At 63.2% G+C, this 57,671-nt stretch carries 41 protein-coding genes (1 of these 41 only partly in view); 4 read left to right on the top strand and 37 right to left on the bottom strand.

The genetic code is table 11. From position 1 onward, the window contains the following. From ASE71_RS04180 to ASE71_RS04280, 20 genes are all read right to left on the bottom strand, one after another. On the bottom strand, positions 1-3,345 hold the 5' portion of the coding sequence (locus ASE71_RS04180) for a DUF6519 domain-containing protein (protein ID WP_060519103.1). 387 nt of this gene lie to the left of the window's left edge; 3,345 of the gene's 3,732 nt are visible here — the first part of the coding sequence; it begins with the start codon at positions 3,343-3,345; its stop codon lies off the left edge, out of view. 10 nt (positions 3,346-3,355) lie between these two features. Beyond that, on the bottom strand, positions 3,356-5,569 hold the full coding sequence (locus ASE71_RS04185; RefSeq protein ID WP_060519101.1) for a hypothetical protein: 2,214 nt from the start codon (positions 5,567-5,569) through the stop codon (positions 3,356-3,358). Beyond that, complete coding sequence (locus ASE71_RS04190) at positions 5,562-8,648, bottom strand: putative baseplate assembly protein (protein ID WP_060519098.1); 3,087 nt, start codon at positions 8,646-8,648, stop codon at positions 5,562-5,564. The genes ASE71_RS04185 and ASE71_RS04190 overlap by 8 nt, the downstream gene beginning before the upstream one ends. Positions 8,649-8,650: 2 nt before the next feature. Beyond that, entirely contained in the window at positions 8,651-11,155 is a 2,505-nt protein-coding gene (locus tag ASE71_RS36175) for a hypothetical protein (protein ID WP_063891165.1), read from the bottom strand. Then, positions 11,152-11,511, bottom strand: a complete 360-nt coding sequence (locus tag ASE71_RS04200) for a GPW/gp25 family protein (RefSeq protein WP_060519094.1) — start codon at positions 11,509-11,511, stop codon at positions 11,152-11,154. The genes ASE71_RS36175 and ASE71_RS04200 overlap by 4 nt, the downstream gene beginning before the upstream one ends. Then, on the bottom strand, positions 11,508-11,840 hold the full coding sequence (locus ASE71_RS04205) for a hypothetical protein (RefSeq protein WP_060519092.1): 333 nt from the start codon (positions 11,838-11,840) through the stop codon (positions 11,508-11,510). Before ASE71_RS04205 ends, ASE71_RS04200 begins: the two co-directional genes overlap by 4 nt. Further along, the gene (locus tag ASE71_RS04210; RefSeq protein WP_060519090.1) at positions 11,837-12,349 is read right to left on the bottom strand and encodes a phage baseplate assembly protein V; all 513 of its coding nucleotides are present in this window, start codon (positions 12,347-12,349) and stop codon (positions 11,837-11,839) included. The genes ASE71_RS04205 and ASE71_RS04210 overlap by 4 nt, the downstream gene beginning before the upstream one ends. Next, positions 12,346-13,518 (bottom strand): hypothetical protein, encoded by a 1,173-nt coding sequence (locus ASE71_RS04215; protein WP_060519088.1) that lies wholly within the window; start codon positions 13,516-13,518, stop codon positions 12,346-12,348. The genes ASE71_RS04210 and ASE71_RS04215 overlap by 4 nt, the downstream gene beginning before the upstream one ends. Then, on the bottom strand, positions 13,515-13,823 hold the full coding sequence (locus ASE71_RS04220; RefSeq protein ID WP_060519086.1) for a hypothetical protein: 309 nt from the start codon (positions 13,821-13,823) through the stop codon (positions 13,515-13,517). Before ASE71_RS04220 ends, ASE71_RS04215 begins: the two co-directional genes overlap by 4 nt. Positions 13,824-13,832: 9 nt before the next feature. Next, entirely contained in the window at positions 13,833-14,480 is a 648-nt protein-coding gene (locus ASE71_RS04225) for a hypothetical protein (protein WP_060519084.1), read from the bottom strand. Between the two features lie 61 nt (positions 14,481-14,541). Further along, positions 14,542-18,417 (bottom strand): DUF4157 domain-containing protein, encoded by a 3,876-nt coding sequence (locus ASE71_RS04230; protein ID WP_060519082.1) that lies wholly within the window; start codon positions 18,415-18,417, stop codon positions 14,542-14,544. 70 nt (positions 18,418-18,487) lie between these two features. Further along, entirely contained in the window at positions 18,488-20,167 is a 1,680-nt protein-coding gene (locus tag ASE71_RS04235; protein WP_060519080.1) for a DUF4157 domain-containing protein, read from the bottom strand. Beyond that, on the bottom strand, positions 20,167-20,436 hold the full coding sequence (locus tag ASE71_RS04240) for a hypothetical protein (RefSeq protein ID WP_060519078.1): 270 nt from the start codon (positions 20,434-20,436) through the stop codon (positions 20,167-20,169). Before ASE71_RS04240 ends, ASE71_RS04235 begins: the two co-directional genes overlap by 1 nt. Beyond that, positions 20,433-22,313 (bottom strand): ATP-binding protein, encoded by a 1,881-nt coding sequence (locus tag ASE71_RS04245; RefSeq protein WP_060519076.1) that lies wholly within the window; start codon positions 22,311-22,313, stop codon positions 20,433-20,435. The genes ASE71_RS04240 and ASE71_RS04245 overlap by 4 nt, the downstream gene beginning before the upstream one ends. Continuing rightward, entirely contained in the window at positions 22,310-23,575 is a 1,266-nt protein-coding gene (locus tag ASE71_RS04250) for a DUF4255 domain-containing protein (protein ID WP_060519074.1), read from the bottom strand. The genes ASE71_RS04245 and ASE71_RS04250 overlap by 4 nt, the downstream gene beginning before the upstream one ends. A gap of 847 nt (positions 23,576-24,422) precedes the next feature. Next, positions 24,423-25,103, bottom strand: coding sequence for a hypothetical protein (locus tag ASE71_RS04260; protein WP_143034295.1), 681 nt, complete (start codon positions 25,101-25,103; stop codon positions 24,423-24,425). 41 nt (positions 25,104-25,144) lie between these two features. After that, positions 25,145-25,672 (bottom strand): phage tail protein, encoded by a 528-nt coding sequence (locus tag ASE71_RS04265; RefSeq protein WP_060519070.1) that lies wholly within the window; start codon positions 25,670-25,672, stop codon positions 25,145-25,147. Between the two features lie 17 nt (positions 25,673-25,689). Continuing rightward, positions 25,690-27,207, bottom strand: a complete 1,518-nt coding sequence (locus ASE71_RS04270) for a phage tail sheath family protein (protein WP_234824543.1) — start codon at positions 27,205-27,207, stop codon at positions 25,690-25,692. 148 nt (positions 27,208-27,355) lie between these two features. Further along, on the bottom strand, positions 27,356-27,730 hold the full coding sequence (locus ASE71_RS04275; protein WP_060519066.1) for a hypothetical protein: 375 nt from the start codon (positions 27,728-27,730) through the stop codon (positions 27,356-27,358). A gap of 1,043 nt (positions 27,731-28,773) precedes the next feature. Continuing rightward, a complete protein-coding gene (locus tag ASE71_RS04280; RefSeq protein WP_320410579.1) occupies positions 28,774-35,505 on the bottom strand; it encodes an autotransporter outer membrane beta-barrel domain-containing protein in 6,732 nt (2,243 codons plus the stop codon). Positions 35,506-36,077: 572 nt separating this feature from the next. Here ASE71_RS04280 and ASE71_RS04285 point away from each other — a divergent pair. Together ASE71_RS04285 and ASE71_RS04290 are read left to right on the top strand one after the other, a co-directional pair. Next, the gene (locus ASE71_RS04285) at positions 36,078-37,526 is read left to right on the top strand and encodes a sensor histidine kinase (RefSeq protein WP_060519064.1); all 1,449 of its coding nucleotides are present in this window, start codon (positions 36,078-36,080) and stop codon (positions 37,524-37,526) included. After that, positions 37,523-38,218, top strand: a complete 696-nt coding sequence (locus tag ASE71_RS04290) for a response regulator transcription factor (RefSeq protein ID WP_060519061.1) — start codon at positions 37,523-37,525, stop codon at positions 38,216-38,218. The genes ASE71_RS04285 and ASE71_RS04290 overlap by 4 nt, the downstream gene beginning before the upstream one ends. A gap of 192 nt (positions 38,219-38,410) precedes the next feature. Here the strand turns inward: ASE71_RS04290 and ASE71_RS04295 are convergent, their stop codons facing one another. The 7 genes from ASE71_RS04295 to ASE71_RS04325 are packed head-to-tail and all read right to left on the bottom strand — an operon-like array spanning position 38,411 to position 45,069. Then, positions 38,411-39,466 carry an ABC transporter substrate-binding protein gene (locus ASE71_RS04295; protein ID WP_060519060.1) on the bottom strand — a complete coding sequence of 352 codons (1,056 nt, stop codon included), beginning with the start codon at positions 39,464-39,466 and terminating at the stop codon, positions 38,411-38,413. A gap of 17 nt (positions 39,467-39,483) precedes the next feature. Further along, the gene (locus tag ASE71_RS04300) at positions 39,484-40,626 is read right to left on the bottom strand and encodes an NAD(P)/FAD-dependent oxidoreductase (RefSeq protein WP_060519058.1); all 1,143 of its coding nucleotides are present in this window, start codon (positions 40,624-40,626) and stop codon (positions 39,484-39,486) included. Next, positions 40,623-42,026 (bottom strand): NAD(P)/FAD-dependent oxidoreductase, encoded by a 1,404-nt coding sequence (locus ASE71_RS04305; protein ID WP_060519056.1) that lies wholly within the window; start codon positions 42,024-42,026, stop codon positions 40,623-40,625. The genes ASE71_RS04300 and ASE71_RS04305 overlap by 4 nt, the downstream gene beginning before the upstream one ends. Then, a complete protein-coding gene (locus tag ASE71_RS04310; RefSeq protein ID WP_060519053.1) occupies positions 42,019-42,333 on the bottom strand; it encodes a (2Fe-2S)-binding protein in 315 nt (104 codons plus the stop codon). Before ASE71_RS04310 ends, ASE71_RS04305 begins: the two co-directional genes overlap by 8 nt. A 6-nt stretch (positions 42,334-42,339) precedes the next feature. Beyond that, positions 42,340-43,134, bottom strand: a complete 795-nt coding sequence (locus ASE71_RS04315) for an ABC transporter permease (protein ID WP_060519051.1) — start codon at positions 43,132-43,134, stop codon at positions 42,340-42,342. Between the two features lie 4 nt (positions 43,135-43,138). Beyond that, complete coding sequence (locus ASE71_RS04320; RefSeq protein WP_060519049.1) at positions 43,139-44,011, bottom strand: ABC transporter permease; 873 nt, start codon at positions 44,009-44,011, stop codon at positions 43,139-43,141. After that, entirely contained in the window at positions 44,011-45,069 is a 1,059-nt protein-coding gene (locus ASE71_RS04325; protein ID WP_060519047.1) for an ABC transporter ATP-binding protein, read from the bottom strand. Before ASE71_RS04325 ends, ASE71_RS04320 begins: the two co-directional genes overlap by 1 nt. Before the next feature lie 335 nt (positions 45,070-45,404). On the opposite strand from ASE71_RS04325, the gene ASE71_RS04330 reads away from it, so the two are divergent. Next, entirely contained in the window at positions 45,405-46,229 is an 825-nt protein-coding gene (locus ASE71_RS04330) for an IclR family transcriptional regulator (protein ID WP_060519046.1), read from the top strand. A gap of 12 nt (positions 46,230-46,241) precedes the next feature. Next, positions 46,242-46,517, top strand: a complete 276-nt coding sequence (locus tag ASE71_RS37565; protein WP_082566333.1) for a helix-turn-helix domain-containing protein — start codon at positions 46,242-46,244, stop codon at positions 46,515-46,517. Here ASE71_RS37565 and ASE71_RS04335 read toward each other — a convergent pair. From ASE71_RS04335 to ASE71_RS04380, 10 genes are all read right to left on the bottom strand, one after another. Further along, positions 46,441-47,184, bottom strand: coding sequence for an amino acid ABC transporter ATP-binding protein (locus ASE71_RS04335; protein ID WP_034799947.1), 744 nt, complete (start codon positions 47,182-47,184; stop codon positions 46,441-46,443). The two genes, ASE71_RS37565 and ASE71_RS04335, sit on opposite strands and share 77 nt — an antisense overlap. Continuing rightward, positions 47,181-48,155, bottom strand: coding sequence for an amino acid ABC transporter permease (locus tag ASE71_RS04340; protein ID WP_034799945.1), 975 nt, complete (start codon positions 48,153-48,155; stop codon positions 47,181-47,183). The genes ASE71_RS04335 and ASE71_RS04340 overlap by 4 nt, the downstream gene beginning before the upstream one ends. Positions 48,156-48,213: 58 nt before the next feature. Next, the gene (locus tag ASE71_RS04345; protein WP_060519044.1) at positions 48,214-49,044 is read right to left on the bottom strand and encodes a transporter substrate-binding domain-containing protein; all 831 of its coding nucleotides are present in this window, start codon (positions 49,042-49,044) and stop codon (positions 48,214-48,216) included. Positions 49,045-49,183: 139 nt separating this feature from the next. After that, positions 49,184-49,573, bottom strand: coding sequence for a carboxymuconolactone decarboxylase family protein (locus tag ASE71_RS04350; RefSeq protein WP_060519042.1), 390 nt, complete (start codon positions 49,571-49,573; stop codon positions 49,184-49,186). Continuing rightward, entirely contained in the window at positions 49,566-50,375 is an 810-nt protein-coding gene (locus ASE71_RS04355) for an alpha/beta fold hydrolase (protein ID WP_034799940.1), read from the bottom strand. Before ASE71_RS04355 ends, ASE71_RS04350 begins: the two co-directional genes overlap by 8 nt. Before the next feature lie 2 nt (positions 50,376-50,377). Beyond that, positions 50,378-51,454 carry an LLM class flavin-dependent oxidoreductase gene (locus ASE71_RS04360; protein WP_060519041.1) on the bottom strand — a complete coding sequence of 359 codons (1,077 nt, stop codon included), beginning with the start codon at positions 51,452-51,454 and terminating at the stop codon, positions 50,378-50,380. A 34-nt stretch (positions 51,455-51,488) separates the two neighbouring features. Further along, positions 51,489-53,003 (bottom strand): aldehyde dehydrogenase, encoded by a 1,515-nt coding sequence (locus ASE71_RS04365; protein WP_060519039.1) that lies wholly within the window; start codon positions 53,001-53,003, stop codon positions 51,489-51,491. A gap of 1 nt (position 53,004) precedes the next feature. Further along, positions 53,005-54,000: a flavin reductase gene (locus tag ASE71_RS04370; protein ID WP_060519037.1), complete on the bottom strand. Its 996-nt coding sequence runs from the start codon at positions 53,998-54,000 to the stop codon at positions 53,005-53,007. A gap of 180 nt (positions 54,001-54,180) precedes the next feature. Next, a complete protein-coding gene (locus tag ASE71_RS04375; RefSeq protein ID WP_060519035.1) occupies positions 54,181-55,983 on the bottom strand; it encodes a helix-turn-helix domain-containing protein in 1,803 nt (600 codons plus the stop codon). A 171-nt stretch (positions 55,984-56,154) separates the two neighbouring features. Then, the gene (locus ASE71_RS04380; RefSeq protein WP_200950016.1) at positions 56,155-57,636 is read right to left on the bottom strand and encodes an amidohydrolase; all 1,482 of its coding nucleotides are present in this window, start codon (positions 57,634-57,636) and stop codon (positions 56,155-56,157) included. Positions 57,637-57,671 lie beyond the last annotated feature (35 nt).

Below are 57,671 nucleotides of genomic sequence, written 5' to 3' on the forward strand. Positions count from 1 at the left end.
TCTGGCCCGCACATTCGCGTTGCGCATGTGGCTGACCGCCACCCGCACCCCCACCTGGAAGGCGCGGATTGCATTGCCCCGGATCGCGACATTGTCCATCCGCCGTCCACCGCAGACGATGCCCTGCGCCCCCAGGCTGACCGAGTTTTCCTCAAGCCCCTTCAGCCAGTTCTGGACCGATCCCAGCCCGGCGCGGAGCTCGGCATCCTCCAATACCTTCTTCGCCAGGCCGTAGCTCAGCCCCAGAAGTTCGTCTGCATTTGCGATCTTGGCAGCCGAGCCGCTGCGGGAAATGAGCGTCGTCCAATCCTTCTGGCTGAAGGCACTGTCGAAGGCGACGACCTGCCCGTTCGCCTCGACCACGACCTGTCGCTCAGCACCCGATCTCGCATCGAAGCGCTGCACGACCGGGTCGCTCGAAACGAGGAGCGTGGTGCGCACCTTCGTATTGTCCAGCCCCTCACCATGGGTGCCGAACGAGTCCCCAAGCCGCTTCAATTGCTTGCGAAACACCGGCATCCGGTCGGGGTTCTCTGCCACGGAGGCGACGAGCCCCTGCGCCCAGCGACCGAACGTTTCCTGGTTCTTGAGGTCCGCCGCGGCGGGCGGGTTTGTAGCGACCAGCGCGTCCCAGTCCTTCTGCGGCACTGGACTGTCGAAGGTCATGCGCCATTCCTTGACGCCAATCTCCTTGAAGCCGGTGCCCCGGCCGACATAGCCCTTCACGGGGCGGGTGATGAAGCTGTTTGCGGTCGTGGCTAGCCAGACCTTGTCGGAAAGGAACGCCTTGATGTTGAGCGAGCCCTTGCCCGGCTTGGCGGTCAGGATGTTGCCGGACACATCGACGTCGACGGCATCGGTCACGACGATCCCCTCCTGAAGGTTGCCGACCGTCAGACTGTTGTTGGCGATCCGAACCGATTGCGTGACCCTCAAGCTCTTCAGCGTCTCGCTGTAGCCCCGGACCGTCAGGCAGGTGCGCTCGGTCGAGGTGCCGCCGCCGCAACTCAGCGTGCAGCCATGCACTTCAACCGCGTCGCAGTGACCGAAGTCCAGCGTGCCCTGACGGTGGATCTTCCGACCGGGATCGACCGCGCTGTTGCTGTCGGGCGTTGCAAATTCAAGCCCGCTGACCACAACGCTGGCGCAGGCTGCAAAGGCGATGGCCGCCTCCGTGCGATAGGCCAGAATCTGGACGGTCCCGGGCCCGGCGCCGCTGATGCGGATATGACCAAGACCGGTCATCTCAACGGTGCGCCCGGTGGTGTAGGTGCCCCTGGCAAAACAGATCGAGGCATTCTCGCCCGGCTGGAGCCCCTCCAGCCGGGCCACCCAGTCCTCACCCGGCTGGATGACGATCGTGGTGCAGCCGACATGCTGGAGCCCCGCCAAAGCCTCGATAGCCTTCTGCACCGTATTGGCGAGCGCAAGCGCGGGCGTATTGGCCGGGTTGAAACTGACGTGGGTCGCACGCGCGAGTGTCGCGTTGAAGCTGATGGGCGCATGGGTCGGTGTTCCGGCGGCATCCAGCCGCTGGGCAAAGACGCGCTGCACCCTGTTCGTGCCATCAAGGCTAAAGGTAACCGACGCCACGCCGGTGCCATCGGTGGTGGCCTCTTGGGTTGGCATGCCGTTACCAAACTGCCCGGCCCCCTCCGCAACGGTAAAACGGATCGTCTCTCCCTGGACCGGTTTATGGCCGCGCACCACCGCGACGGAAAGCTCCTTTGGTAGAGGTACCAGGGCGGCCGCATTCAGGGGATCGTCCAGGGCCTCTTGCCCGTCGCCGCCGGCGTAGAGCACCTGCTTGGCGCGGGTAATCGGCGGGAAAAGCGGGCGGCAATCTTCGGCTACGGTCCAGGCGCCGGCACCGTCGAGCACGAGCCAGGCGAGCGCCGCATAGTTGCGCCGCGGTCCTTCTGCAGGTTTCGGCAACGGTTCGCCGGTGACCGGATTGCGTGGCCATTCCACATCGCCGGACACGGCGCGCGCCGGAATGATCCAGTGATCGCCGGGTTGATACTGACCGGCTTCGAAGCGGATCTGGACACCATTCTCCAGATCTGCCCAATCGGCCGCGGCATCGTCCACCTGCGCCGGAAGCCCGCCTTCCCAACGGGTGACGAATGCCTCCGCCGGAAGCTTGTCTGTGTCCGGGAGACCGTTGTTGAGGAGTGGCGCAAGCGTGAGCGGATCGCGCAGTTCGGCAAGCGAGACGCGTTGGCCGACCACCTCGTCGATCCGGGCGAAGAAGCCAGGCGCCTCCCCATAGATCGCCGCCTGATCGCGGATCTCGATCCAGTCGCCCGCCTTCAACGCGGTCATCTCATCACGGCCGATGCTGTCCACCACCAAGACGCCTGCGTCGATCTCGCGGTATCGCGTGCGGTGAATGGCATTCTCGCGCGACCATTTGTAGAACGCCGCCGCCTCGTCGCCAGCCAGATGGATCTCGACGCGGAAGAGAAAATTGTCGAGACTGCGGTAGCCCGCGGCGGGCGGAAGGTTGCAGGGGCCGGCGCTAAGGTCGGAAAGCTCCGCCCGCGCGCGCATCTCGCCCTGCGCACGGTCGGCAAGGACGGGATCGAACCCCTTTGACAGCGCCGGGCAGGTCAGGTCGGAAGCCTGGTATCCAAGCGCCAGGAGCGCCGCGCGCGCGACCAGCTGGACTTGCCAGATGGTCCGCTCACGATAGGCCGTATCCGGCCCGTCGAAAGCCACCTCGCGCAGCAGCGGTTCATCGAGTGCGGTCACGATCAGATCTGTGGACTTGAGCACGGCCAGGTAGTCGCCGGCCACCGCCGGAAGCGGCGTGCCTGCCCCATATGGTTGCCGCTGGACTGTTGCCGGCCGGAAGGCGCGGGTCACGGCATCACCAAGGGCTGGCGTGGTACGGAAGGTCCGCACGCCGTTCGCATCCTCAGCGAAGTTGCGCACCTTGACGAAAACGCTCAGGCCCGCCGGGTCAGTGCTCAGCACGTCGTCGTCAGCCAGCTCCCCGCCATCGTCGATCCGCCAGACCGCATTGCCGCCGGTGCCCGACTGACGGGTCAGCGAAAAGCCAAAAGGCCAGCGCAGCACATGGCCCACACCTGCCACGTATCCGGTACCAGGGGTGATCACCAGCGTTCCGGTCCCGGCATCCGGGATCAGTCCGAAGCCCGCATCGTCCTCCGGAAAGCCGGCGGGGCCGATGATATCAGCCGCCGTCTCCCGATCCGAGGCGCGCAGGATGTCGCCCTGTTCGTTCCAGTCGGCATCGGTGAACAGGCGGCCCTGCTGCATCCCCACAAGGCTGAAATCCTTGACAGGATCGAAGGTCTTTCTCGAAATATCGCCGGTCATGGCAGGCCTCCTAACTCATGTAAATGAAGCCCGGAACAAGGCCGAATGGCGCAAATTCCTCGATGGCATCGCGGATGTTGGCGCGGCGGGCGGGGTCGCGGTTGGCGTAGCCCACTCCCATCTCCATGCCATCCTCGGCCCCTTCGAGGATGGCCTGTGGCGTGCGCAGGCTTAAGAGTCCGAATTCGGGATCCTGAAAACGGGTCGAGACGAAGACCGGCCGCGGCTTGGGGTCGTCGCTCGCACGCGGCACGCAGCGGTAGCGGCGCGGCAAGACCGAGGTCTCGTCGACATAGCAGAACCGGACGCAGCCGCTCTGCCGGTGCTCGACGGTGATCCGCCCAGTGAGGATGCTGTTTTCCGCCTGCAGGCTGCGGCAGGTGGTGCGGCCAAGGACGGTACTGCCGCTGCAGCTCATGTCCATGAGCGGCACGCGCAGCACCAAGGCGCCAGCCCCTGCCCCGCCGCCACCGGCGCTCTGATCCTCCCCGATGATCGATCGCGTGATCTCGATCGCGCCTGTCGCCTGCGGTAGCTCCACCTTGCCGACAATGCAGCGGTCGAGGACCAGGCCCATCCTGGCATTCTCGGTGGTGGCACGCACCGAATAGTCCAGCGCCGCGCCCGAGGCGCCGACCGTGCAATTGTAAAGCCGGAGTGCCCCCAGATCGCCCCCAGGCCGGGCGGTGAGATTGCCGGTGATCACCAATCCGTCGATCACCAGCGAGCCGGCCGGGTCGTCGCCCGCATCCGCCGCATCGATCATCGCCGGCGCCAGAACAAGAGGCCGCCGGTGCATCGGCGACAATTGGCCCGCAAAGCGGCGACGCACCCCGCCCGGCTCCTCCACCACCGGCCAGGCGGCAGCCACAATCGCCAGCGTTGCGCCTTTCGGCAACGTGATTGCATGGGTGGCGTTCAACGCCTCGACATAGGTGGCGTTGTCCATCACCGCGATGATCCCGCGCGAGCCCGCGGTGGCCTGGGCATTCCAGCGGTCGACCGCATCGCGCAGGCTCGCGACCACCGGCCCACCCTGAAGCGGGTTGTCGGTCACATGGCCCGCCACCTTCGTCACGCCGATCTGCCAGGGCGGCGCCTCGCCGGGCACTACGAGATCGGGCAGCCATTTCTCAAGGCTCGACCGCCGGTCATAGGCGCCGCCGCCGATATCGAAGGGCTGCCCGGTGGCAAAACCGGTCTCGACCGCCTTGCCCTCGTCCGAAGCGTGCAGCGAGATCCGGCCGAGCTCAGGGTCGATCATCACCGTGCCAGCCACGGCCGGCCGCCGCCAGGTGCCGTTTTCGGCCTTTTCCAGATTGCAGCAGAAGAGCTTTTCAGGCGACACCTCCGCGCCGTCCAGACGCACCCGGAACGGCGGGCTTTCCTCAAACCAGCGGCCCGGAGTGGCGCCGTCTGCGCGGGCAGCGTTGAGCGCGGCGAAGACCTCATCACGAGACAATGTCGCAGGCACGGTGCGCGCGGTCATCCGCGCACCCACGCTCAGGTCGGCCGCCGGGCGGTTGACCAACGGCAGGTCGCGTCCCAGCGGATCAAAGGTCAAAAGCCCCGGATCCGGTGCATCGGGACGCGGAACGGCCCCGCCCAGGTACCCAGCGGCTGGATTTTCCACAGGCCAGATCGGTGCCGCCGCGCGCCGCCAAATGAACAGCCCCAGATGCGGAATGTTGTAGCGCCCGGAATAGGCGCCCGGCTGCCCGGCGGCCGGCGAATGCGCCATCGTTGAGAACGGCGACCGGCTGGCGCGGCAGCGCGCGGTGTTGCGCAGGTCGGCAAAGCCCGGTGCAGCCGGTCGCACATGGTTCATATGCTGCGAGGTCGCAAGCCTCTGGAAGAATTCGACCGCCACCACCGACCATCCGGACACTTCGCGCGCCACCTGCTCGATCGCCGCGGCGGTGCCTTTTGCCTGCCGGTTGCGCAGCACATTGGCGACGTATCCGCGCAGAAGCCCTATCTGGTCGGACCCGATCTCGCGCATCGGCCGGGCGCCGATCAGCGCAGCGATGTAGGGCAGTGCCCACGGCTCGCAGGTCTCGACGAACCAGTCGTCGTAGAGCTGGTCTATGTCGCGCTCCAGGATGACCAGCTCCTGTGCCATGATCTCCATCAGCGCCTGAAGAGCACGACCCTCTTCGGCATCGCGCGTGCGGAAATGGCTGGGCAGCCGTTCGAAAAGGTTGCCGGTCGCGCGATTATACATTTGCGGTCTCCATCATCGTCAGGCTGACCGCCGACGGCAGCACGGTCAGCAATTGCGCCGGGGCAAAGTCGTGGCGCTGCCCGCGCTGGCCCGGCCCGACGGCTGGGAGCGAGGGCAGCACCGAGGACAGATCAGCAGCCACAGAACCGGTGGTAGAGCCGTCGAGCAGCACCTCGAGCGCGTCGAGATCGACCGATACGACACCGCGCGCCCGATGCAGCGCGGCAATGACCTCGGCAGCACTCACCGATTGGGCGAGCTTGCGCGCGTCGTAACCGAAAAGCGCCTCGATCTGCTGGCGCGCCCAGAGCTTGACGTCCTCGGCGCGGTAGGTCGGATCGGGATAAATCTTGGCCGTCAGGGCAAAGAACCGGCGCGCGTAGGGTTGCAAGATCAGGGGACGTGCAGGATCGCGCGCCTTGGCCATTGCATCGGCAAGGTTGGACATCAGCGGATCGCTTGCCGTGAGCTCGGCGTCCGCTTCAGGGGCCACCGTGACATGGATCACCTTGTTCTGCCCTGACCACAGCTCGCACGCCTGGGCCTTGCCGATGCCGGCAAAACTACGCGCAAAATCGGCGTAGTCGGTGAGCGAGACGATGCGCCCGAGGGTCTTGACCGTGCCCGGTGCGGTTTCGCGCGCGCTATCCAGCGTCTCGGGATCGGCCGAGCCTGTTGCGGGCGACGGGTTCACCACTGCGCGCACACCGAGCGGCCGGGTTCTCAGCTGACTGATCGCCTCTTCCGGCACTTCGCCGGCGCGGCCGATGCCGCTGCGGTACTCCGCCTTTACGTTCAGCAAGCCGGTGGGCAGGCGACGCCCGGTCCGGCCGTCACCGAAGCGCACATGCGCCTTGCCGTCGTCGGACAGGCGCACCTCGTAGACGGGGTCCTCCGGCCCGGCCTGGCCCAGTGCCGTCACCTCCTGCCAGAGCGCACCGTCGATACGGATCTTCAGGGTCGAGGCGCGACCGGCCTCGTTTGCGGCTGAAACGTAAGTGAGCGGCGGCTTCTTCAGCGTGAAGGTCTGGAACGTCAGCCGGGCGTCGCCATTCCCGAGGTCTTCGGCCACCGCCTCGCCATGGGTGGCGAGCGCGACATTTGCGTTGATGCGCACGGTGGTGCGGTCATAGGGCCAGGCGGTCTCGCCGGTCAGCACCAGCCGCGTGATCCCGTCGATATGCTGGACCTCGTCGATGATATGGGTCTCGCGCCCGGTGATGCCCTCGGCATCGTTGCGTGCGCCGGAAAGCGAAACGGGCCGTCCGCGTTCGAGATCAAGATAAAGCCGGTCCAGCTCGACCGAGGTGGACCTGTGCGGCAGCTCCGGCGACAGCGGCACACCGGCAAGCGGAAGATGCGCGCTGACCGCATGGATCTGCGAACCCCGAAACAGGAAGGAATTGTAGATTGTGGTCGAGTCGGTGCCGCCGAGCTCCAACAGTCCGCCATTGGCGGTGCGGAACCCCACGCCGGTCGACTTTCCCGTGATTGCGTAGTCCGCCCGTGATTCCGCCGCCGCATGCACGACCCGCAAACCGAGAGACCCGCCCGCGGCGTTCTCGATGATCGCCCAGCCGTTGGGCTGCAATTCCTTCAGCTCGCGGTCGAGGTAGACGTGGGAGGCGCCCTTGTCGATGTACTTTGCCCCCATCCCGTCCAGCCAGATCGTGTTGGGTGATCCGCCCGTGGCCCCATCCCAGTTGTGGGTATAGGGACCCTTGTCATAGGTCCCATCGGCCTTGGTGCCATAATTCACCGTGGCGTGGAGCGGCGCAGTACTGCCGAAGAACCCGGAACTGTCGCGCATGACATGCAGGCCGAGTGCCGGCACCTCGCCATCGTCCTTCTCCGGCGGCGGCAAGACCAGCAGGCGAACCAGCGTCATGATTTTGGCGCGCTGCCAGGATTGGGATTGCACCAGCGCCGAGAGCCCGTCTCCCGACCAGGTCCGGCCGCGCACATGCGTCTCGATCGCCTGAGTGCCCAGCGCGATGCGCATCGAGGGCATGATGCCGATCAGCAGTTTCGCGAGCCGGAAGGGCGGTGCGCGGCGCACCTTCTCGGGCGCGTGGCCGCTGCGCGTCAAAACGACTTTCGTCAGGCCGAAGGCTCGGTCCTCGGTGGCCGATACCACCCGCATCGGTATGACCGTGACCGGCGCGCCATCGCTCGCCGCCTGCGCCACCGCCAACAACCGGGTGCCCTTGCGCAGGTTGAGCCCGAGCCCCGTAAGGCAGACCTCGTTCACCGGCAGCGCGTAGAGCACCGGGTCGATCTCTTCGTTCGTTTCGTTGTCCTCGATACGTTTCGCCAGCGCGGCGGGCAGATCGAGCCGTCGGGTCATCGGGTGGTAGTGTTCCAGATCCGCCTCGGCAGCAATGGTAACGAGGTCAGGATCGGCCAATGTGGCGTCGTCGAAGGAGTTGTCCAGATCGAAGAGGTAGAGCGTGCCGTTGGCTGTGTCCCCATCACTTTCGAGGTTGTTGTAGAGCACCAGGTTCTGAGGACGCTCGGTTCGGGCGTGAATGTTGTTCCATTCGGCGCGTGCGGTGATCTCTTCGACCGTTTCGAAGATCTGCGGCAGTTTGCCCTTCTCGTGCGGAATCGACATCGCCTGCACACCGATACCGATCTGGACCACGCGATAGGGATTGTCCGTGTCCTCGACCGAGAATGCCAGATGGGCGCTGGACGCCACGCCGGGGGCGAGCTCATAGCCGATCATCCGCGCCAATTCGAGCACCGAACGGCGCTGGGTGGCGGTCCCGATGAAACCTTCGTTGGCGATGCGCTCCGAATAGAAGGACACCACGTCGCAGGCCATGGCCCAGGCGTCGAGTAGGCTGATCGTCGGATCGCGAAGGTCGCGCGTCCTCAACGCCTCCATTGGCTGGAGTTCGGCACCGGTCTCCGGGTCTATCACCCCGTGTCGCGGCAGAAGATGCAGCATTCGCGCCAGCGCCTCGGGCTGGGTCGTGATCCGGTAATCCACCTGTGAAAGCCCCGCACGGTTGGCAGGGCGATACGGACCGAGGTCGATGCCGCCACACGGCGAGCTTTTGTCGCGCGTTGCCATGATCAGCGGCCCCCTTCCACGATGAAGCGGACCCGGCCGTTCTCGGGACGGCTGGGATCGTTGTCGAGCCGGGCAATCTCGGCGCTGGCGATCGGCAGGATCGCCTCGGCGGCATAGTCCACACCGGGCTGATCCATCCGGGCAAAACGGCCCACCGGCGCGTTGCTTTCGTCGGTGGTGCCGATCCAGGACACGCCGTCGATCCGCATCGCGCGGGCGATCATCGGCGACAACGCCACGTCCGCTCCGAACTCCAGGACATCCGGATGAAAGAGCCCGCGGGTTCCATCCGGCAGATCGCGATTTGAAAAGAGCGCCAGGAGATCGCGGTTGATGTCCGACGCATAGGCGTTGGGCGCGGCACAGACAAAGAGGATGATGTCGAGCGGTACGAAGACCGGCGAGACAAATTCCAGATCGTGGCCCGCCAACCGATGATCTTCGATGAACGCGCGCAACTCGGCCTCGACTGCAGCGTCCACCTCGCCGCCTCCGACGAGGTCGAGCGCCAGCGTGACCGTGTGCCAGCTGCCGGTCCAGCGGCGGCGCCCGAAGGCTCGTTCGACGCTCGGGTGGCGGGCGGCAACCACGGCGTAGTCGGCCGCCGTGACCGCACGACGCGAGACGCGAAACGCCTGTGGCGCGGCAACATGCACTGCCGTGCGTGGTTCCGGCAAGATGCCGCCGGTTGCCGGGACAGGGTTGCTCAGCGCGAAGATGCCGTTGCCGTCGCCGGTCACCACATGGGCGATCGCGCCGGCCCCGATGTTGCCGCGCAAACCGCCGCCGTGACGGATACGCGCGACAAACGCGGCTCCATCGGTTGGGCGGCGGCCCAGTACCCCGTCGCCGAAGCGCACATAGGCCGCCCCTGGCACGGTGCCTGCCTCGACCGCCACATGCGGCGCGAAACGCTCCGACGCCAGAAGGTCCGGCACCGTCGTCCATATCTCGCCGTCGCCGACGAGCGCGACCTGTGCGACCGGTTCGGCCACCGGCGAAAGCGACGCAGCCGCCGAGGCGGTGCGTGCACTCTCCGGATCGAAAGGCGGCGCGCGTACCACTTCTGCGGCGGCCAGCCGGTAGCGCAGCACCTGGCCAGGCCCGTCATCTGGCAGCAGGCCGTCGGTGGAGAGGGTTTCCAAGAGGATTTCGTCTTCGTGCGCGGGGTCGCCGTGATCGACGGTACGGCCTTCGTCGACCAATAGAACATTGCCACGCGCCACCGACATCGGCTTGCCATCGAGGGTACCGATCGGCAGAGCGAACCTCAACGCGTCTTCGGCGAACCAGCGCACCTCAGTCAAGGCGAGACCGAAGATCGGATCACTTGCAGGCTTGGGGCCTTCCGACAGACGCACGACCTGGCGGTGCGTCGGATCCGGCGGATCCTCGGTGCTACCGCCAAAAGGAATGCGCTCCTCCAACAAAAGAAGATCGCCTGCCGCAAGGTCAAGATCGCCGGGAGCCTTCGTCAGGAAAGCGGAGGTTGCGCCCTTGGTGAGGCAGCAGCCCTCGTCGCCCCAATCGTGGAAGCCCGCATCGTTGCGCGCCACGCGCAGCGACTTCAGCGGTTCCAGTGCCTCGAACACCACTGACCCACGTCGGACCATGTCTTCGAAAAGCTCCGCCTCTGGTGTGATCACCGTCGGCCGCTGCTGCCCACGGTCCTCTGGGCGGGTCAGGAACCGGGTGCCGCGCGCAATCACGTCAGGTGCGCCATCCCGGTCGACATCCGCCGTCACGGCGACGGCTGTGCGCGCATTGCAACCCTCGCCCGGACGATAGCCGAGCAGCCGGGCGTGGCGCACGAGTGACTGCCGAAAGCGCGTGCGCTCGAAGAACGCTTCGGTGCCTATGGCATCCTGAAACCAGCTCACCTTGTCGGCAGCATCCGCCAGCACCTCAACAAGGGTCACGCCCAGGTCCGCCGGATTGCGCTCGGTCCAGTCGGCCATGGTGGCAGACATGCGGTCCAGCATCATCGTGCGAAAGCCGGTGAAATCGCGGGTCAGGTAATCTGTCGGCGGCCCCTGACGACGCGCCGGAACCGAAAGTGCAGGGTCGGCGCAATCGAAATCCGAGCGGCATTCGACTTTGAAGGAGAAGCACACGCTCGCCAGCTGGCGATCCATATTGGCGGGCGGTGCAGCGTTCACCGCCCCTTGCCGCAGCGACAGCACATAAGGCGAGAAATCCCCGGCCTGGTCCAGGGTCAGCCGCTGGGTCAACCCGTCCGGCTGCAGCGCCAGCGATAGCACCTTGATGCCCTTGACCCGCGTTCCGCCTGTCACCGCGAAGTTGTCCTCGTTCAGGGCCGCGACGCCATCGGGTTTGAGGAAAGCTACGTCGAGCAGTTTCTGCGCCATGCCAGCCGGTGCGCCGCTGTCCAACACCTCGACGAAGTCGATGCCGTTGATCTCAAGCCCGCCGCCCATGTCGGCGTTGCTTTCCAGAACCCTCTGCCGGCGCAGCGACGTGCCGCAATGACACCTGCACTTCGTCATATCGCGCCCTCCACCACGGCGCGGCGAATCTCGTCGTCGCCGAGGCGGCTGTAGACGACCGTGACCCGCAACTGGCTGTCCACGGCCTCAACCCGCACACCACGCAGTTCGATCACCTCGACCAGCCATTGCTGAAGCGCCCCCTGGACCATGTGCTGGACGGCGGCTGCGATCTCCGGCGTGTTCTCCGAAAACACCATCTCGTGCAGCCCGGCACCGAATTCAGGCCGGTTGAGCCGCTCGCCGCGGCGCGTGAACAGCACCTGCTCGATCATGTCGCGGATCTGCTGGTCGCGGTCGGCCTCGGCCGTGGTTCCGGCGGCTGAGATCCGGTAGGGGAAGGAAAACCAGGTCATATCGCGACAACCTTGGTTTGCGGCGAAGACCAGACCACCGGACCGTTGGGGATCTGGCCGGATTTGCAAAGGTCGCCGGGATTGACCAACAACACCGGCTTGCCGGCCGACTGCACCTTGCTGGCCGCCTTGGTGAACTCAGCAATGAGACAGGGCTGCGGCTTGGGTTCGGGCGTCGTGAACGGGCAACCTGCGATCGTGCCCTTGTCGCCGAGAAGGGCTGCCGGCGTGCCGTCGATCAAAAGCTTCACACCCGTCGCCGCGATCGTGATCGGGATGGAATGCGGGCAGGTGGCGACGGTTCCCTGCGTGACGATCGGCGTGGTCATGGCAGCACCTTCAGATTTCCGTTGTTGATCGTGACCCCATCGGGACCAAGCTTGACCGTCGATCCGAAAAAGCTCAGTTCCATGGCGTCCGCCCCCGCCTTCAGCACGGCATCCCCCATGGCCGTGGTCATGCTGAGCGTGAGTTCCCCCATGCCCGGCGCGTCGAGCACCTCCAGTTTGAAGTTGTCGCCCGCCCAGATCCGCGTCAGCGCCTGCGTCGGTCCCATCGCCGCCGGCGTGTCTCCGGCGTCCCAGAACCCGCCAGACCAGATTGGATAGTCCGGGTCGCCGCGCTCGAACTCGACCCAGACATTGGCGCCCGAGGGCGGGATGGCGAAGATGCCAACGCCCGGTCCGGCGCCCGGCAGACAGGGCATGGCCCAGGCGAGCGTGCCATCCCCCATGACATCAGCCACGCTGACCTGCACCCGGCCAAGGCCCAAGGGGTCGATGTTGAGCTCAACCTTGCCGCGGTATTTGCCGAAGAATTTTTCGTCCTCGCAGCTCATATCGGCGATACCTCCGGTGCGACGGCCGGCAGGATCGGATAGAGCCCGTCGCGCTGAAGTGCGAACGACTGGGTATAGGCACCGGGTTTGAGCACGTGCCTGACTTCGGCCACCGTATAGGTTCCGTTGTAGATCATCCCCAGGCCGCGGATATCGACCGCGTAGTAGGGTTTAAGCACCGCGTTGTAGCGCGTGTTGTCGATGGTGCCGGTCACCTCCAGTACCCTTTCGGCCGGTTCGTTCACCTCAGCCATCAGACGCGCAAGCACCTGCGCGGTGTTGAGGCCCGAGGTCACTATCTCCTTCGTCTTGATATTGCCCATCTGCGTCAGCGCCTCCGACAGGGCCGACATCGGCGTGTTGGTGGAGGTCGGGATCTCCAGCGAAACCACCTGCCCTGTGGAGCGGTCATGCACCTTGGCGCGCGCAGCCGTCAGGGTCTCGCCATCGTGGTTGACCGTGACGTCGTAGGCATCCGACATTGGCCCCAGATTGACCGAGATCGGCTTCTGCGGCAGGCCGGGGCGCGGCACCGGACCGAAGTAGAGCTGGCTGATCCCCGGCGCCGGGCCGGGATCGATGAACACCTTGTAGCCGTGGCGCCTGGCCATCTTCTTGGCATAGCCGAGGTCCGTGCAGGTCTGCTGCGGCGTGCGGTCGACCGGGATCGGCGGATCGATCACCGGCGGCGGCATAATCACCGGGATCACGCCGTAGGTGGCATATTTCAGCGCCATGGCATTCATGATCACGGTTTCGTCCTGAGCCGGGTGCTGGGCTCGTTTCTCTTCGCGGTCCATGACAAAGGTCAGGTCGCGGCCCAACATCAGGTACTTGCCTTCATTCGACCCTTCGCCGGGTATGTACTGGGTCTTGGTCACCACCCCGTCGAAGATCGGCGTCGGCATCACCCCGTTCCAGACAACGACCACCACCCGTGCTCCGCGCTGGAACCGGGGATCATTGACGAACGGAGGGCCAAATGCGCCAAGCGGTCCCTCTCGCCCGGCCAGCAGCGTGATCTTGAAGCCTGAGTCCTTTTTCATCGCCTGGCGCACCTCGATCTCTTCGATCGCCTCCATCGCCTCGAGCGGTGCGGGCAGCACGACGGCCTCCCTGCCCAGAAGCAGCGTGACGCGAATGCCGAGGATGTTGCCGAAGGCGCTCACGTGGTCCTGCCTCCCCTCGCATCGGGCATCGGAATGACCAGTGGAGCGCCGGGCACCGCGGTCAACTGGTCGGGATGCGCGGCGGAATTGGCATTGGCGATCATCCACCAGGCGGTCGCCTGGCCATAGGTCTGTGCGGCGATGATATCCGCGCGGTCGCTGTCGGTGACGCGGTGCTGGCGCGCCACGGTGTGATCCTCGGGGTGCGGCAGGATCGGCGGCACGATGTGGCGCACTTTGCTGCCGTCCGGCCGGGTGAATTCGGTTTCGGTGGCGATGGCGTATCGGCTCGTTGCTGTGATCATCACGCCCTCTCAGAAATCCAGGTTGCCCGCCACATCGGCGATGTTGTTGACGCTTGCGACGGTGGCGAGCGTCTCCTTGATCACCTGATGGGTCAGGAAGGCCCAGTAGCCCGGGTTGGTCATCGACAGATCGTTGTAGGTCAGCACTTTCATCGAGACCGCGACATCGGCGCGGATCGGGTTTAAAGCCGGGTCGTGCGCGGTCTCGGTGATCGACAGACTTTCGATCTTGACAGGCACCACCCGCTTCCAGCCGTAGATGAAAAGCGTCAGCGGTGCGGCCGGCGGCACCACCTCCATGGTTCCCGCCAGCATCAGCGCCTGGTTGATCGCAACGGCGATGGTTTTCGGATAGACCATCATCTCGAGCGCTGCGAGATAGCCCGAAATGCCGCCGCCCAGAGGTCCGTTCTCGCCCTCTTCCATCTGGTCGATCAGGTCCATCTTGAGGTTGGCGCTGATCGTCTCCGTGGGAGGCCCGGCCAGCCGCAACGGTTCCGCCCGCCCGTTGCCTGCCTGGCTGTAGTTCGGCGCGATCGACCGGGTGATCTGGTCGGGGTTGTACTGGAAGATCGCCACCGAAGAGAGCGGGTTGAAAAGATCAAGCCCGACAAGAGCGCCTTTCTGGACTTGTGGGGAGATGGTTAGACCCGTCATAGCAGGCTCCGATCTGAGACGCCGGACGTGGAACCAGTGAAGTCATTCTTTGGAAACGGTCTCATCTGTCAGCACTCAGCTTTGCCCAGAACCCGTCGCTGCCGGTGGGATTGATCTCGATTTCGGTATCGTTCTTCAGCACATAGGGGCCGTCCGGGAGGTACTTGATCCAGTCGCCGGACTTGTCACGCCCCACCTCGATGACCTTGATCCGGATGGGTAGCGGTCCGAAGGTCTTCAAGTCCGACGTCTGGACGTAGAGGTAGACGTCGAACAAGGTCTTGGCGTCGCCCCGCCCTTGCGCGAAACCACCGGAAGGCCCTGGCAGGATGGTGTGATAGCTCGTTACCGTCCCGCTCGGATCGGCGATTTGTCCACGGCGTACCGACTGGGTCGATTGCCCGCCGGATCCGGGTTGGCCGCCGCTGCCGCCGGCCGCGCCGCCTGCGGGCTTCTGCTCGGGGGGCTGTCCCGCGGGCTTGTCTTTTGCCGCGTCGGGTACGGTTTGCTTGTCCGCCGGTGGGCTGCTTTTGGCGGTCGGCGGGCTGCTCTTGTCCGGTGGATCCCAGACCTCCGGAGTGCCCGGAGGCGGCGGCGATTCCGGCTCGAGCAGCTTGCGGAATTCTTCCGGCAGTTTGCTGCGGTCGACCTTGCCTGCGTTGTCAACGATTCCAGTGCCCAGGCGACCATGTTCGCGGATTTCCTTCTGGGTGGCCCGGCGCTCGTTCATGCCCGGCGGGAAGCCCGGCGGCGGTTTCGAGAGGTCGCTGCCGCCCCGTCCGCTACCTGGATTGTCGATGTCCTCGCACGGGACCTCGGCCGCGTCAGGCAGATCGGGCGCATCGCCGATATGATCGCAAAGCAGCGGCTTCACCTCGGGCGGCAGGATGTCCTTGAGATGGCTGCGGATCGTCTCGGCGATTTCCTTCGGCAGGTTCTGGATGATCGCCCGGCCGAGGATGAACTCCTTGATCAGGTCCTGTGCGACACAGGAGCCCAGCATGTGCGACAGAAGATACTCGCTGGGCGAGATGTCGAAGAGCGAAAGGATGTAGTCGACACCGGCAACGACGCAGGAAATTCCCACCGTTTCGAGCCCGCCGGCGGCGCAGGAGGCGATGCGGGCGACGTTGAACACATGCCGGGCGATGCTGATCAGGGTCTTGGCAGCTTCCCAGGTGTCCATCACGGCTTCATAGATGCTGCCGAAACGGGTCTTGATCGCCTCGGCCGCCTCTTCGACCTTGGCTTCGATCTGAGCCGCGATTTCCTCATACTTCTTGACGAACTCGCCTTCGATCGAGTCGGTGTATTTGCTGAAATCGGAGCCGATCATCGACTTCAGCAGCGATTTGAACCCTTCCTCGACGCAGTCGACCAGATAGGCGCCAACCTGCGGCAGCATGACCTTGATGATCGCGCCGAAGATCACGCCGCCGACCTTCATGATCGCCTTGCCGATCTTGCCGCCACTCGTGCGCTTCTTCGCGCCCGCCAGGAAGTTTTCGAACTTGGTCTTCAGCCGTTGGTAGATGTTGAGCGCCTTGACGAAAGTCGCACCAAAGGTCTTGCGCATTGCCCCGAGCATCCGCCCCGACCGCCCTTCCATGAGCTCGGCACGGTTGAATTCGGTTTGCGCCTTGGTCAGCGCGGCTGTGTCCTGCACCGGTCGCGAACCGTCGGGACCGGTGCCACCCAGCAGCTTGACGGTGTTCTGGATCGCTGTGTCGAAGGCCAGCTTGGCGATGTCCGCCTTACCGGTCCCGGTCTTGATGTTGGTGTAGTCGGCAAAGGTCCTGGTGAAGGTTCTCTGCTTTTCCTTCCAGGTGTTGTACTGCGCCTGGAACGGATCCTCCTGTGGCGGCAGCGGCTTTTTTGGTTTCTTGGGTTGAACGCGGGCATCGGCATGGCGCAGCGGCATCACCTTCTTGCCCGTCGGCGAAGAGACCATTTGGTCGTACAGGGTCTGGCTCGCCTCGGTCAGCTTGTCGCGCCGGTTGGACCGTGATGTGCTGGTGTCCTGTTCCTTGATTTCATCGGGCCAGAACACATACTCCCACAGGAACTTGGCGCCGCTTTTCTGCCGGTAATAGGACTTCCCCGTATAGGTGAACCCTGTAACGTTCTCGTACTTGTCACGACCAAGGATCGTCTTGCTGTACTTGTTGAGGCGCAGCTTCAATGCACTTTCCAGAGGGATGAAATCGCCGCTGCTGGCGGAGCTCGCCATCTTGGCGGCGCTGAAGTTGGTCCTGGCGAGCGAATTGCTTCGCGACGACCCGGTCAGGGTTCCGGCTGGCGCGGTGCCATTCTTGACGGCCTCGCTCTGTTCCACCGTCTTGTTGTAGCGCCGGGCGGCTTCGTTGAAACCGGTGGCGTAGTCGCCAACCTGTTTTTCCGCGTCGCTCATGCGATCCCTGTCACCGGCGAATTTTACGTCGCCAATCTCGTAGCTCGAGGGCGCATCGAGTGCGGATCGAATGAAGTCGGTGGTCGCCCAGCGAGGGCTCGATTCCGTGCTGTATTTCTCGTAGCCTCCGCCCGGTCTCAGCGCGGCGCCGCCGATGTGAAGCGACTTTCTTGTGTCGTAACCCAGGCTCTTGGGTACGACGTTCTTACCGCCGTCCGACACGACGTACCACGGCAGTGCGGTCGGCCCGCCAGCGCCAGTTCCGGTCCCCGTCCCGGTGCTGCTGCCAATGCCAGTGTACGGTGCAAATCGCAGTCCCCAGAGCTTGTTGGGATCTGAGATGACCAGGTCGGCATAGCCAAACCCGTCGTCCACAGAGCCCTTGTCGCGCTGCGCGTTGGGCACCGCCACCTCACCCATGAGTTTTGCATTCTTCTTGACCGCGTCGGCAACGACGAGGTCATGGGTGGGTGTCTTTTGGGGATCCTCGCCGAAGTAGAGCGTTTCGCTGATGATCTCGGACGGGACGCGGCGCACTTTCGGCTGCACTTCATCCGGCTGGGTCTGTTGCAGCACATGCGCCAATTCGTGCGCCATAGTGAAGGACGGCGCTTCCGCTTCGTTTCGCCCCAGCCAGACATGATTGCGGTAGGTAAAGGCGAGCGACGAGATGCTGTCATTCAGCGCATCCGAGGCGCTGCCGCGATGGATGCGCACGTCAGAGAGGTCGCGCCCCATGCGGCTTTCGAAAAAGTCTCGGGTTTGCGGCGAGAGGGCGCTGCCGCCGGATTCCAGCTGACCGGCCGAGGCGGCAATGTGTTCGGTACCCGCAGGGCCGTCGGCCCGCATCCGCGGCATGTCAGTCAAGTCATGCAACATCTCGCGCTCAAGCAGCGGCGAGGGTATGCGCTGCACCGTCGCTACGGCCCGACGCGGCATGACCGGCATCTCTTCCTCAGCAGCGCTGCAAGCGGCGCATTTGCGTTGAACGACCGATCTGCGTGCCATCACTTCCGGCTCGTCGTCTTCGCTCCGGCGCTGAAGACCGGTGCCGGGGCGCTGGGTCATGACGGTCGCTGCGATTGAATCCGCTTCGGCCTCGTGCGGATGGTCAACCGGTCCCACCTCCAGTCTCGGTATCACCGGCGTTTCGTCACCTCCGCAGGCCGAGCATTTCCGCCTGATGCGACGGGGCATGGCGTCCGGCGTTTCTGCGTCGAGCCCGGCACGTTGAACGGAATTTGGCTCGCGGGTCGCCATCACACGTCCGGCTATGTCATCCGCTTCGCGCTCGAACGGGTCGTCCACCGGGCCCACTTCAAGCCGCGGCATGACTGGCATGGTGTGCTCGTCATCCTCTCGGGCGCATTCAGCGCAGACGCGCTGAACCGAAGGAACCGAGGACAGCGAAGAAAGCAGGCGCCGAGGCACCTGGTCTTGATCCGGCAACGGCTCGGCCTTGTGTTTCGTCGGCGTCGCGACGGCAAAGGCGGGGGGCTTGGCGGCTTGGGCGACGCTCACGGACATGGCAGCCCCCCGGCAGCTGGCCTGGTGCTGCAGGTAATCGCCGGCGCAGGTCGCGCTATGTCGCCCCGCCCTACCATTCGAAGCCGATCCCTGTGAGGACCTGGTGCGCCCTTTGGCGCTCCGGTCGGCCTGAAGTGGCGGCATCCTCGTCGCCCAGAGGCGCCAGGAAATTGTAGAGTACCTCCATTTGCACCGGTCCGAAATCATAGCCGAGGCCGCCGCCGGCCTGGAGGCCGAACCCGGCCGGAAGATCGCCGCGCGCGGTATCATAGTAACCGCCTCCGAAGATCCGCCCGTAGAGGGACCGGTAGACACGATACTCCGCACCGCCGCGCAATCCGGCGCGGATAAAGGCGTCCCGATCGTCGACCGGCACATCGACATGAACGCCGGCGGTCAGGGCACCGCCGGCCCAGTCCAGCAGCACATTGTATTGCAGCGAGGCGACGAAACTTGTCCTGTCGCCCGCCACCTCGGCGCCTAACAAGCCGGTTCCCTGACTGGTGAAATGGAAGCCCTGATAGGCAAGCGCGCCGCCGAGCCCAGTCCAGAACCCGACCCTGGTCGCCGGATCGGTATACGCGACCTTGAGCGTGACCGGATTTTTGTAGCCGTCGAGAAAGGCAGCCAGTTCGTCGAAGCTGGTTTGGATATCGATGCAGCCTGAGCTGCCGCGCAGTAGCCCGCCGTGCAGGAAGAACGCGCTTCGCCTTCCGGCATTGCCACACGGCCCCTCCCTGACCGCGACAGGATTGAGGTGCACCCGTCCCGCCCCCCAGTCGCCGGCATGAATGCTCTGCCCCTGGACCGTGACGTTTTTCTTGCCGACGATGCCGCCGACCAAAAGGTCCAGCTGTTCCCCGGTTGAAAATTGGCTGATACCCGGTGGCGAAAAACTATAGGTGCCCTCCGGGATCGGCCCCTTGTCCTTGATGCCGGTGAAACGTTTGTCGTTCAGATAGGTGTCGACATCGACATCTGCGCCGCAGGCCTTGGCATCCTCTTCGGTAATCTTGATCGGGCGACCGGAATCGCCGTCGTAGCGCATGATTTCCTCGCCGTCGCCGTAAACGATCAGTTCCTCACCGTTGAAGACCATCGTGACTTTCTTGAAGTCGGTGGCCTTGCGTTCGCCGTCCGGCGCGCGGCGGATGGTTTGCTCGCCAGCGGTCTGTTGCAGGCTATGCGTCAACTCGTGCGCCATCAGGCGTCGGCCCTCGGTGGTTCCGGGGATGTACTCGCCCTTGGCCAGCGCAATATCGTTTCCAAGCGTATAGGCGCGCGCCCCGATCATGGCCGCGGCCTGATCGACCTGCGGCCCTTCATGGACGCGCACATGCGAAAGGTCCCGCCGGAAACGCGGTACGAAGAAGCCGGCTTCAGCGACACTGAGCATGCGGCCGCCCGCAGAAACCGCTTTGGCCGCCGTGGCAGCGCCGGATGGCCCGCCCCCAGTGTTGCCCCGAGTGTTGCCCCCGGACCCGCCGCCTTGCCGCTGCACCGAAGCGGCCGTCATGGGCGTGACAGCCCGTGCAGCACTGCCCTTTGCGACGGTACCGGCAACCTGATCGGCCTCGCGCTCATAGGCGTCGTTCGCCGGACCGACCACCGGCTTACGCTGAAGTACGCCGGGCACCGCGCTGAGCGATCCGGGCAGCCGCATCTTAGGTTCACACACGCCCGAGCCACCGCGGTTGCGTGCGGAACGGGGCATCGAACGTCGGGCACGCAGAGCAGCGCGCAGGGACATCAGCCACCTCCTTTCGGGCGGGTGAGCGCCCCGGCGATCCGCTGACCGGCAAGACGTCCGAGCGCGTTAGGGCCGCGCCCTGCAGCCGGTGGCAGGCTCAAACGCAAATGATCGGCGCCACCCTGCCCGGCCAGCGCGCCGCCATTGGCGGCAAGCTGCGCGGCAAGCGCCGTCCTCAGCCCCTTCGCCAACGCGGCAGCGTCGCTTGCGTGCACGCCATGAACGCGAAGCCGGTCGATGTTGAGAACGATCCGTGGCCCGGCAGTCATTGCAGCCACCCCGCGCGTTCAGCGTCGGTCATCGGCCGGCCAACCTTGTCGTATTCGAGTTGCGCCGCCTGCAGGATCTCGGCCATCGACACTGCGCAACCGCGGTCGGCCGCGAGGAAGGCCGCGCCCAGCGCGATGTTGCGGATCGATCCGCCGGCCAGGTTGAGCTGTGCCAGCTTGTCGTAATCCAGTTGCTCGCGAGGTTGTGCGTCAGGAAAGATCCGCATCCAGATCGCCCGGCGTTCGACCAGATTGGGAAAGCGGAAATCGACGATGAAGCGCAGGCGACGCAGGAACGCGTCGTCGATATTATCGCGCATATTGGTGGTCAGGATGCAAAGCCCGCGATAGGCCTCGAGCCGCTGGAGCAGGTAGCTCACCTCGATATTGGCGTGGCGGTCATGGCTGTCCTTAACCTCGGAGCGGCGGCCGAAGAGCGCATCGGCCTCGTCGAATTGCAGGATCACGCCGCCATCCTCGGCCGCATCGAAGACCCGGCGCAGGTTCTTCTCGGTCTCGCCGACCCATTTCGAGACCATCGCGGAAAGGTCGACGCGGTAGACATCAAGGTCGAGCGCATTGCCTATGACTTCGCCGGCCATCGACTTGCCCGCGCCCGACGGGCCTGAAAATAACGCCGAGACCCCGAGCCCCTTGTGCTGGAGCCGCACGCCGAAGCCCCACTCCTCGTAGACCTGCGTGCGGTTGCGCACCTGGGCAATGATGCTTTCGAGCACATCCTTCTGTCGCGGCGCCAGGATCAGGTCGTCCCACGTCGCGGGCGAGGCCACGCGATGCGCCAGGTCGTCCATGCGGGGCCGCGCGGTGCGGCGGCAGGCCTCCCAGGCGCAGGTCGCCAGATGCTTCGGATCGCGATTGCTCTCCAGCGACATTTCTGCAGCGACAGCACGCGCAACTTCGGGAGCCACGCAGAAGGTGGCGGCAAGGCGCGGCAGGGCCGGGATAAGATCGGTATCGTCATCACTGAGAACGCTGTGCCACACGGCAAGCTGCTCGGACGCCTTCAGGCGCGGCATCTCCAGGCGGAGCGCCAACCGGTGACCGACCCGCATCGGTTCGACCGAGGCGATGGCGAGCGGCCCGCCATAGGTTTCGGCAAAGAGCTGGGCGGTCCGTGTCTCGCCCATGTCGTCATGCATCAGCACCAACCGCCCGGCACACAGCATCATATCCCGGGTGAGCCCAGCGGCGAAGTCCACCAGTTCGACGGCTGTCTGGGGCAGAAGCTGCGAGTTCAGCGCATAGGTGATGGCGTTGATCCCGGCTGAGGCTTCGGCAAAAGCGCAAAGCTTGCCCTCGGGATCGCCGCCGGTCAGGTGCAGCACCGGTGTGTCCGGTAGAGACAGGCGGGAACCGATTTCCCGGGCGAGCGTGGCGCGGTTGGGTGCCAATGACAACGGTCGCGGAATGCGGCGCAGCAGGGCGGAGGCCCCGGCGTCCAGCGAGGGCGCACCGACAAGGCGCAGCAGCACCGTGTCCGCAAGGCGCAGGCGCGCATCGACCAGCGAGCCGCTGCCCTCGATCCGGACTAGCCCTGCCCGGCGCAGTGGCGCCTCGGCCGACAGTCCCTTCCAGTGTGCGCCCGGCAGACGCGTCAGTGCCAGCGACAGCGTGGGGGCAGAGGTCAAAGGATCGTCAAGCAACCGGGCGACGATGTCACGCCCGTCCGGTTCCAAGGCGACATAGGCGCACAAGAGCAGGATGTTGCGACCGAACGCATCCAGTCGGAAGATTTCGGCCAGCTCGCAGGCAGCGGTGCGCGGCGGCTTGGTTTCGGCGACCGGGCCGTGTTCGAGCCAGGCGCGCACGACCGGGAAGGCGTCGGCCAGGGACGCGATATGTTCGGCGCGGCTCACAGCGAAAGCTCCGGGCCGATGATCTGGCCATAGGTGGAGCTGCCCGCGGTGCTGTCGAGCGTGACCGGGCTGAGGAGCCCGTCGACATCGGCCCTCACCAGATAATCGCCGCGCGGCAAGCTGACAAAGGAAAAGGTGAGCGAGGCGGCGTTCGCTCCACCCTCCACAGGGATACGCCCGGCCAGGATCACCTGCGCCGGCGCTGCCGGGTTGCGGACATCGAGAAGCAACCGGACCGCCTGATCCGACCGGATCGAAGGGGTGAAGCCGATATCGACCGTACCTGTCGCCGTCGTTCCACCCGCCGGCGCGGTGATCGTACCGACGACGATCGCCGGGCTGAGTGCAAAGGCCAATGCGTTGGAGCGGGCGCGCACGTGATCCGGCTGGTCAGCGCTGGTCCTGGGTGCAATCGCCTGCAGTTTGTGGACGCCGACGGCCAACTCGACGCCGCCGAAGGTGGGGGCATCGAGCGTCACTGCAAGCGCCGCCTCCGACTGCCGAACCCCGCTCATGGCAAGACCGCCACCATCGACTTCCAGCTCGAGCCCCGGCTTGGCCAGGCCCCTGCCCGCCACGTGGAGGATACCGCCCCAGACCGGCGGGATGATACTGCCGGGCGCCCTGCCCGCTGCGTCGAGCCGGAGCGTTGAAACCGGCGAGACCCAAAGCCCGGGATGCGCCACCGGGGTAGGAACCGGTGGCGTGGCGGACGTCTCGATCACCACATGGCTAACCTCGTAGGAGAGCGACAGCGCATAGGGGACCTGATAGAAGATTGACCAGATCTTCGAGAAATCATCGATCGTCATCAGTTGGCGCGTCACGCGCAGCCGCGCCAACGCCGCCTCCAGATCGCTATCTTCCAGCTCGTCGTTGTCTTCGATGGCGTTGTGGATCGTGGTCTTGCTCAGCAGCGGCTCATGCTCCAGAGCCAGCATCACCTCGCCCAGCATCAGATCGGGCTCGAACGCGTCGTGATTGCCGTAGAAGCTCATTACATAGTGCAGGTTCAGCGCCAGCTTGCTGGGGCCGCGCATCTGGCCGGTGGCACCACGCGTCGGCAGATGGTCATTGGCATGGGCGGCATTGGGCTCGACCCGGTAGAGATGAAGATTGACGAGCGGCGCTGCATCCTCGGCAAGCTTGGCCGTGGGCGCCCCCAACCGCACCTTGGCATTTGGCACCGCGGCGTTGGCCGCCGACAGGATGCGCCGGAGAAAGGCTGCGCTGACGGTGGATATGGCCAGCGGGTTGCTCATCGCCCACCTCTCCCGTCGAGAAAGTCATCCAGGCTGATCCCCCGAGCCTCCGCCCTTGCCGGGGCTGGTTGTCCGCCTCGCGGCGGATCCATCACCACTTCGATGGTGCCGATGCGGATCTCGACCTGGGGCGGCTGTTGCGGCTCCACAGCTCGGTCAGCGTTCCTGCCTCGCGGGACCTGCGCTGCCCAATTCGGCGCGGTATCCTCGCGCGCAAGCAATGGCGGGGCGGCCCTCGGGACCGGGACAATCGATGATCGCGATACCGGCCGACCATCGGCAGCGACCGGGGACGCCGCCGGTTCGGGATCCGCCCGGGCCGTTTCGCCGGACATGTCCCCAAGAGCGTCTGCAAGTGTGCCGTTAGCGATCACCGGCGCCGGAGCGGACGGCGCGATGGGCAACGAAACGGGAGCGTGCGCGACCGGAGGGGTTTCAACGGCCAAAACGGCTTGCGACGACGTTGCCACCGGTGGCGTGACCGCCGGCCTCGAAGCAAGAGCAGCCGGAGCAACGCCTGCGGCGGGCGCCAATGGCATCATGCGGCGCGACGGTGCAGCCGGTGCCGACGTGGCTGGCGTGACCGGCGCTGCAGCGTGTGTCGACCTCAGGACCGTCGTAGCTGCTGCGGATATGGTCGGACCCGCGACGGGGGCGGACGCCGGAGGGGCGGCCTCTCTGGTGCGCGGGGTGCGCGACGGAGCCTCGGAAGACATGGACGGCACCGGCCTGTCGCTGTCGGAGGGTTCGGACCTTTCACCCAGCGTTTCGAAGGGGCCGGGCCGGCGCGGCGCCAGCCGGGGCAGCGTGCCGCGCGCGCGCGCGGCAAGGTTGCTCAGGAACGCGCTCATGCCAGTGCCTCGGCCACATAAAAGGCCCGCCGATGCTCCGGCAAAGCGAGGATCTCGGCCTCGGACCAGTGGAAGACCCGAGCGATGTGCACGACGTCATGCAGGATCTGCCGCGAAATCTGTTGCAGCTCATGAGCGACGAAATGCACCGAATCGAAAGCCACGGATTGCCTGGCGCCGCACTCCGGGCAGCCGGTCTCCAACCACACATCGGCGCCCGGATCGATCGCCTCCAGAGCCTCGGCAAGGCCATCGAGCGGCAGATCCATTGCCGTTTCCTGGACCCGTGCCGCCAGCATCCGCGCAGCCGTTTCAGGTTCGGCGATGGTCTCGATCTCAAGAATGTCGCCGACGGTAACCGGGCGCACGACCGCCTCGCAGCCACCGATCATCACCTTTTGAAAACCAGGTTCTGGCCAAAGCGCCTCCCCCGCCAGCCCGAGGCTGGCGGGTTCGAGCGTGAGCTCGTAGATCTTACCGCACGCTTCGCAAACCGGTTCCGCCCGGAGCGGGCCCGACCTCAGTCGTGCCCGGATCGCCAGAACCAAACGGTCGCGCGCCCCCATAGGCAGGGCCAAGAGGGTCCCGCACGCGGCCTCGGGATAGGCCCGTTGCAGCAGCGCGACCGACCATTGAGCCGGCGACAGCACGCTCGCGCGGTCGGCCAGCTCAATCACCGCGGAGGCGTCCAGCCGTGAGGGAGCTCCCAGGGTCATGATCAGGCCGGAACTTCGAAGCTGGGCTCTTCAGGCTCAGCCACGTCTTCGTCCCGCTCCCATCCCTCGTTCTCCAGCTTCAGCGTCTGGATCGCGATGGCGCTAGCCGAAGCGTCCATGTCGGAGAAGGCCGAAAACTCGGAGGGCCAGCAACGATAGAGCTTGTAGGCCAAAACAATCTGACCGGCCTCGTTGTAGATTTCGAGTATCAGGTCCTTGCGGAAATCCTTGAGCGACACCTCCGCCCCGAGGCCCGCCCCATAGTTCCACACCTTATTAGCCCATTGCTCGAACTGCTTGGAATGGGTAACCCCGCGCTCCAGCGTGATTGCCTCATATTCGGTCTGGCCAGGCGACTTGCGGCTGGTCGAGGGGTCGCCACCTTCGCGGTGCTTGACCACCTCCGTCGAGCGCTTGAGCGCTGAACACTTGCTGACGCCTGCAACGTAGTCCCCGTCCGGCAAGCGCAGACGGAACTTGTACGTTTTATAGGGGTCGAAACGGTCGGCATTCGTGGTGAACTGTGGCATGTTTGTCCGCCCTCCCTTTAGGACGCGCTGCGGATCTGCTGGATCGAAATGATGACGAATTCGGCCGGCTGCAGCGGCGCGAAGCCGACGACGATGTTGACGATGCCGCGATTGATGTCGTCCTGCGTGGTCGTCGATGCGTCGCACTTGACGAAATAGGCCTCCTTGGGGCTCGCCCCCTGGAACGCGCCCTGCCGGAACAGCCGCTGCATGAACGATCCCACCGAGAGACGGATCTGTGCCCAGAGCGGTTCGTCATTACCTTCGAACACAACCCATTGTGTGCCGCGGAACAGGCTCTCTTCGATGAAGAGCGCGAGGCGCCGGACCGACACGTACTTGTAGTCGTCCGACAGCACGTCCGAGCCCGCCAGCGTGCGAGCGCCCCAGACGACGCGGCCGATGTTCTGGAACGACCTCAGACAATTGACGCCGATCGGGTTGAGCAGGCCGTTTTCCTGATCGGTCAGCTTCACGGTCAACCCCTGGGTATTGGACAGCGTTGCGGCCAGGCCGGCCGGCGCCTTGAAGACCCCACGATTGACGTCGGTGCGGGCGATCACGCCCGCCACCGCCCCACAGGGCGCGAAGGCATCGATTTGACCGCCGCGCAACGGATCACGTTTGAGAAGCCGCGGAAAATAGAGCGCGGCGTTGCGGGCATTGGTGAGTGGAAGCACCTGGTCCGTGGCGTCGAGCTGGGCATTCTTCGCCGTCGTCGCCGCGGTGTCGGGGTTGGCGTCCCATTCGTTCGGCGGATCGACAATGTAAAGCGCGCGCCTTTCAGCGCAAAGTGCAGCGGCCGTTTCCCTGACGGCCTTGGGCAGGGTGGCCTCGCGGGTGTCGGGTGGGATGCAGAGCAGGTTGAAGATGTCCGCCTTGCGCAGCGCCTGCATGCCGGTTTTCAGCGCCGGATCACCTTGGTAGGTCGCATCGGCCAGCGTCGTTCCGTCGTCGCCTCCGGTAGCAGTACCTGTGGCGGCATCCGCGGGCCGGCTATTGGAAAAGGTCGGGGCCGGCGGCGCTTCAACGAGGTTGCTCTGGGCCGCGAGGATCCGGTCGAACCGGCGCTGGCCCGCATCGCTTCTCATCGACAGGGTACGCAATACCTCCCGGGTGTCAGTGGCAGTGTCGACGATCTCCAGATCGAAGATGTCGTTGACTGTCAGTCCGTACTTCTTGGCAGCTGCGGCCGCGCCCTCGGGATCGGCGACGTCGGGGTGCGAGATTTTCCCTGAGAGCGAATTACCCCAGGCACCAGGGCTCTTGGCCCGCAGGATCAGGGTGCCCACAGTCAAGCCTGCATAGCCGTCGCCGCCGTCCTGCTCGAACAGCCGTACGATCAGGCATTGCCCGCCGCCGTTGGCGAAGAAATCGTCGACGGCGTAGGAGACATTGCTGTCGCTCCAAAGCCCACCGAAGCGGCGATTGAACTCGCCCATGTTGAAGCAGGGCGTCGGTTCCCCGACACCCCCCTTTTTCGTGCGTCCGACGAAAGCGGCAATCGAGGTCGGCACACCGGCGACGGTTCGCACGCCCGAGTCGAGCTCCTGAATGTAGACGCCGGGATAGGTTGGAGAGATGGGCATGCGCGGCTCCTGTTCTCAAACGGATCGTGAATGCAAAAGCGAACGATGCATCGGACGGCCCTTGCGGGCCGTCGAAACCGGATTGAAAGTCAGATCAGACCGTCAGGCCGATCAGAACCGTCACCTTGGCGGCTTTATCCGCCGATGTGTTGTGAACTGTCAGGGTGGTCAGATCGCCCGCAAAGAGCTTGACCGCCTCTCCGAACAAGAGGATCGGACCACTCAGCGCGGAAGCATTGGCCCCGTCTGCCTTGACGGTCACCGAACCGTCGAGAAGATCGGAAGAGATCGCGAGAAAGGCGACGTTGTCGACCTTGTCGACCTGCAGGGCCAGATCGCGCTCTGCACTTCCGGCGTCGAGATCAACAGAGACGGAAACGATACCATCGCCCGTCGATGCGCCCTTGGTCTGGATGGCAGAGCCTGACTTGCCACCTGCGGTTAGGGACCACGTGATTGTTTCTGACATGAAAGGCACCTCGGAGAAAGCGTTGCGCGATCAGTCGGAGAATTCAGTATCACAATTTTAAATTGCGCCAGCAAACACGGACGCTTTAACGAGATCTGCTGCTTTAAGGCCCAGCTCGCCGGATAGTGCTTAGGGAAGCCCAAAAACATTCGCAGCGTCGAACGTAGCAACGTCACGCTTGAGATATACTTATCAGAATGCAAGAAGATAATTATAAAGATACAGAACACAGAAAATGTCAACGGAGATAATTCTAATCTCTACACTGCCGCTTCCAATCGAACACCATTCCACATTAAAATAAACCAAGTATAAATCCCAATATAATATACGGGATAATATGTATAAGTTGGGGCTTCCCGCACAGTCTGTGAGACGCGGCTGGCGTAAGTTCAAAAACAATTGCACGACGTTGGTGATTTGCGTTGTTTGTTGCGAGACTAGGTCGCGACCGTCGGGAGAGGCACTACATGCGTTTCTGCTTCGCATTTCCCCAATGATTTGGTCGTTTCAGTGTACATATTATGAGTGCTGAAGCCTCACAGCCAGATCGCAACCATCAGGTGGCAGAGCAACGCCGCAACGTTCCCGACGAAACGTTACGCGATTTTTCTAGCGCTCGCGTCGCGTCATTGGCTAAGCCCAATGTATTACGCAAAATGTCCATTTGGGCGAGTTGCTATGCGGTTTCCCGATTGGCAAACTGCACCTGCATTTGCACACACCGCCACCCTATTTCGACACAGCCGCCGCTGCGTTTACGGTTCATATTTCCGTGTAACTGCTTGATATTTATAAAACTTGTTATTGACAATATATGCGCGCGTGAGCCTCCGCCCCCCTGCGGAGGCTCATTTTCGTTGTGCGCACGCCGGTACGCTAAACCGGTTCTCTGTACATTGTTCTTGGGTCAAGCAAGCGCGCCACCACCTCGTTCGCGCCCTCGTTGACTGGATTTGCCGGTTGGATTGCCCGGGAACGCTTTTTGGGACAGGTTGGACCCACCCACGACGACATGCCCTGTCTTAACATCTTTGATCCCCTCAGAACTTGTAGGCAATCCGCAGTGTGCCGCCATGGCTGGAATAGGTGTCGGAAAACGAGCCCTGGTAGCCGACGCGCAAACTGAAGCCGTCGGCGTTAGCGATGTCGACGCCCGCGCTTAGTCGACCTGCCACATCGGCCAGTGGCACCGTGCTTTCGAAAGCGCCGACCCCAGCTGGTGCATTGGCCAGCCGGGCTGACGTATCCCAGCTGTCAGCGCTGCTGAAGCTCACTCCTGCGGCCGCGTAGGCCCGCATAACCGTTGTTTCGCTCAGATCCACGCGCGTGCCAATCTCAATTGCCGGGGTGGTGGTGAAGCTCCACTGGCGGGTGTCGTTGATCAGGAGATCGAGCGGGCCGGCACCTGACTCTCGGTAGCTACGGGCGTGCGAATAGATCAGGTCAAGGTCGACCAGCGGCCGCACATAGTAGGCATCCTGCGCAAAGGTGTAAGCAGCGCGCAACCGGGTGCTGACATTGTAAACCTCCGGTTCGCCCTCCGCCTGTCCGGCAAAGCCCGGAATCCGGATCGTACGCACGTTGTCGTACCAGCCATAGCTGCCGGAAACAGCGCCCGAAAGAAGCCAAGGACCAATTTCATGCTTCAGTGAGGCACCGGCATAAAGGACGTCGCCGTCGGCGTTGACGCGACCGTCGTCACCGCGAATGGCACTGCGGTCGTAGCCCCCGGCAAAGCCGACAAACCAGTCGGGCAACACCTCGACCTGGGCGCCGGCCTGCAGCGCATAGGTCATGCTGTCGAAACCCGAGACGCCGCCGCTGGCCTTCTGGTCAAGCTTCTGTGCACCTGCCTGGCTCCACGCGCACTCCGTCTCAGTCAGGAACGAGGTGTCCGCAGCAAACATCGGGCAACTCAGCAAAAGGTCGAGATGTTGCCGCGTCGTGGCGATGCTGCCGGCCGCGGCCGCTCCTGCGACGCCGGGCGATATATCGGACAGGGCGGACCCGTATGCACCAGAATCGCCATCAGCAAGCGAGCCCAGTGTGCCAAACAGTCTGCCGAAGGAACCGCCGCCGGCATCCCAGATCTCCTGCAGGTGGTCGGCGACGTTGTGCTGGTCCGCGTTCAGCGCAAAGCCAGGCTCGCCGAAATGGGCCGAACCCGTCGCAACTGACAGCTCGTTTCCAGTCCGGGTCAGCACGTAGTCGTAGATTGCCGACTGCCCGCTTAGCGAGTGATCCAAGGTGCCACCCGCAGTGAGAAAAGACAAAGTGATACCGGGCAAGACACTTTCGGCACTCACCGTGAACTTGCCGGCGAGGCTGGCGTCGCCCTCGACCGTCAGTCGATCGATGCGCGAGCCAGCGAAATCGGCGTTGATTGCCAGAACGCCGTCCATAAGCTGGGCAAAGTTGCCGGTGATTTTCGTGGCGTCGATAGCCTCAGAACCGCCGACTGCCAGCCGGCCATGATTGAACACGTCAGCCTCGTAAACCTTTGCACCCGTCAGCAGGCCACCTGTCTCATTGACGACTGAGACCGCCATGCCGCTTCCGACACGGGCCGTCTTCGATATTTTGGCGTCGACGGTGATGGCCCCCTTGACGCTGCCGTCGATGATACCGGCGTTGTTCACCACCATCAGCGTGCCGTCTGAGAGCGGGTTCAGTCCGGCGCTATATTGGACGGCGACACCGGAAGCAGCCGAGATCATGCCTCCGGAATTGACGTTCACGCTATTGTTCTGCCCGCCCGCGACCCAGACACCGGCACCATTGTCACCGGATCCGCCCGTAATGGAACCATCCACCGTCACATTGACCGTACCGTTGTTGGCAGTGCCTCCGTCGCTTTGCGCAAGTATGCCGATCGAGTCTTTGCCGGTCGCTCGGATTTCGTTGCCGGCATTGAGGGTGACCGTCACATCGCCGCTTTTTCCGGCCGAAGAGAGGTTACCGTTCGACCCGATGAAAGCACTGGTCGCGTTGCCGCCGAAACCGCCGCCACCGCCGATTGATTGCGCGAGAACACCGAAGGAATAGTCGCCATCGGCGAGGATGCCGCCGTCGATATTGACGGAAACATCGTCGCCATCACCAAAGCTGGCAGGGCTGTCACCTTTGAAGGAGAGCGGCGCGCCCGAAGCCGTTCCGCCAATGCCGCCGCCACCGCCAATCGATTGGGCAACAATGCCGTGCGCGCCGATGCCACGCGTGTGAACCGTGCTCTCGCTCGTCAGATCGACCGTGACAGCGCCGCCATCCGTGTCGCTGCCGCCCGATCCGCCAACCACAAGCGAGGCTATGCTGTCGGCTTCGCCGGCGCCGCCTATGCCGCCGCCGCCGCCGATTGATTGTGCGACGAGGCCGAACGCCCGGTCTCCATAGGTGTTGAGCGCGGTACCGATGGCAAGGTCGACCTCGCCGCCACGACCGCCAACCCCTCCGCTGCCGCCGACCACGAGGTCGATCGCGTGGCTGTTTTCGTCCTCGGAAGCCGTACGGCTTCCAGCGCCACCGACGCCACCGCCGCCACCGATAGACTGCGCGACGATACCGTGCGCATCGTCGCCGCTGGTCGACAGATTGATCCAACCCTGCGCCTCAACCAGGCCCCCCGACCCACCTGAGCCGCCAGAGCCGCCGAAACCGCCCCCGACGGTGATCTTGCCCGCCGCATGATCCGAACCGTCACCGCCCTGGCCACCGCCACCGCCGATCGACTGTAAGAGCACGCCATAGGCACTGTATCCGGAGGTGTTGATGCTGTTGCCGTGATTGTCGTCGAAGGTGATGTCGACCTCGCCGCCATTTCCCCCCGCACCGCCACGGCCGCCGACGCCGACGGTTATGTTGGCAGTTGCCTGGCTGCCAGACGCGGTAGAGCTACCACCGGCACCGCCGCCGCCGCCAATCGATTGGGCGACGATGCCGTCGGCCCAATCACCCGTGGTGTTGATGCGGCCGGCATGTGTCAACGTGACAGTGTTGCCGTTGGCGGCCGTGCCACCGGTACCGCCGTCATCGATCGTGGCACCGACATTGACATCGAAGCAGTAGCCGGACTTACCGTCACCGTCGTCGCTCAGGCAATCACTGGCGCCCTGGTCATCGAGCGGCTCGGCATCACCGGAGCTCGCCTGCCCCACGGAGCCGCCAAGCCCGCCGCCGCCGCCGATCGACTGCGCGAGCACGCCGTCCGCATCTGCGCCGAAGGTAGCAATATTGCCCGATGTGGTGACGTTGACCGTCCCGGCCGAACCGCCACTGCCGCCGGTCCGGCCAACCGAAACCCCAACCGATGCGGAAAAGTCGCCGCTACTGCCTTCGGGCTCCTCGCCTCCGGGCAGGCTGGCGCTGGCCGACAGCCCGACACTGACGCCTTGCGAAGTGCCACCACCGCCGCCGATCGACTGGGCGAGCACACCGCGTGCACCCGTGCCGCTGGTCTTTAGGGCCGTGCCTGCGTCAAGATCGACAGTCGTCACCCCGCCGCTTGCGCCACCGCTGCCCGAGCCGCCAACCCCGACATTGGCCGTCAGGTTGAAGCCGCCGCCAATCTGCTTGCTGTTGACGCTGCCGACACCGCCATTGCCGCCACCCCCGCCGATCGATTGCGCCACGATCGCATTGGCATAGTCGTCTGCCGTCGTCACTGAGGCACTATCCTTCAGTGCGACTTCGGCAGCACCACCATTGCCGCCGCCGCCGCCCGAGCCCCCGACCGAAACACCGATGTCGGCACTGACAGTATCCACGGTACCGGCGGTCGCTGCCATCGACGACCCGCTGCCGCCATTCCCGCCGCCGCCGCCGATCGATTGTGCCATCACGCCATGCGACGAAGCGCCTTTCGTAGAGACCGCCGTGCTGCCGTCCAAGCTCACGGAGACGTCGCCCGCTGAGTGGGTTGAGCCGCCGCTACCGCCGACGGCCGTTGAGACACTCATCGCCAAGGAGACATCCTCGCCGGTCGGCACTGCCACGGTGAGCGCATCGGCAACCGAGGAACCACCGCTACCGCCACCGCCGCTAATCGACTGTGCGAGGACGCCGATGGCATCAGTCACATCGCCGCCGTGTTGGCCGGTGCTAATGATGCTATCGGTCAGGTCGACGGAGACGTCGCCGCCGGCGCCGCCTGAACCGCCGGTACCACCGACAGCCACCGACGCCGTAAAGCCGAGACCTGCGGAGTAGGAGCTTGCGGAGCCGCCCGTGCCGCCACCACCCCCGACCGATTGCGCAACGATGCCGGCGGCGTGCGAACCTTGAGTGGTAAGGGTCAAGCCCTGGAAGTCGACACTGGTGATGCTGGCATAGCCACCGCCCCCACCGCCCCCGCCAATCTGGAAGCTACCAAGCCCGGCATCGCCACCCGTGGCATTTCCCCCGTTGCCTCCGCCGCCACCAATCGACTGTGCGAGCACGCCGACCGCGCCTGAGCCGGCAGTGGCGACATCAACCGCCTCGTGCGCACCAGTCTCTGCGGAACAACCGTCACCGGAATATTGGTTGGTGACGCAAACTTTGCCGCCGGCGCCGCCGCCCGAGGCACTGCCGCCGACACCCAATGCGGGGAGACCAACCGACAGGTCGATCACGTTGCCGCCGTTGCCGCCACCGCCACCGATCGACTGTGCCATGATCGCATGCGCCATCTCACCCCGTGTGGTGACCGAGCCGCCGGGCAAAAATATGCCAGCCTCGCTGCCGTCACCGCCGGCGCTACCTGAACCACCAACGGTCGCGATGCCCGACGCGCCGGCACCCGAACCGCCACCGCCGCCGATCGATTGCGCCAGGATGCCGATGGCGGCATCCCCGCCGGTACTGATGACACCTGAATTCTGAACCTGCGCATTGCCGCCAAAGTTACCGGAGCCGCCGGAACCGCCGATCGACAGAATTCCACCCGCCATACCGGCAGCGCCGCCGCCGCCGCTGATCGACTGGGCGATGATGCCGTGCGCCGAATAGCCAGATGTGGTGATCGTACCGGCATTCAGGACGCTGGCCGTCTCCGCCGACCCACCACTGCCACCATCGCCACCCAGCTCGAGCGTGAGCCCGGCGGCAATGCCGCCTGTGCCGCCGCTGCCGCCGATCGACTGGACCAGGATACCGTAGGAATGTCCGCCCGCCGTCGTGATTGCTGCATTGTTGTTGACGATAGCCGTGTTGCCACTGCCGCCATTACCACCATTGCCCGCTCCCCCGCCGAGCACGTCAGTGAAGTCGCCGCCAGTGCCACCACCGCCTCCGATGGAATGCAGGGTGATGGCGGTCGAGTAGTCACCCGTCGTCGTGATCCTGGATGCGCCGTTCGTAAAGGCGCCCACGCTGCCGGCGTTACCGCCATAGCCGCCCCCACCACTCGTGCCGACAACAGCCGTTTCGTCGCCGCCATTGCCACCCTGACCGCCTATGCTCTGGCCCAACAGGCCAAAGGCGTTGCTGCCATTCGTCGAAACGCTGCCGCCAGACAGGTTCAACTGGATCTGACCGCCGTTCCCGCCGAGACCGCCGGAGCTGTCCTTCTCTCCGTCCTGGCCGTCGCCGCCACGGCCACCCTGGCTCAATGCGATCACACCGCCAAGGTCGTCGCCCTGCGTCGAAATGATGCCCGAATGGACCGTCACGGTCGTCGCGGCCAGCCCACTGTCTGGCCTGCCACCCTCGCCGCCGGCACCCGCGACGTTCGAGCTCCAACCGTCGCCACCATCGCCACCCCGAGTGACGGCGACGACGCCGCCCGAAAGCTCGGTCACCTGGCCCGTGGCGACGATCGTCATATCTGCGTAGGTGTCGACATTTACGACCGAGCCACCTCCACCCACACCGCCTTTATCGGAGCTGTCTCGCGATGCCGTGCCGTCGCTGCCCTGACTCAGCCCATGGATGCCGCGCACGCTGTCGGTGTCGTTTGCGTAAACGCTGATCGCCCCGGCGCTTGCGTTTCCGGAGGAACCGTTCGCGATATCGACGAAGCCGCCCGCACCGCCCGCACCGTTGTCGTGACCGCCCTGCTGACCGGTGGATTCGGCAGCCAGGCCCCACGCATAGTCGAGGCCACTCAGCGAACTGGTCGGGCTGCCGAGATTTACCTGCCCTGTGTTGGCGATGCTGACCGTGCCACCGTTGCCACCGTTGCCGCCCACCTGGTCGCCGGTCGCGCCGCTGTTTTGTTCACCGCCACTGCCTCCCTTGCTCACCGCAAAGATCCCGGCCATGCCTCTGGCCGTGGTCGACTTCAGCGATTCCACGGCCAGCATTCCATAGTTGGTAATCGTTACCGCGCCTCCGGCACCGCCGGCACCACCGTTCGATTTGTAATTGTCATTGTCCTCGTCCCCGGAGCCGCCGAAACTCGTTGCCGAGATCAAACTCCCGATGGTGCCCGGATCCGTAGACGCAGACAGGGTAATGGCGCCGAAATTAGTGATCGTCACGGTCCCGCCGGCACCCGCGCGTCCCTCGTCGACACCGCCGCCGCCCATCGTGTATGTCATGATGACACCGCCGGCTGAGCCCGACGGCACGACGTAGGGGAGACTTGCGCCAGCGGTATACGACGCACTTGTGTTGATCGTTATGTTTGCTCCGGCGTCTCCGTCCTTTTCATCGTCATGATCGACACCGCTGTCGCCCCAACAGGCTGACCACGTATATCCGTAGTCGACCTGGCCGATTGTCTGGTTTGGATCGCCATTGCAGCCTGCAGACGCTTCGCCTGCCATACCAGCTCCACCGAGCCCCAAAGCCAACATGATGAGCACATGCGGGACGTAAACGTTCCGAACGCCGGCCGGGCAACCATCATTGCCCCGCGCTCGGTTGATCAATTTAGGCCGGAAAGGAGCAACTTCACGACTGCATGTTTGAGAGAATGGCAACTCCCCCTGGGTGAGGGACGAGGCAGCGTTCGACCGAAGTCGAAATGCTCGCAAGATCTTTCCCGTGCGTTCGGCATGTTTCATACGGCGAGCCCCTTCAAAATTGGAGCAAGCGCGGCCGACTTCGGCGCATACGCAATCTGCGCGCGAAGGGCTCTCCCCCAATCAAACAAATGCAAGGTCACTGTGAAGTGACGGTAAGGCAAATGGGGTCGAGGAATCTACAGAACAAAACTATTCAATTCTGACCAAAACATGCATGAAGGCGAACGAGCCCATCCGAGACTGCCGGTGGAAGACGCCGCTCTCCAATTTAGGTCAAATCTTCAAATTTATTACAGATTCTGCCAAAGCTCGGCTGAACTTACTGTCCTTTCTTTGTCCCTCAACTCGCCGCCTGACGACCTAGACTTGCGCGAACCGCCGCCCTGTGCAAATGCTGAGAGATGCTGGACCTCAAGACAGTGCTCGTCGTCGATCTGGCAACCGCCAGTTTACAGGCGGTCGCGTGGATCTTTGTCTGGCTTGCTTGGCGCCATCTCTATGAATTGAAGTTTCTGGCGGCCGGATACACTGCGATCGCCATCGGGCTGTTCCTGATGATCTTGAGAGGCGATCAGCCAGCTGCGTGGTCGATCGTGCTACACAATACGATCATCAAGCTTGGCCTCGTGTTGCTCGCCGAGGGCCTGGCGCGCTTTTTAGGGCAGCCCCGCTACACCTGGGTCGGCGTCTCGCTGCTTGTCCTTCAGGTCGCAGCCTGGAGTATCGCGGTGACGCTCGATCCGGGCGATCTTGCAATCCGCGTCCACACATCGACCGCCTTTACGGTATTGATGATGTCATTGATGTGTGTGGCCCTCTTGCGCGATCGGACGCAGCCCCGGCTTCTGCGCTGGATTACGATGGCGGTGCTGGGTGAATACATGGCAGCCAGCGTGGTTCATAGCGCGATCGAATTCTGGTTTCCGGCGGCGCACCAGGACATCGCGATCCTTAACAACCGCAACGCCTGGTATCTTCTGCAGGGAAGTCTGTTCCTGATTGCCCTGTTTGCTTGCCTGCTGTTTATGGTCAACTCGCGACTTTCGGCAGCCCTGCGTGAGAAAAACGAAGCCTTATCGCGCGAAGTGCTGGAACGCAGAAGGCTCGAACTCCAACTGAATGCCAGTCTTGAGGCCGAACGCGCCCTTCGTGAAGAACAGGCTGACTTCATGCGCATTGTCAGTCACGAGTTTCGCACGCCTCTTGCAGTCATTCGCAATGCGGTCGACATGATCGGCCTCATAGGTGACAAATCCAAAGACGCAACGAAGGAACGGCTTGCCGGCATTGGCGAGGCGCTCGATCGTCTATTCTCCCTGATCGAGCGGTTCATGACAAATGACGGTGACAATCGCTTTCGGCCGGAGCGGATGCAGATCGCATCTCTCATTGCCGACGTGCAATTACATTTCGACATGACCGGTCGCGGTGAACGCTTGCGTTTCAGGACGCAGGGTGAAGCAGTCTCTACGATTGCCGATCCAGACATGCTGGCAACCGTCGTTATCAATCTCATTGACAACGCACTCAAATATTCTCCCGACGATCAGCCTATTCACATTGATGGCCGATCCGATGTCGGGTCCATCATTATCCAGGTCCGTGATCGCGGTATCGGCATACCCGAAGCGGAGGTTCACAAGATCGGACGCCGGTTCTTCCGTGCCTCCAACACCAAGGCCGGAAGTGGAACAGGGCTCGGGCTGTACTCGTCGCGCAAGCTTCTGGCCTATCATGGTGGCACGCTGGATCTTTTCTCCAATGAAGGAGGGGGGACGACTGCCGTGGCACGCGTGCCCTTGCTGAGGGAGGCGGCGGAGCCAACGCAGCTAAAGGAGAAGATGAATTGACGCATGTTTTGATCGTCGAGGACGAACAGCGGCTGCGCAAGGATCTGGTCGACTTCCTGGCGCTTTGCGGTTTCACCGCCGAAGGAATTGCGACTGCAGAAGCGCTGCGTCGAGTACTGGATGATCATGAGCCGCCAGACGTCATCATTCTCGATGTCGGGTTGCCCGATGGCAACGGATTCGACCTCGCGCGAGAAGTCCGCGAGAAACATCGCTGCGGCATTATCATGCTCACAGCTCTTGGCGACAGCGACGACCGCATCCGGGGCTTCGAAAGCGGCGCTGACATCTATCTCGTCAAACACAGTACGCTGCGGGAAATCGAAGCCGCGATCCGCAGCCTGTTGCGACGAACGGGCGAGCACGTCGATTTGGCTGATAGCACTGGAGACAAGTGGGTGCTGGACAGCCGACACTGGACGCTCACTGCGCCGAACCAGCGCTCACTCAAGCTGACGGCGACCGAATTCGCGCTGGTAAGCGCGCTCTGCAAACACGGCGGCGGCATATGCGAGCGGGAAAAGCTGGCGGAGACAATTGCCCGACCTAGGACCCACTTCGACAACCGGCACCTGGATGCCGTCGTCAGTCGCCTTCGGCGTAAAATCGGCGAGCAGACCGACCTCACTGTACCGATCAAGGTGGTTTATGGCGTGGGTTATACGTTCACCGCACCTTCGGCCGTAGAATAGGGGATTTGGTTCGCACGAACGAAGCGACTGGTGGGCCAACAGATCCGCGACAGTAAGACGTTGTGAGACATGTCCGCTTTGCGCCAATAGCCAGCTTCGGTTGCGTGGTCAGACAGGAAGATCACCGCTCCATGTCGCAACGCCAGGCGCACGCCTGCGCGCCTGGCGGACTGATGAGCGTTCCCGCCACACTTACCGTTCGATCATACGGTTCCAGCGCTTGTTCCATTCCTGCCGGTTCTGGTTGATCGCATCCCAATCAAGGACCTTGGCGGTCTCCATGTTGGCCTTGAACGTCGAGAGCTTCGCGTTCGCCGCATCTGTGCCGGCCTTGGCGTTGACGTTTGACGGGATGATGTTGCCGTGATCGAGCGCCAGGCTCTGTGCCTCGGCCGAAAGCAGGTAGTGGGCGAGCTTCTGACTGAGTTCCGGTTCGCTGTTGTTGGCGATCACGCATTCGGTGACGGCGAGCACGACGGAGCCTTCCTTCGGCTGGGCGTATTCCACTGGAATGCCCTTGTCTTTGAGGTTGTTGACGGCTGTTGGGGTCAGCGGGAAGATCGCTGCCTCTCCGGTCTGCACCATTTCGGAGATCTTCGCCGAACTCGGGATGAACTCGATGACGTTCTTGCCGATCGTATCGGAGAACTTGTCGAAGCCCGGTTCAACGTTGGTCTCGTCGCCGCCCTGGATGCGGTTGAACATCAGGAAGGCGTGCAGGCCGAAGCTCGATGCGGAAGCCGACTGGAACACGACGGCGTTTTCGAATTTGGGATCGGCCATGTCCATCCACGAGGTCGGCGCCGGCCAGCCCTTCTCGTCGAAGAGCTTCTTGTTATAGGCAAGGCCGGTCATGCCCATGTCGACGCCGATCGCCATGTCGTCTTTCAGGCGGGCAGCCATCTGGATCTGGTCAAGCACCGGATCAGCAGCAATCTTCTGGCAGAGACCGCCGCCGATGGCGCGCACCATTACGCCATCGTCAAGCAGCATGACATGCATCTGCGGATTGTCCTTGGCGGCGGTTGCCTTGGCGAGGATGTCGGCGGAGGTACCGGGTACGACGACGACCTTGACGTCGTTCGCCTTTTCGAAAGGCGGCAGCACGTGCTCGGTATAGGCGCGTTCGAAGTTTCCGCCGTTCATGCCGATGTAGAGCGTCTTGGTTTCCGCCGAGGCAGAATTCTGCTGCATAACGAACGCCAGCAGTGCGAGGGCCGTGGTTTTGGTAAGCCGTTGGTCGATCATGGTATTCCCCTTTCTGTTTACAACGAGGCTACAGTTTCGGCCGCCACCTTGCGGAAGCGGCCAATGGAAAAGGCGTCTATCGGCGTAGTGCTGCGGCCCTCGGTGACGAGTTCTGCGAGCACTTCGCCGACGGCGGGCGCGGTCTGAAAACCTGCGCCGCAGAAGCCAAAAGCGTGGAAGAGGCCTGATGTCGTCTCGCTCGGGCCGATCACCGGGTTGCCGTCGGGCATTTCCGCCTCGGTTCCAGACCAGAAGCGGATGACCTGGGCTTCAGCCAGATGCGGAAAGAGCGTGATTGCACGCTGCATGACGGAGGATGCAGCCGTCACCGACGGACGCGAATAGTCGGGATCTCCAAGGGGCAGGCCGCGACCGCCCCCCATGACGTAGTTGCCGCGCGCCACCTGCCGGCCATAGAAGCTGCCGCCCTGTTCACCCATGCTGACGGGCAAACGCAATGGCAGAGGTTCGGTGACCACCATCGAGGGATAGATACGTGTCAGCGGTACAGGCTCGTTGAAATTCGCGGCAAAGCGGTCGGACCAGGCACCGGCGCTGTTGACCAGTTGTTGGCAGCGGATCTCGATGCCGTCGCCGGCGAGGATCTCGAAACCGTTTCCGGTCGCAGCGACGTCGCGCACCGGCGTCTGCTCCAGTACCATCGCGCCGGCGCGCTCGGCGGCTCGTGCGAAGGCGGGCGCAACGAGACGCGGATTGGCGTGGCCGTCACCGGGGCAGAGCGACGCGCCGACCGCCTGGGCGGAAAGCCAGGGGAACCGGTGCGCCAACGCCGAACCGGCAACGAGCTCAAGCCCCAACCCATAGTCCCGAACCGTCTCGGCATAGGCTTCGAGCTTGGCAAAATCCTTTTCCGTGCGGGCGAGCTTCAGATGGCCGGAGCGCATGTACTCGGCATCGATGCCGACCATTGCCTTGAGTTGCGGCCAGATACCGTGTGCGCGCTGCGACAAAGGCAATTGTTCGGGGGCGCGGCCCTGCCGGCGCACGCCGCCATAGTTCACCCCGCTCGCCTGCGCGCCACAATAGCCCCTATCGATGAGGGCGACTGAAAGCCCCGCTTTACGCATGGCAAGTGCTGCGGAGCTGCCGACCAGCCCGCCGCCGATGATCGCGACGTCGACGGAGATGCGCCAGCTCATGACCGAGCCTCCGCTTCTACGGCAGCACCGAAACCAAGCGGGATCGGCTTGACCGGCGCCTGAGCGCGAAGGCGACCAACCTCACCGGGCGAAACGCCACAAAGCCCGCTCAAGAACTCGGTGGCAGCGGCGGAACACATGCGCCCCTGGCAACGTCCCATCCCGACCCGGCTCAGCGCCTTCAGGCGGTTGATCTCGCTGATGGAGCCGCTCGCAATGGCGCGGCGTCCTTCTGCAATGGTAATCTCCTCGCAACGACACAGCGTCGTCTCGTCCGGGACCGTCTCGAACCAATCAACCGGGAAGGGAAAGGCACGTTCGAGGATATCACGCTGCCGCAGGATCGCTTCGCGGGCCGCCACCAGGCGCGCTCCATCCGCTGATGCTTTCCCCGCATCCTCGAGCAGAGCAGCCGCGGCGAGCTCGCCCGAGACTTCCGCCGCATCGGCGCCGGCAATTCCGCTGCCGTCACCGCCAACGTATACGTTGGCCCGGCTAGTGCGCCCCATGGCGTCTCGCTCAGGCAGCCACACGCGATCGCGCTCGTCAAAACAGAAACGGCAGCCGGCAAGATCGGCAAGCTGGGTTTCTGGCCGAAGGGAAAAACCGTAGGCGAGCGCGTCGCAGGATACCGTCTCGACGACCTCACCTTTGCTTGCCCGCCGACGGAAGCGAAGACCCTCGACCTGGCCCGTCCCGAGGACCGCCTCCGGCCGCACGCCGTTGCGGATCTTCACGCCGGCCAGCTGGAGCTGGAGCCCGTAGAAAACACCAAGCCCGACGATGCGCGGCGCATGGATGGCAAGCGACAGCAAGTGTCGCTTCGACGTGATGGGTGCTGTGTCGAGCACCGCCTCCACGCACGCGCCGGCCTTCATATATTGCCAGGCAACGAGGTAGAGCAGCGGACCGGAGCCCATGAAGACGATGCGGTCACCAATTGTGCAGCCCTGGGCTTTCAGCGCCACTTGGGAGGCGCCGAGCGTGTAAACTCCAGGCGTCGTCCATCCCGGAAATGGCAGCACGCGATCGGTCGCGCCGGTGCACAGGATCAGTTGCGAAAAGCCGATCTGCCGATGCACGCCGGCCAAAAGGACATCGAGCTGATTGCCGCGCTCAGCCGCCGAAACATTCCAGACCAGCGTTTCGGGGCGATAGTCGATCGCAGGCAAGAGTGCCTCGAAAGCCTCGTGTAACCTTCTTGCCTTGCCAGCTTCCGAACCATAGCGACTGCGATAGGATCGACCGTCGTCGATCAGCGGGCGTCGATAGATCTGCCCGCCAGCGCGCAGACCTTCGTCAAGCACGATCGGCCTGAGACCTGCGCGCACGAGGCGCTCGGCGGCGCGTATGCCCGCCGGTCCGGCGCCAACGATGACGGGCTGCAACGGCTCAATCATGGGCCGTCTCCGACACCGCGCCGAGATCGGTGATGAAAGCCATGCCCGCGAGCAAGGCGGTGCTGCAGGCGCGGACGCGGCTGCCTTGCGCCGTCATCACATAACAATCCTGACAGGCGCCGATCAGGCAGAAGCCGGCCCGGTTCTCCCCGGTGAATTCGCTCTGTCTCAGGCGACCGCTGACCGAGAGTATCGCCGTCAGTACCGTGTCGCCGCGGCGCCCGGTTTGGGCCGTCCCGTTCAATGTGAAGGGCACGAGTGTCTCGTCCAGGCGGTAGCGCCGCCGGAGTAACGGGTTCATCGACATCGGATATCAGCCCTTGCCCACAAGCAGCCGGTCGAGACCGAACAGGCGATCGAGGATGATCATCGTAACGGTGGCAAGTGCAATCATGAGCGTCGAAACGGCCGCCATCATCGGATCGATGGATTCGCTCGCGTACATGTACATGCGGACCGGCAGCGTTACCGTCGACGGCGAGGTCACGAAGATCGACATGGTCAGCTCGTCAAAACTGTTGATGAAGGCGAGCAACCAGCCGCCGCTGACACCTGGCAGCATGAGCGGCATGGTGATCCGGCGAAACACCGTCCACTCCGCAGCCCCCAGCGTGCGCGCCGCATTTTCGGCGTTGCGGTCCATGCTGGTGAGTGACGCCAGGATCAGCCGCAGCGTATAGGGGGTGACGACGATCGCATGGGTGGCGACAAGCCAACCGAAGGACCCGCCCATGCCCATCAGCGAGAAGAGACGCAGGAAAGCGACGCCGAGGACCAGGTGCGGAATGATCAGTGGCGACAGGAAGAGCGCGTTCAGCGCCTCACGGCCGCGGAAATCGTAGCGGGTAATCGCCAGCGCCGCCGGAACCGCAAAAACGGTGGAGATGGTGGCTGATAGCAGGGCGAGCCTTACGCTGTTGCCGAAGGACGACATAAAGTCGGCATGATGGAAAACCGCCTTGAACCACCGTAGCGACAGCCCATTCCAGGGCATCGCCAGGGTGTTTTCCGGCGTGAAGGCCACGAGGCAGACGACCACCATCGGCGCCAGCATGAAGACGACGACAAGGCTATGGAATGCGAGAGCGATGGGTCCGTTTCTCTGCATGGCTTCAACCCAGCTTGCGCTTCGCCTGCCGCTCGATGAGGCGGTTATAGGCGAGCATGATGACGAGATTGGCGACAAGCACGATGATCGCGATGGTCGCACCGAGCGGCCAGTTCAGCTCGATCAGGAACTCGTCGTAGACAAGTGTTGCCGCCATTTTCAGCCGCCGGCCGCCAAGCAGGCCGGGGATGGCAAACGAGCTTGCCGAGAGTGCAAAGACGATGAGGCTGCCGGAGAGGATGCCGAGAGCCGCCTGCGGAAAGACGACGCGACGAAGGGCGGTGAAGCGCGAGGCGCCGAGGGTGAGCGCTGCCGCCTCGACCGTCGGGTCGAGTTTCTGCAGAACGGTCCAGACGGGGATGACCATGAACGGCAGCATGATATGGACGAGACCGATGACGATCGCCGTCTCGGTGTAGAGAAGCTGCACCGGGTCAAGGCCGACAATGGCAAGCGCGCTGTTTACAAAGCCGTTCTTGCCGAGCAGCATGCTCCAGCCGAAGGTGCGCACCACCACAGAAACAAGCAGCGGGCCGATGATCACGAGCAAGAAGATCGACCGCCAGGGCTTGCGCATGTTCGAGAGCACGTAGGCCTCCGGCACACCGATCGCCACCGTGATGACCGTCGTCAGAAGCGCAAGCCGCAATGTCCGCCAGAAGGTCGAGAGATAATATTCGTCCTGCAACACCGTGAGGTAGTTGGCGAAGGTGAAGTCGCTCTGGATCCCGCCGGTATAGTCATAGCTGTTGAAGGAGAGGATCACCGTCAACAGAAGCGGCAAGAGCACGAGGCCGATGAAGAACAGGGTGGTCGGCCCGGAAAGAGCCAAGGGCGCGAGCTGGCGCGGCTTGATGGCGGAGGTAGCGGCGCTCATCACTTGGCCGCTCCCGCCAGCACACGACAATCGGCACTCTGCCAGGCAAGCCCAACGGTTTCGCCTTCCATCGGCGGCGGCGCACCGAGATTGGGAACCGCAACGGCAAGAACGCCCGCCGGTGTCTCGGCGCTGACCAGCCATTGGCTCCCCATGAAATAGCGTGTCGTCACTTTGCCCTGGATCTGGCCCTCGCCCGGCTCGGTCAATCGGAGCTTTTCTGGGCGGATGAAGATCGAGACTTTGCCATCCGGCTCGCGGCGGTCGGTGTTGAAGCGGATCGGCGTGTTGTCGATGCAGATCGACGCACCCTTGCCGTTGAAGGACGAGGTCGCACACATGAAGTTGGACTTGCCGACGAAGGACGAGATGAAGTCGTTGCGGGGATGCTCATAGAGTTCGTAAGGCGTATCGACCTGGGTGATGCGCCCCTTCTCCATGACGACGACGCGATCGCTGATCGACAGCGCTTCAGCCTGATCATGGGTCACCATGATCGTCGTGATGCCGACGGTCTGCTGGATGCGGCGCAATTCGAACTGCATCTCTTCGCGAAGCTGCGCATCGAGGTTCGATAGCGGCTCGTCAAGCAAAAGCACCGGCGGATTGATGACAAGCGCCCGGGCAATCGCCACGCGCTGGCGCTGCCCGCCCGACATCTCGCGCGGGTAGCGATCGGCAAGCGCCGAGAGATGGACCAGCGACAGGATCTCCTTGATCCGTTTGTCGCGCTCCGGTTTTGCGACCTTGCGCATTTCGAGGCCGAAGGAAACATTCTGCGCCACGGTCATATGGGGGAAGAGCGCATAGCTCTGGAAGACTACGCCCAGTTCGCGTTGCGGCGGCGGCAAATGAGTGATGTCGCGCCCGCCCATGGTTATCGTGCCCGAGGAGGGACGCACGAGCCCGGTGATCATCTGCAGGGTCGTCGTCTTGCCGCAGCCCGAGGGCCCGAGCAGCGAGATAAACTCGCCCTTTTCGACCGCCAGATCGAAATCATGAACGGCCGCGACCGATCCATAAAACTTGGAGACCTTCTCAAGGTTCAGGAAACTCATGCTCATTCTCCCGTGGGTCGCTACCCCTGGGATCGCCTGCCCCATTTTTCTTGTCGGCGATCCCGGCGGCTGCGACACGTCGTCAACCATCGAACCTTCCTTCAGGCGTTGAGATCTCCGGCGTACGCGAGTGCACCGATAAAGGCACGGTTTCGCGCTCGGAATAGCCTCTCGGCTATTCACGTCTGGCACATCCACCCCTTGAAGAAGGCTTGCGTGAATTAACTCCAGGAAATTGACGAAAAACACAAATGCAATTTTCTATTTCGGAATTTTTTGTTAGAAAAATCCGATATACGGAATTACGCCACGCAGATTTTGAAAGATTTTCGCAAATGTCGGAATCAGAGAACGCCGGAAGCTCCAGCCTCACCAAGGCGATCCACATCCTGAAAGACCTCGCAGATAACGCGAGCGAGGGTGTGCGGGTCATCGATCTCGCGCGGAGGCTGAATCTCAGCCAGCCATCGGCGCATCGGCTATTGAAGACCCTGATTGCCGAAGGCCTCGTGGAGCAAATGCCAGAGGGGAAATCCTACCGCCTGTCGCTGGAGTTCTTCTCGATCGCCTCGCAGGCGCGCAGGCGAGAAGGCATCCTCGACATCGCCCGGCCGTCACTCTTGAGGCTGTCCGCCACCTTCAACGACACGGTCTTTCTGCTGGTGCGCAGCAATTTTGACGCAATCTGCCTCGACCGCGTCGAGGGTCCCTTCCCGATCCGCTCCTTTACCGGCGACATCGGTGGCAAGGTGCCGCTCGGCATCGGCCAGGGCAGCATCGCCATCCTCGCCCACCTGCCAGAGGAAGAACGCGAGGCGATCATCAAGTTTAATATGCCTCGCATCATGGACCGGGCGGCGATCGACGAGGTGGACCTGCGCATCAAGATCGAGGAGGTCAGGCGGATCGGCGCAGCCCAGATGAATTTCGAGATGATCGAGGGCATGGCTGGGCTCGGCGTGCCGGTTCTTGACCGCAACGGCATCGCCGTCGCCTCCTTGAGCATCGGCACGCTGGCATCGCGCCTGACGGAAACGCGAAGCGGCACGATCACCGATCTCTTGAAGGCAGAGGCGCAAGCGATCAGCAGTAAGCTCAATCCCTTCGACCCGACCCTACGTTATCCGGCCTCCGCCTTGCGGGCCGCGCAGAAGGGCTGAACCTTTAGGAACATGCGACTGAACTACGGGCGGTACCTGCTTTCCGGGGGCTCGCTGACTGTGATGGAAATTGCAAATATCACAGGCTTCGCGGACACAGCGCACTTCTCGCGTGAGTTTCGCAAAGCGTTCGGAGACACGCCGAGCGCGTTCCGCGCATCAGAACGCACCAACGAGCATCAACTGGTAGCTGAAACGGTTGGGCGCCGAGCTAATGCTTCAGGATCTGACCGAGAAACAGCTTGGTCCGCTCGTGTTTTGGATTGTCGAAGAAATCATCGGGCCTAGCCTCCTCGAGAATCTGTCCCGAGTTCATGAAGATTACGCGATCTGCGACGGCCCTGGCGAACCCCATCTCGTGCGTGACGCAGACCATCGTCATGCCGTCCTTTGCCAGGCTCGTCATGGTATCAAGGACTTCGGACACCATCTCGGGGTCGAGCGCGGATGTCGGTTCGTCAAACAGCATCACGGCCGGCTGCATGCAGAGCGAGCGCGCGATCGCGACGCGCTGCTGTTGGCCGCCGGAAAGCTGGATTGGAAACTTGTGGGCCTGTTCCGGGATGCGTACCCGATCGAGGAATGTGAGCGCCCTTGCCCGCGCCTCCGCTTCCGGCACGCCGTTGATCCACATCGGTCCGACCATGCAGTTCATCAGTACGGTCATGTGCGGGAAAAGGTTGAAGTGCTGGAACACCATGCCGACGTTGCGGCGCACGTCCGAGACATTGCGCATCTTCGGATGCAGGTTGATCCCGTTGACGACGATCTCACCTTCCTGGTGCGCTTCCAAGCGGTTGAAGCACCGGATCAAGGTAGATTTGCCGGATCCGGACGGACCGCAAATCACGATGCGTTCGCCCTTGCGGACCGTCAGGTTGATGTCGGTCAGCACCTGGAAGGCGCCGTACCACTTGGAAACATTTTTGACGTCGATGATGGTCTCGGCGCTCATCTGACCTTGCTCCTGGCATAGTGACGTTCGATGCGGGACTGGATCAGCTCGAGAACGATAGACATCGTCCAATAGAGCATGGCGGCTGATATGAGCATTTCCATATGCTGGAAGGTCTTCTGGCCAAGAGTTCGTGCGAGAAACATGAGTTCCCAGACACCGATGACGGAGACCAGCGAGCTGTCCTTCAGCATGGAAATGAACTGGTTACCGGTCGGAGGGATGATGACCGGCAGCGCCTGAGGCAGGATGACCTTGCGCATCGTCAGCCCGAAGCCGAAGCCGATAGAGCGCGACGCCTCCCACTGGCCACGGTCGATGCTCTGGATGCCGGAGCGGAAGATTTCCGTCATGTATGCGCCGTAGCAGAGCGAAAGTGCCAGAATACCGGCCGGCACCGCGTCGATGATGAAGCCGAGCTGCGGCAGCCCGAGATAGATCAGATAAACCTGCATCAACAGCGGCAGGCCGCGAAAGAAGGACGTGTAGAAGCTCGCAATCGCATAGGCGAAGCCGTTGGTCGAGAGCTTGGCCACGGCGCCGAGGATGGCGATCGCCGAGGCAATCACAATCGAGATCGCCGAAACATAGACCGTCGTCACCAGCCCTTGCGTGATGAGGAACGGCAACTTTTCCTCTATGAAGGGCAGGCTGAGATCGAAGGTCTGGAAGAAGGCGAGGAACAGCGCCAGCAATTCGAGCCAGACGACGACGATCTGGACCCTGAGGCTCGCAAAGCCGATCAGGACGATGTTGAGGCAGAAGAGCACCGCCACGACGAAGGCGGTCGCAAAGCGGCCGTAGAATCCGCTTTCGAGCGGCTCGCCGATCACTGGCCGCATCAGTTCGCCCATCGTTGTGCCGGTCAGACCGAAGGCCGTGAAGGCAATGAGGACGGCAGCGAACATGCTGGCCACGAACCATGGCTTGTGGACGAGTATTTCGGACTCGACAGTATCCGGATAAAGCATCTTTGGTCCCTTTGGACAACGTGCGGTCCGGCTGCCCGGACCGCCAGACATGGCTGCCTTACTTCACGACGGTGTAGTCGACGCCGTACCATTTCTCCGACAGCTTGCTCAGCGTGCCATCGTCCTGCATCGCCTTGATCGCTTCGGCGATCTTGTCGCTCAGCTCCTTGTCGCCGTGTTCGACAGCGACTGCGAGCGGTTCGTAAAAGACCGGGTCGCCAACCTGCTTGATCGGATAGCCGGCCTTGATTGCGTCGCGAATGCTGGGCAGCGACGATACGACTGCGTCGAGCCGCACACCGTCACCGAGGCGCAAATCATCGAATGCGGTCGTCGAGTTGGCGTAGGACTTCACCTCCTTCGGCTTGAAGGTGTATTCGAAGGCAGGTGCGCCAGCAGCGTCGAGGGTCAGATCCTGTTTGGCATAGGCTTCGAAGGTGGACGTCGCCGTCGCACCAACGACCTTGTCGTCCAGATCGATCAGGCCGACCACAGCGCTGTCCTTGTGCACGGCCACGGCGGCCGGGGTGTAGTAGTAGACGGCCGGGAAATCGAAGACCTTGGCACGCTCCTTTGTCGGCGTCATCGAGCCGACATGCATGTCCCAGCGCCCCTGCCAGTTGCCGGCCGTGATGATGTCCCAGCCGGGAGTTACGAACTCGACACCGACACCCAACCGCTTGGCGAGTTCCTTGGCGACATCGACATCGAAGCCGTCCATCTCGTTCTTTTCGTTCATGAAGGACTGCGGCGCCCAGTTGGCGTCGGTCGCTACCTTCAGTGTCTTTGCATCGAGCACGTGGTCGAGTACGGCACCGGCGTGGGCCGGAACGGTCGCGAGCGACAAGGCAAACGATGCCGCCGCGGTGAGTTTTGCGAATGTGTTCATGCTGTCGTTCCCTTTGTCGTTCTGGTTTTTGACAGGGTCCTCTTCCTGCCATCGGGTTGATCTTGAGTTCTGAGCCCGCCATCCGTCTTCCGGCGATACGAGGTAGCGTGGCGCTGCCCCTTCCTAGAAAACGTGGAAGTCAGCGCTCTCCTTTTTCAGCCATCTCGTCGCGGACGCTCCGGGCCACGCGGAACGCTTCGACGCCTGCGGGAATGCCGCAGTAGATCGCGATCTGCACGAGTGCTGCGCGAAGCTCCTCGTCGGTCAAACCGTTGCGGATCGCCCCGCGAAAGTGGATGCCGAATTCGTGCATGCGGTTGAGCGCTGCAAGCATTCCGAGGTTCAGTAGGCTGCGGCTCCTCAGATCGAGGCTTTCGTCCGTCCAGACGGTGCCCCAGCAATGTTCGTTCAACAGATCCTGAAAGGGCCGCGAGAAGGCATCGCTGCTGCCGATTGCCCCATCGACATAGCCATCGCCAAGCACCTGGCGCCGGATGGCCTCTCCCCTTGCTCGCAGTGCTTCATCCATCGACCGTCTCCCCCTGGCTCATGAACTCGCCCATCAGCGTTGCCACGACGTCGGGCGCCTCGATCAAGATGGAATGGCGAAGGCCCGGCAGGATACGAAGCTCGGACCCGGGAATGCGCTCGTGCATGTAGCGCGCCATGCGCGGGTTGGAGCCGGCATCGTCTTCGCCGGTAGCAATCAGCGTTGGGCATCGGATCTGGTCGAGAAAGCCGCCGAAATCCGTTTCCGCCAACACACGATAGGCTGCCGCGTAGCAGTCGGGGTCGTTTTCGGCGTCCCGCGCCCTTAGCCGTTGGATCACCTGCGGGTTGTTCTCCTGGAACTCTTCCGTCAGCCAGCGCGACAGCGAAGCATTGTGATGGTCGGCAGGCGTTCCGTCTCTGAGGGCGGCGAGGCGGTCGAGAACCCGCTCACGCTCGGCCGGCGTGCGGCCGGCCACGGTCGACAAGAGCGCCAGCCTGCGCAGACGTCCAAGGTGGGTCAGAGCGAGACGCTGGGCGATCAGGCCGCCCAGCGAAAAGCCTGCAAGATTGAAGGTCGGGAAGCCCGCTGCGTCGGCAAGCCCCAGCGTCTCGTTGACGAAGTCGTCGATCTCGTAGCGGCCCTTGACCCGGCTGGAGCGGCCATGACCACGAAGGTCGAATGTCAGGATCGTGAACCGGTCCTTCAAACGTTCGACCACGCCCGACCACGCTTCGAGATAGGAGCCGACGCCGTGGATGCAGACGAGCGGTTCGCCTTCTCCCTCGATGCGGTAGTTGAGCGTCACCTCTCCGACGGTATGGCGCTGAGCTCCTGCCATGTTCAGGCACCCACCGCGATACGCTTCTGTTCCTTCTCACGGGCCGCGAAGAAGGGCATGATTTCGCTGGCAAATAGCTCCAGCGTCCGCTTCTGCAGCTCGAACGGCAGATTGAAGGTCAGGCCCAAGCAATACTGGTCCACACCGGCGGCCTCATAGACCAACAGCTTCTCGATCGCTTCGTCCGGCGTGCCGAACATCAGGTTCTTGCGGATGTTGTCCGGATTGTAGTTGTCCTTGCCCTTGACCGCTTCGTAGGGCACTGCCTCGGGGAAGCCGTTGTGCACCGTGCCGATGTTCTGCATGAGGTTTTCGAAGGCGCGGCCGTAGTCCATGCTGTGCTTGACGGCACGTTCCCACCCATCCGGCCGGTCATAGACGCAGGTGCGGCGCTGCATCATAAAGCGCGGGCGCGGCACCTCCGGATGATCGGCGACCGCCTTGCGAAATTTCTCGGAGAGCACGTGGATTTCGGCTTCCGGCGCGGAGAGCGGCGTCGATAGGATACTGGCGCCGTTTGCGATCGCCCAGTCGAAGGTTCCGGGATCGCGCGCCGCCACCCAGATGGGCGGGTGGGGTTGCTGCAGCGGCTTCGGCACTGCCGCCGTGACCGGAAACTTCCAGTATTGTCCCTCATGGGCATAGTCGCCGGACCAGAGCTTCTTCACGGCCGGCACGATCTCCTTCATGTAGGCCACCCCCTCCTGCTGCGGAATACCACCCGCCATACGGTCGAACTCGTACTGGTAGGAACCGCGCGCGATCCCGAACTCCAGGCGGCCATTGGTCAGGTGATCGCAGAGCGCCGACTCGCCGGCGAGCCGGATGGGATTCCAATAGGGCGCGACCAGAGTGGAGGTGCCGAGCCGGATGCGATCGGTGTGCTGCGCGAGCCAGACCAGCGTCTGGAACGGATTGGGGGAGATCGTGCATTCCAGCGTATGGTGTTCTGCAGTCCACAGCGTTTCGAAGCCGCCTTCGTCGGCAAGCCGCGCGAGTTGCAGCAAGTTGCTCTTGACCTGCTCCATCGGAATATCGGGGGAGAAGCGTTCCATCGTGAGGGAGACTGCGAACTTCATGTTTTCTGCCTTTCCTGTGCCCGTGCTTTTGCTGTCACTTCAGACGGATGACGAAGGGGTCCTGCATCGCGCCGGAGTAGTCGACGATGACGTTCTTCAACCGCGAGAACTCGTGCATGACCTCGAACCCGCCGCGCCGGCCGTAGCCGCTTTCCTTGAAGCCGCCGTTGGCAGACATGAAAGACGCGGAGCGGTAGGTGTTAATCCAGACGGTCCCGGCATCGATCCGGTTGGCGAACCGCAGCGCCCGGTCGATGTCCTTTGTCCAGATGCCGGAAGCCAAGCCGTATCGCGTATCGTTGGCGAGCCGGATCATCTCTTCCTCGTCGCGGAACGGCATGACGCCGACCACCGGACCGAAGAGTTCGTCGCGCATGAAGGTCATGTCGTTTTGCGCATCGACCATCACTGTCGGCTCGAAATACCAGCCCCCTGACGAAAGCCCTTGCCGCTGCGGACGCCGCCCGCCGGCGGCAACGCGCGCCCCTTCCTTGACGCCGGAGGCCACGTAGGATTCAACCTTGGAGAGCTGATCGGCGAGCGCGAGCGGACCGATGTCGGTGTCCTCGACCGCCGGGAGACCGACCCGTATGCGTTGCGTTCGGGCGACGAGCGCCTCAACGAAGCGATCGTAGATGCGCTCCTCGACGAAGCAGCGAGAACCGGCAACGCAAGTCTGGCCAGCGGCTGCGAAGACCCCGGAGACGACGCCGTTGACCGCATGTTCGATGTCGACATCACCAAAGACGACGTGAGGCGACTTGCCGCCAAGCTCCATCGAGCACGGAACAAGGTTCTGCGCGGCGTTGCCGGCGATGCGCCGGCCGGTGGCCGTGCTGCCTGTGAAGACGTATTTCGCAACGCCAGGATGACGCGTCAGCGCCTCACCGGCGCTCTGGCCCGTACCCGTCACGACATTGACGACGCCGGCGGGAAAGCCCGCCTCGTGGATCAGTTCCGCAAGCGCCAAGGTCGAGGCGGTCGCATGTTCCGAGGGCTTGATGACGACCGTATTGCCGATTGCAAGGCACGGTGCCAGCGTGCCGGTCAGAAGCATCAACGGCGAATTCCACGGCGTGATCATGCCGACGACGCCCAAGGGCTCGCGCAGGTTGAAGTTCAACGTATCGAGACGATTGATTGGAATGGTCTCGCCCTGCAGCTTGTCGGCCATGCCCGCGAAATAGTGATAGCTGTCTGGCATCGAGCGCATCTGCGCCCGGGTTTCCTTGAGAAGCTTGCCGTTGTCGCGCGTCTCGATTTCCGCCAGCCTATCGGCATTGGCGCGAACAAGTTCGGCGAGACGGCGCATCAGCGCGCCGCGATCGGTCTGCGTCATGCGGCGCCAGGCCGGGTCGCGGAAGGCGGCGGCGGCAGCAACGACGGCTGCCCCGACATCGTCCGCACCTGCTTCAGCAAAATGATACCAGGGCTCGCCCGTCGTCGGGTCGAAACTGGCGATGTAGTTGCCGTTCTTCGGTGCCACGAACTGCCCGCCGATGAACAGCAACTGGCGCGAACCCTCGATGGAATTGACCGTCGTCTTCATTTCAATGTCCTTGGTCTTGGGAGGTCTGAAGCCAGGTGCGAGCTTCGCCGTCGATCATTGCCACACGGCCGCCGTCGTCGGAATCCATGTAGATGCCGAAGCGGCCGGCTTGCCGCTCGCGCACGTAGCGGCGCAACATGGATCGCAGTTCGTGCGTCGCGATCGTATCGTCAGGAAGATCGTCGAGCGGGAAGAAGCGCAGATCGGATGGCAGGCTCGTGCCGGCGCCGCCCTCACCCGCCAGCCGTGCGCGATAGACCAGGTAGCCCGGGTCGCTGTCGGCGACATCGAAGACGGAGTAAAGGAAGGTCTCGTCCGGGACGAGGCTGAGCGCGTCGCCACCGTCGATGACGAGCTGGCTGTCGGCTTTGCGGCGCCGTGCTGACGGCAGAACCCAGCCGCCCTTGCCATCCGAACGCAGCAGCAAGCCTTCACCGGCCTCGATCAGATAGCCGATGATCATCCCATGCGACGCAAGCCAGCCGTTTGGCAGCGGGTCCTTCACACTGGCATAGCGGCCGCGGCAAAAGCCGAGCGGTGCGGTGGGACTGGTGCCGAATGCGCGAACCTGGCCGATCAGGATTGCATGGTCGCCGGCGTCCACGGTGTTGTAAGTCGTGCAATCGAACCAGGTCAGGCTGTCAGTCAGGACCGGCGCGCCCGTGTGGATATGATCGTAGGTCACCGACTGGAATTTGTCGGGGGATTTCGAGGCAAAGTTTCCCGAGACGTCGACCTGTCCTTCATGGAGGATATTGACCGCAAAACATCCCGCATTCGTGAAGGCAGGATAGCTCGACGCGGATTTCGCGACGCAGACCAATAGCAGCGGCGGATCGAGCGAAACCGACGTGAACGAATTCGCCGTCATTCCACGCGGCGTGCCGTCTTCGTCGCGGGTGGTGATGACGGTGACACCGGTTACAAACGTGCCGAAGGCGCGACGAAGCGCAATCGGATCAATCGGCACGTCCGTCGATGCTGCTGTCTCAACCATGCGCTTCTCGCCTCCTCACCATCAAGTTGGTTGGAGGCTAACGCCGTGATGGCGACCATGCTTCCATGGCTTCAAAGGAGGAGCGAAGGAACTTCTCCATCGATCCCGAGGAGACGATCAAAGGCGCAGATGATCGGTGGCGACGAGGTCACAAGGCGATACTTGGCCGATGAAGATAAGCTAACTGCTGGCGGTAGAGCGGTTGTCGATGACGCCGTGCAGGCGGATCGCGAGCTCGACGGCAAAGCGCTTTTCCGGCGTCTCGACATCGACGCCGAACAGTTCCTGGATGCGCGCCAGCCGATAGCGCAGCGTCGTCACATGCAGGCCCATAGCATCGGCACAGGCCTGATTTCGGCAACCTTCCTGCAGATACACCGACAGGGTTTCGAGGTAAGGAGTACCGTTGTCACGGTCGTGATCGGCAATGGCGCCCACGCTCTCCTGCACGAAGCCGCGCACGTCGCCCGCCTCGCAGGCGGCGACCAGCATCGGCAGCGGGCCGAAATCCTGGGCGGAGACCGCCCCGGTCAGGCCGAATGAACGCCCGATGCGGATCATCCGGGCGCAGCGCTCCCAGGCTGGCGGATAGTCCGAAAGGGCCGCACACCGATTGCTGGCGACGACGATAGGTGCCTCGTCGAAATAGCGGCCGAGTTCCTCGGCGATACGCCGCGCGAGCTTTGTCGTGCGCTCTTGCCGCTTACCCGTATCATGAGGGACGAGGCAGACGACGCCGCCCTCGACCGCGATCAGGTTTGCCTGAACGGATGCCTGCTGCATGACACGCGAGAGCGTGTGCTCCACATCGACAGAAGCGCCGCCAAATGCCTTCGTCTTGTCCGGAAAATCGACGACGATCATCTGCTGAAGCGTTGAGAAGCTGAGCCCGAGCCGTTGAGCCCGCTGGGCGACATCACCGGCATTACGCCACCGCGCCTCCACGATCTCGAAAAAAAGTTCGGTCTGCGTCCGCGTCTCGAAGCGAAACCGGATGAAGCTTCGCATCATCTGCACGCTCAATGCAAACTTGGCGCTGTCGAGCATCAGGAGATCGAGATCGCTGAATTCGCGGGTCGTCGGGAAAATGATGAGCGCCCCAACCAGTTGATTGTCGACCATCAGCGCTTCGATGCGGGCCGTTATTTTGAACCGTTGCGTGCCGTCGTCGAGGTAGAGGCTCACGGCGTCGGCCGTCCCGCGCTCGACGGCATCACGGGCCGCCTTCATCAGCGGCCGGCTAAGAACGGTAGCGGCCGCCTGCTGCCAACCAGCCTCGTCGTAAAGCGCGTTCGGCGACCGGCCAGCAACGACCTGATTGGCCGTGAAATCAACGACGACGGCCGGGTTCAGCAACATCTTCCCAACCATGCTGGAAAGCGATGCGACCGACCCGTCGCTCAACACATGTTCGAGCAGCGACGTATGCGCCTCCAGCGCGCGTTCCAGCCGCTGGGCGGATCGCTTCTCAGCTTCGAGACGGTGTTCCCGTTGGACGGCGATGGCGCCGAGGTGGATGATCGTGCCGAGAAAAGCAAGGTCGTCCTCCGACACTTCAGTCACCTCGCGGGCGATGACGCTGAGCACCATCGGGCGGCCCTCAGCATCCCTGCAGTTCATCGGCATGACGAGCACCGTTCGATAGTCGCGCTCGAAGGCCTCTTTTCTGTAGCCCGGAAACTCGCCCGACGCACGCGCGTCCCTGATATAGACGGGCTCATTGCGCTGCAAGGCGATCAGGGAGGGGCTGGTCGCCAGCTCCCACTTGTCGGGCAGCTGCCGCTCGATCAGCGTTGGATCATGGCGCACGATGACATAGGCATACCCATGCGCAGCGTCGATCCCCATGATCGAGCCTAGGGCCCAGTTCGCATGGCGGCATGCAGCGGCGATGAGCTGCTGCAATGCCGTCTGAAGATCGCTACCGCTGTTAATCTGGCTCGCGATGTCGCGGAGCGACAATATCCGGGACTTCTGATCCAACTGCCTCGCCTCTTGATTTCTATCAATCAACATGCGCGCCGGTAGTGGACAAGTCTACTTCGTTTCGATGGATATCTTCGGCGAAACTTTCTATGAAAAGTAGTATCTTCAACGCCGAGTTCGAGGTCATCGAACTGGCGATGACCTCGAAGCCGCTATCCCATTCAGGCTTCAGTCAACGCCGGCTTTTTCGAGCACTGAGATCGCCAGAACCTTCGCCCCCGTCTTGATGGAAATCTCCGGGGCCGGAGCGAAAAATGGCGAATGATTGGAGGGAACGGGCCTGTTCTCTTGGCTGGCTTTTTCAACCTGTTCGGGTGAGGTCCCGCCAACCCAATAGAAAATGGAAGGCACGCCTGCTTCTATGAACTCGGGATAGGTCTCGACGCCCAACGTCGGCTGGACCGCGGTCGGGACGTAGACGACGCCGTCAAAGGACGCATCCAATGCCGGCCTGACGTCGCCGATCAGCTCTGACGAGTTCGTGCCGGCCACAGCGCCGCCGCCGATGCGCAGCAGTTCGGGTTCCGGCGCCATGGCCGATTGCGCCGTCGTTTTGGCGACGCGCTGCATCGCCTCCAGCAGCAGCTTGCGCGTCTCCGGCGTGGTCGAACGCATGGTCAACTTCAGCTTGGCCTGATCGGGGATGATGTTGCCCGCAGTCCCCGCCTGAAAACTTCCGACCGTAATCACGCCCGGTTCGCGCGGATCCTTCTCACGGCTCACAACAGCCTGGATATCGGTGACGAAACGGGCCCCCTGGACGATCGGATCGATCGAGAGATGCGGAGCGCTGCCATGCGCCCCGCGACCCTTGAAGGTCAAGTCGAACGTATCGGAGTTTCCGCTGAAGGCACCGTCCTTCACCATTATTTTGCCGGCGGGATCCCCGTTCACGTGCATGGCGAAGCCGAAATCTGGCTTCGGAAACGTCTCGAACAGGCCGGCCTTGAGCATGGCCGTTGCGCCGCCGCCGATTTCTTCGGCCGGCTCACCGACGAGGAGCAGCGTTCCATGCCAATCATCCTTCATCTCGACCAGCAATTGGGCCGCCCCAAGCCATGACGCCATATGGATATCATGACCGCAGCTATGGGCGACAAAGACCTTTGCCGTCTCATCTGTGTTTCCAGGCCATTGGGTTGCCGGCACCTGTACGCGACTGGCGTAATCGAGCCCTGTCTTCTCCTCCATCGGCAGCGCATCGAGTTCGGTTCGCAGCATGATCGTCGGGCCGTCGCCATTCCTAAAGACACCGACGAGAGCGGTACCCACACCGAAGCCGACGGTCACCTCGAAGCCAAGCTTCTCCAATTCTGCCGCCAGACGCTTTGCCGTCCGTGTCTCATGAAAGCCGAGTTCAGGATTGGCATGGAGTTCCTTGTAGACCTTCTCGAGTTCCGGATACTTCTGGTCGATGAGCCTATCGAGTCGTGCGCTCGCAGCGTAAGCTGTGCCCGCGGAAAGCTGCAGGACAAGCATCAAAGCGGTCGTATTCGCCAGTAACGTCTTCATTTGGTTCCCTTCCATCTGGTGGTCGCCTGTTGGCGGAGCCATGATGGGCGGGCGCAGAGACGGGCGCATTCTCACGGACGGAGGAAGACCGATGCCATTTTTTCTCCACTCGGAGCTAAGGGCCGAAATTTCCTCCAAAAAGAAGACGATCTAGATTTCGCTCATTGAGCGGA

Source organism: Ensifer sp. Root954 (assembly GCF_001429005.1).
Classification (GTDB): Bacteria; Pseudomonadota; Alphaproteobacteria; order Rhizobiales; family Rhizobiaceae; genus Ensifer; species Ensifer adhaerens.

Coding starts and splice junctions, on each gene's coding strand:
- ASE71_RS04350 (WP_060519042.1), bottom strand. CDS start 49,573: ATGGATGAAGCACTGCGAGCAAGGGGAGAGGCCATCCGGCGCCAGGTG.
- ASE71_RS37565 (WP_082566333.1), top strand. CDS start 46,242: ATGCGACTGAACTACGGGCGGTACCTGCTTTCCGGGGGCTCGCTGACT.
- ASE71_RS04220 (WP_060519086.1), bottom strand. CDS start 13,823: ATGATCACAGCAACGAGCCGATACGCCATCGCCACCGAAACCGAATTC.
- ASE71_RS36175 (WP_063891165.1), bottom strand. CDS start 11,155: ATGACGAAGTGCAGGTGTCATTGCGGCACGTCGCTGCGCCGGCAGAGG.
- ASE71_RS04190 (WP_060519098.1), bottom strand. CDS start 8,648: ATGGCAACGCGCGACAAAAGCTCGCCGTGTGGCGGCATCGACCTCGGT.
- ASE71_RS04330 (WP_060519046.1), top strand. CDS start 45,405: ATGTCGGAATCAGAGAACGCCGGAAGCTCCAGCCTCACCAAGGCGATC.
- ASE71_RS04335 (WP_034799947.1), bottom strand. CDS start 47,184: ATGAGCGCCGAGACCATCATCGACGTCAAAAATGTTTCCAAGTGGTAC.
- ASE71_RS04235 (WP_060519080.1), bottom strand. CDS start 20,167: ATGTCCCTGCGCGCTGCTCTGCGTGCCCGACGTTCGATGCCCCGTTCC.
- ASE71_RS04285 (WP_060519064.1), top strand. CDS start 36,078: ATGCTGGACCTCAAGACAGTGCTCGTCGTCGATCTGGCAACCGCCAGT.
- ASE71_RS04360 (WP_060519041.1), bottom strand. CDS start 51,454: ATGAAGTTCGCAGTCTCCCTCACGATGGAACGCTTCTCCCCCGATATT.
- ASE71_RS04200 (WP_060519094.1), bottom strand. CDS start 11,511: ATGACCTGGTTTTCCTTCCCCTACCGGATCTCAGCCGCCGGAACCACG.
- ASE71_RS04230 (WP_060519082.1), bottom strand. CDS start 18,417: ATGTCCGTGAGCGTCGCCCAAGCCGCCAAGCCCCCCGCCTTTGCCGTC.
- ASE71_RS04355 (WP_034799940.1), bottom strand. CDS start 50,375: ATGGCAGGAGCTCAGCGCCATACCGTCGGAGAGGTGACGCTCAACTAC.
- ASE71_RS04315 (WP_060519051.1), bottom strand. CDS start 43,134: ATGCAGAGAAACGGACCCATCGCTCTCGCATTCCATAGCCTTGTCGTC.
- ASE71_RS04185 (WP_060519101.1), bottom strand. CDS start 5,569: ATGTATAATCGCGCGACCGGCAACCTTTTCGAACGGCTGCCCAGCCAT.
- ASE71_RS04310 (WP_060519053.1), bottom strand. CDS start 42,333: ATGTCGATGAACCCGTTACTCCGGCGGCGCTACCGCCTGGACGAGACA.
- ASE71_RS04265 (WP_060519070.1), bottom strand. CDS start 25,672: ATGCCACAGTTCACCACGAATGCCGACCGTTTCGACCCCTATAAAACG.
- ASE71_RS04250 (WP_060519074.1), bottom strand. CDS start 23,575: ATGAGCAACCCGCTGGCCATATCCACCGTCAGCGCAGCCTTTCTCCGG.
- ASE71_RS04295 (WP_060519060.1), bottom strand. CDS start 39,466: ATGATCGACCAACGGCTTACCAAAACCACGGCCCTCGCACTGCTGGCG.
- ASE71_RS04370 (WP_060519037.1), bottom strand. CDS start 54,000: ATGGTTGAGACAGCAGCATCGACGGACGTGCCGATTGATCCGATTGCG.
- ASE71_RS04225 (WP_060519084.1), bottom strand. CDS start 14,480: ATGACGGGTCTAACCATCTCCCCACAAGTCCAGAAAGGCGCTCTTGTC.
- ASE71_RS04340 (WP_034799945.1), bottom strand. CDS start 48,155: ATGCTTTATCCGGATACTGTCGAGTCCGAAATACTCGTCCACAAGCCA.
- ASE71_RS04325 (WP_060519047.1), bottom strand. CDS start 45,069: ATGAGTTTCCTGAACCTTGAGAAGGTCTCCAAGTTTTATGGATCGGTC.
- ASE71_RS04365 (WP_060519039.1), bottom strand. CDS start 53,003: ATGAAGACGACGGTCAATTCCATCGAGGGTTCGCGCCAGTTGCTGTTC.
- ASE71_RS04240 (WP_060519078.1), bottom strand. CDS start 20,436: ATGACTGCCGGGCCACGGATCGTTCTCAACATCGACCGGCTTCGCGTT.
- ASE71_RS04275 (WP_060519066.1), bottom strand. CDS start 27,730: ATGTCAGAAACAATCACGTGGTCCCTAACCGCAGGTGGCAAGTCAGGC.
- ASE71_RS04280 (WP_320410579.1), bottom strand. CDS start 35,505: ATGTTGGCTTTGGGGCTCGGTGGAGCTGGTATGGCAGGCGAAGCGTCT.
- ASE71_RS04305 (WP_060519056.1), bottom strand. CDS start 42,026: ATGATTGAGCCGTTGCAGCCCGTCATCGTTGGCGCCGGACCGGCGGGC.
- ASE71_RS04205 (WP_060519092.1), bottom strand. CDS start 11,840: ATGACCACGCCGATCGTCACGCAGGGAACCGTCGCCACCTGCCCGCAT.
- ASE71_RS04300 (WP_060519058.1), bottom strand. CDS start 40,626: ATGAGCTGGCGCATCTCCGTCGACGTCGCGATCATCGGCGGCGGGCTG.
- ASE71_RS04345 (WP_060519044.1), bottom strand. CDS start 49,044: ATGAACACATTCGCAAAACTCACCGCGGCGGCATCGTTTGCCTTGTCG.
- ASE71_RS04320 (WP_060519049.1), bottom strand. CDS start 44,011: ATGAGCGCCGCTACCTCCGCCATCAAGCCGCGCCAGCTCGCGCCCTTG.
- ASE71_RS04210 (WP_060519090.1), bottom strand. CDS start 12,349: ATGAGCTGCGAGGACGAAAAATTCTTCGGCAAATACCGCGGCAAGGTT.